Source organism: Undibacterium sp. 5I2, assembly GCF_035019605.1.
In the GTDB taxonomy this organism is placed as follows: domain Bacteria; phylum Pseudomonadota; class Gammaproteobacteria; order Burkholderiales; family Burkholderiaceae_D; genus Undibacterium.
The window spans coordinates 1-57671 of sequence record NZ_JASJVS010000020.1 but is presented as its reverse complement, the minus strand read 5'-3'; the positions used below and the strand labels follow the sequence as shown (position 1 = coordinate 57671).

General features: G+C 52.9%; 42 protein-coding genes (1 of these 42 running past the window's edge). 10 read left to right on the top strand and 32 right to left on the bottom strand.

Going from position 1 to position 57671, the window contains the following annotated elements; translation table 11 throughout:
• Positions 1–32: the 5' end (the start) of an RlmE family RNA methyltransferase gene (locus tag QN359_RS09290; RefSeq protein ID WP_322248187.1), read on the bottom strand. The gene continues 613 nt to the left of window position 1, outside the view; only the first 32 of its 645 coding nucleotides appear in the window; the start codon lies at positions 30–32; the stop codon falls past the left edge of the window.
• A gap of 97 nt (positions 33–129) precedes the next feature.
• Here QN359_RS09290 and yhbY point away from each other — a divergent pair, with 97 nt between their 5' ends.
• Positions 130–606: a ribosome assembly RNA-binding protein YhbY gene (gene yhbY, locus QN359_RS09285; protein WP_322248186.1), complete on the top strand. Its 477-nt coding sequence runs from the start codon at positions 130–132 to the stop codon at positions 604–606.
• Between the two features lie 49 nt (positions 607–655).
• On the opposite strand, the gene greA is transcribed toward yhbY, so the two are convergent.
• The 4 genes from greA to QN359_RS09265 form a co-directional block, all read right to left on the bottom strand.
• Complete coding sequence (gene greA / locus QN359_RS09280) at positions 656–1132, bottom strand: transcription elongation factor GreA (RefSeq protein ID WP_322248185.1); 477 nt, start codon at positions 1130–1132, stop codon at positions 656–658.
• 237 nt (positions 1133–1369) lie between these two features.
• Positions 1370–4588, bottom strand: coding sequence for a carbamoyl-phosphate synthase large subunit (carB, locus tag QN359_RS09275; RefSeq protein ID WP_322248184.1), 3219 nt, complete (start codon positions 4586–4588; stop codon positions 1370–1372).
• A gap of 5 nt (positions 4589–4593) precedes the next feature.
• Positions 4594–5841: a glutamine-hydrolyzing carbamoyl-phosphate synthase small subunit gene (gene carA, locus QN359_RS09270; protein WP_322248183.1), complete on the bottom strand. Its 1248-nt coding sequence runs from the start codon at positions 5839–5841 to the stop codon at positions 4594–4596.
• A 155-nt stretch (positions 5842–5996) separates the two neighbouring features.
• Positions 5997–6404, bottom strand: a complete 408-nt coding sequence (locus QN359_RS09265; RefSeq protein WP_322248182.1) for a heme-binding protein — start codon at positions 6402–6404, stop codon at positions 5997–5999.
• A gap of 177 nt (positions 6405–6581) precedes the next feature.
• On the opposite strand from QN359_RS09265, the gene QN359_RS09260 reads away from it, so the two are divergent.
• Positions 6582–7124: a C40 family peptidase gene (locus QN359_RS09260; RefSeq protein ID WP_322248181.1), complete on the top strand. Its 543-nt coding sequence runs from the start codon at positions 6582–6584 to the stop codon at positions 7122–7124.
• Between the two features lie 439 nt (positions 7125–7563).
• On the opposite strand, the gene QN359_RS09255 is transcribed toward QN359_RS09260, so the two are convergent.
• Positions 7564–8400, bottom strand: coding sequence for a patatin-like phospholipase family protein (locus QN359_RS09255; protein WP_322251112.1), 837 nt, complete (start codon positions 8398–8400; stop codon positions 7564–7566).
• A gap of 375 nt (positions 8401–8775) precedes the next feature.
• Between QN359_RS09255 and QN359_RS09250 the strand changes: the two genes are divergently transcribed.
• Entirely contained in the window at positions 8776–10866 is a 2091-nt protein-coding gene (locus QN359_RS09250; protein ID WP_322248180.1) for a bifunctional 2',3'-cyclic-nucleotide 2'-phosphodiesterase/3'-nucleotidase, read from the top strand.
• 70 nt (positions 10867–10936) lie between these two features.
• Entirely contained in the window at positions 10937–11665 is a 729-nt protein-coding gene (locus QN359_RS09245) for a tetratricopeptide repeat protein (RefSeq protein WP_322248179.1), read from the top strand.
• A 436-nt stretch (positions 11666–12101) separates the two neighbouring features.
• Here QN359_RS09245 and QN359_RS09240 read toward each other — a convergent pair whose 3' ends face one another.
• The 9 genes from QN359_RS09240 to katG all read right to left on the bottom strand — a co-directional run bounded on the left by QN359_RS09240 (position 12102) and on the right by katG (position 26764).
• The gene (locus tag QN359_RS09240) at positions 12102–13247 is read right to left on the bottom strand and encodes an ATP-binding protein (protein WP_322248178.1); all 1146 of its coding nucleotides are present in this window, start codon (positions 13245–13247) and stop codon (positions 12102–12104) included.
• A gap of 118 nt (positions 13248–13365) precedes the next feature.
• Positions 13366–13869: a DUF4124 domain-containing protein gene (locus QN359_RS09235; protein WP_322248177.1), complete on the bottom strand. Its 504-nt coding sequence runs from the start codon at positions 13867–13869 to the stop codon at positions 13366–13368.
• A gap of 186 nt (positions 13870–14055) precedes the next feature.
• Complete coding sequence (locus tag QN359_RS09230) at positions 14056–15153, bottom strand: hypothetical protein (RefSeq protein WP_322248176.1); 1098 nt, start codon at positions 15151–15153, stop codon at positions 14056–14058.
• A gap of 245 nt (positions 15154–15398) precedes the next feature.
• Positions 15399–18146 carry a molybdopterin-dependent oxidoreductase gene (locus QN359_RS09225; protein ID WP_322248175.1) on the bottom strand — a complete coding sequence of 916 codons (2748 nt, stop codon included), beginning with the start codon at positions 18144–18146 and terminating at the stop codon, positions 15399–15401.
• 13 nt (positions 18147–18159) lie between these two features.
• A complete protein-coding gene (locus QN359_RS09220) occupies positions 18160–19389 on the bottom strand; it encodes an NAD(P)/FAD-dependent oxidoreductase (RefSeq protein WP_322248174.1) in 1230 nt (409 codons plus the stop codon).
• Positions 19386–19733: a nitrite reductase small subunit NirD gene (gene nirD, locus QN359_RS09215; protein WP_322248173.1), complete on the bottom strand. Its 348-nt coding sequence runs from the start codon at positions 19731–19733 to the stop codon at positions 19386–19388. Before nirD ends, QN359_RS09220 begins: the two co-directional genes overlap by 4 nt.
• 31 nt (positions 19734–19764) lie before the next feature.
• Positions 19765–22338 carry a nitrite reductase large subunit NirB gene (gene nirB, locus QN359_RS09210; RefSeq protein WP_322248172.1) on the bottom strand — a complete coding sequence of 858 codons (2574 nt, stop codon included), beginning with the start codon at positions 22336–22338 and terminating at the stop codon, positions 19765–19767.
• 10 nt (positions 22339–22348) lie between these two features.
• Positions 22349–23665 (bottom strand): MFS transporter, encoded by a 1317-nt coding sequence (locus QN359_RS09205; protein WP_322248171.1) that lies wholly within the window; start codon positions 23663–23665, stop codon positions 22349–22351.
• An 867-nt stretch (positions 23666–24532) separates the two neighbouring features.
• Entirely contained in the window at positions 24533–26764 is a 2232-nt protein-coding gene (gene katG, locus QN359_RS09200) for a catalase/peroxidase HPI (protein ID WP_322248170.1), read from the bottom strand.
• Between the two features lie 465 nt (positions 26765–27229).
• On the opposite strand from katG, the gene QN359_RS09195 reads away from it, so the two are divergent.
• The 4 genes from QN359_RS09195 (at position 27230) to QN359_RS09180 (ending at position 37334) form a co-directional block, all read left to right on the top strand.
• Positions 27230–27475, top strand: a complete 246-nt coding sequence (locus tag QN359_RS09195) for a hypothetical protein (protein ID WP_322248169.1) — start codon at positions 27230–27232, stop codon at positions 27473–27475.
• Complete coding sequence (locus tag QN359_RS09190; protein WP_322248168.1) at positions 27462–27779, top strand: hypothetical protein; 318 nt, start codon at positions 27462–27464, stop codon at positions 27777–27779. The genes QN359_RS09195 and QN359_RS09190 overlap by 14 nt, the downstream gene beginning before the upstream one ends.
• A 129-nt stretch (positions 27780–27908) precedes the next feature.
• Entirely contained in the window at positions 27909–36623 is an 8715-nt protein-coding gene (locus QN359_RS09185) for a GH36-type glycosyl hydrolase domain-containing protein (protein WP_322248167.1), read from the top strand.
• A gap of 147 nt (positions 36624–36770) precedes the next feature.
• Positions 36771–37334, top strand: coding sequence for a lipid-binding SYLF domain-containing protein (locus tag QN359_RS09180; RefSeq protein ID WP_322248166.1), 564 nt, complete (start codon positions 36771–36773; stop codon positions 37332–37334).
• A gap of 118 nt (positions 37335–37452) precedes the next feature.
• Here QN359_RS09180 and QN359_RS09175 read toward each other — a convergent pair whose 3' ends face one another.
• The 13 genes from QN359_RS09175 to QN359_RS09115 all read right to left on the bottom strand — a co-directional run bounded on the left by QN359_RS09175 (position 37453) and on the right by QN359_RS09115 (position 50783).
• Positions 37453–38013, bottom strand: coding sequence for a sterol desaturase family protein (locus QN359_RS09175; RefSeq protein ID WP_322248165.1), 561 nt, complete (start codon positions 38011–38013; stop codon positions 37453–37455).
• A 62-nt stretch (positions 38014–38075) separates the two neighbouring features.
• Complete coding sequence (locus tag QN359_RS09170) at positions 38076–38621, bottom strand: hypothetical protein (RefSeq protein ID WP_322248164.1); 546 nt, start codon at positions 38619–38621, stop codon at positions 38076–38078.
• 228 nt (positions 38622–38849) lie between these two features.
• Positions 38850–41591, bottom strand: a complete 2742-nt coding sequence (acnA, locus tag QN359_RS09165) for an aconitate hydratase AcnA (protein ID WP_322248163.1) — start codon at positions 41589–41591, stop codon at positions 38850–38852.
• A gap of 147 nt (positions 41592–41738) precedes the next feature.
• The gene (gene serA / locus QN359_RS09160) at positions 41739–42968 is read right to left on the bottom strand and encodes a phosphoglycerate dehydrogenase (RefSeq protein ID WP_322248162.1); all 1230 of its coding nucleotides are present in this window, start codon (positions 42966–42968) and stop codon (positions 41739–41741) included.
• 11 nt (positions 42969–42979) lie between these two features.
• Positions 42980–43330: an iron-sulfur cluster insertion protein ErpA gene (gene erpA, locus QN359_RS09155; protein WP_322248161.1), complete on the bottom strand. Its 351-nt coding sequence runs from the start codon at positions 43328–43330 to the stop codon at positions 42980–42982.
• Positions 43331–43355: 25 nt separating this feature from the next.
• Positions 43356–44348 carry a lipoyl synthase gene (gene lipA / locus QN359_RS09150; RefSeq protein ID WP_322248160.1) on the bottom strand — a complete coding sequence of 331 codons (993 nt, stop codon included), beginning with the start codon at positions 44346–44348 and terminating at the stop codon, positions 43356–43358.
• Positions 44349–44422: 74 nt separating this feature from the next.
• A complete protein-coding gene (locus QN359_RS09145) occupies positions 44423–44983 on the bottom strand; it encodes a NifU family protein (protein ID WP_322248159.1) in 561 nt (186 codons plus the stop codon).
• Between the two features lie 21 nt (positions 44984–45004).
• Positions 45005–45520, bottom strand: a complete 516-nt coding sequence (sufU, locus tag QN359_RS09140) for a Fe-S cluster assembly sulfur transfer protein SufU (RefSeq protein WP_322248158.1) — start codon at positions 45518–45520, stop codon at positions 45005–45007.
• A complete protein-coding gene (locus tag QN359_RS09135) occupies positions 45517–46758 on the bottom strand; it encodes a cysteine desulfurase (protein WP_322248157.1) in 1242 nt (413 codons plus the stop codon). Before QN359_RS09135 ends, sufU begins: the two co-directional genes overlap by 4 nt.
• An 8-nt stretch (positions 46759–46766) precedes the next feature.
• Positions 46767–48116 (bottom strand): Fe-S cluster assembly protein SufD, encoded by a 1350-nt coding sequence (gene sufD, locus QN359_RS09130; RefSeq protein ID WP_322248156.1) that lies wholly within the window; start codon positions 48114–48116, stop codon positions 46767–46769.
• Positions 48113–48919 (bottom strand): Fe-S cluster assembly ATPase SufC, encoded by an 807-nt coding sequence (gene sufC / locus QN359_RS09125; RefSeq protein ID WP_322248155.1) that lies wholly within the window; start codon positions 48917–48919, stop codon positions 48113–48115. The genes sufD and sufC overlap by 4 nt, the downstream gene beginning before the upstream one ends.
• Positions 48916–50352: a Fe-S cluster assembly protein SufB gene (gene sufB, locus QN359_RS09120; RefSeq protein ID WP_322248154.1), complete on the bottom strand. Its 1437-nt coding sequence runs from the start codon at positions 50350–50352 to the stop codon at positions 48916–48918. The genes sufC and sufB overlap by 4 nt, the downstream gene beginning before the upstream one ends.
• A gap of 86 nt (positions 50353–50438) precedes the next feature.
• A complete protein-coding gene (locus tag QN359_RS09115; RefSeq protein WP_322248153.1) occupies positions 50439–50783 on the bottom strand; it encodes an iron-sulfur cluster assembly accessory protein in 345 nt (114 codons plus the stop codon).
• A gap of 249 nt (positions 50784–51032) precedes the next feature.
• Between QN359_RS09115 and QN359_RS09110 the strand changes: the two genes are divergently transcribed.
• Entirely contained in the window at positions 51033–51266 is a 234-nt protein-coding gene (locus QN359_RS09110) for a hypothetical protein (protein WP_322248152.1), read from the top strand.
• Between the two features lie 67 nt (positions 51267–51333).
• Here the strand turns inward: QN359_RS09110 and QN359_RS09105 are convergent, their stop codons facing one another.
• Positions 51334–53304 (bottom strand): M13-type metalloendopeptidase, encoded by a 1971-nt coding sequence (locus QN359_RS09105; RefSeq protein ID WP_322248151.1) that lies wholly within the window; start codon positions 53302–53304, stop codon positions 51334–51336.
• 536 nt (positions 53305–53840) lie between these two features.
• Between QN359_RS09105 and QN359_RS09100 the strand changes: the two genes are divergently transcribed.
• A complete protein-coding gene (locus QN359_RS09100) occupies positions 53841–55055 on the top strand; it encodes a C1 family peptidase (protein WP_322248150.1) in 1215 nt (404 codons plus the stop codon).
• A 300-nt stretch (positions 55056–55355) separates the two neighbouring features.
• Here the strand turns inward: QN359_RS09100 and QN359_RS09095 are convergent, their stop codons facing one another.
• From QN359_RS09095 to QN359_RS09085, 3 genes are all read right to left on the bottom strand, one after another.
• Positions 55356–55835: a GNAT family N-acetyltransferase gene (locus QN359_RS09095; protein ID WP_322248149.1), complete on the bottom strand. Its 480-nt coding sequence runs from the start codon at positions 55833–55835 to the stop codon at positions 55356–55358.
• Positions 55819–56130: a DUF1778 domain-containing protein gene (locus QN359_RS09090; RefSeq protein ID WP_322248148.1), complete on the bottom strand. Its 312-nt coding sequence runs from the start codon at positions 56128–56130 to the stop codon at positions 55819–55821. The genes QN359_RS09095 and QN359_RS09090 overlap by 17 nt, the downstream gene beginning before the upstream one ends.
• Before the next feature lie 743 nt (positions 56131–56873).
• Positions 56874–57575, bottom strand: a complete 702-nt coding sequence (locus QN359_RS09085; protein WP_322248147.1) for a DUF4143 domain-containing protein — start codon at positions 57573–57575, stop codon at positions 56874–56876.
• Positions 57576–57671: the final 96 nt, after the last annotated feature.

Below are 57671 nucleotides of genomic sequence, written 5' to 3'. Positions count from 1 at the left end.
ACCCAATTTTGATTGAATTTATTCTTTGCCATTCGCGTAAAATACTGCCTTTAAAGGAAATCTTTAATCTGCCTGGCTGCGCCAGGTGATTTATTATCGTGCACCCAATCGGACGCACAAGGAAAACATATGTTAAAACTTACCCCCGTCGAACGCAGCGAACTGCGCTCGCAAGCCCACGCCCTCAAACCGGTCGTCCTGATCGGCGAAGCCGGCGCGACGCCCGCTGTCGTCAAAGAAATTGATTCGGCGCTCAATTCGCACGGCTTGATCAAGGTTCGCGTATTTGGCGACGACCGTGAAGCCCGCATTGCCATGTATGAAAGCATTTGTGCCGATCTGCGCGCCGCACCGGTACAGCATATAGGAAAACTGCTGGTTTTGTATCGCCCAAAGGTTGAAGGCAAGCAAGAAACTAAATTGGTCAAAAAAGGCCGTGGCATGCGCGAAGTCACGATCGTCAAGCCTAGCCCTAGCGGCACCAAAAAACCGACGGTCTCGAAAGTGATGGTCAAAGGCAACGAACGTGTGACTCAGGGTGGCAATATCAAACGTGCCAAACCGCGTCAATCCAGTCCTAAAAAATCAGCGTTGGCAAATAGCTGAGTTCCCCTTCGGGAGCGGGCGATGGCATAACATGCCATCGCCGCCGCACTCAGATATAAGCAACGTCGAGCACTTCGTATTCACGTACGCCCGCCGGTGCCTGCACACCAACGACATCGCCGGCATATTTGCCGATCAAGGCGCGGGCGATCGGTGAAGTGATCGATACTTTACTGAGTTTCAGATCGGCCTCATCTTCGCCGACGATCTGATACGTCACCTTTTGCGCCGTTTCCAAATCTTCCAAATGCACGGTAGAACCGAACACGACGCGACCTTCAGCATCGAGTGTAGTCGGATCAATCACTTGCGCCGAACCGAGCTTACCTTCGAGATCGGCAATCCGTCCTTCGATGAAGGCTTGGCGTTCTTTGGCTGCATCGTATTCGGCATTTTCCGACAAATCGCCCTGGGCGCGCGCTTCGGCGATCGCATTGATCACATCCGGGCGCTCTTTGGTTTTCAGAATATGCAATTCTTGCTTCAATAATTCTGCGCCGTATTTGGTAACAGGTACTGTACTCATGATATTTACACTTATAGAAATGGGTTTACTCAAGATGGCATAGGTATAGGCTGAGCACGGATGCTGCCTTTATACCAAAACAATGATTACGCCTGTCCGGAAAGTAAAAATACAGAGGCCACAAACGCTGCGACCTCTGTATTGAGTTGTTTACTGGTCATCGGCATGCTGCGAAACAAACATGTTTCGCAGATCGCCCGCGCCGCCCGCAGGCAGTACGAAGCTCGCCGAAAGAACTCAGTTTAAGGTTTTATGCAAACCTTGTAAATCATAAACATGCAATTCATTCAAATGACGCATGCCTTCCACTGCAGCTTCCGCCCCGGCGATGGTGGTGAACGTCGTCGCCCGTGCATGAAGTGCCGAAGTGCGAATCGCGCGCGAGTCGACGATGGCATTGCGCTTCTCTTCGACGGTATTGATGACCAAAGAAATTTCATTGTTCTTGATCATATCAACCACATGCGGCCGTCCTTCAACAACTTTATTGACGATAGTCACAGGAATCCCGGCTGCCCCGATAGCAGCAGCCGTGCCACGCGTGGCGACCACGGAAAATCCAAGTTCGACCAAGTCACGCGCCACCTTGACGGCACGCGGCTTGTCACTGTTTTTGATGCTCAGGAAAACCTTGCCCGAAGTCGGCAATTTAACGCCGGCACCGAGTTGTGATTTAACAAAAGCTTCGCCAAAAGTTTTACCGACGCCCATGACTTCACCGGTCGATTTCATTTCCGGTCCGAGTATGGTGTCGACGCCAGGGAATTTCACGAATGGGAATACCGCTTCCTTGACGCTGAAATACGGCGGCACCACTTCGGCACCGATGCCTTGTGAATCCAAGGATTGGCCAACCATACAACGTGCGGCGATTTTTGCCAGTTGCAAGCCGGTCGCTTTAGAGACGAAAGGTACGGTACGCGAAGCGCGTGGATTGACTTCGAGAACGAAGACCACATCTTTACCATCTTGCTGCTGTATGGCAAATTGCACATTCATCAAGCCGACCACATTCAAGCCTTTGGCCATCAGGGCGGTTTGGCGCTTCAATTCTTCTATCGTTTCGACGGAAAGCGAATACGGTGGCAAAGAACAGGCGGAATCACCGGAATGCACGCCGGCTTGTTCGATGTGCTCCATCACGCCACCAATAAAGGTGCGCTTACCATCGGACAGGCAATCGACGTCGACTTCAATGGCATCATTGAGGAAGCGATCGAGCAGGACCGGCGAATCGTTCGACACCTTGACCGCTTCGCGCATATAGCGTTCGAGGTCACGTTGTTCATGCACGATTTCCATGGCGCGACCACCCAAGACATACGAGGGACGGACCACCAACGGATAACCGATTTCTGCCGCCAAGGCGAGCGCATCGGCTTCGTTGCGGGCAGTACGGTTAGGCGGCTGACGCAAGCCTAACTCTTGCAGCATTTTTTGGAAGCGTTCGCGATCTTCGGCCGCATCGATCATGTCCGGCGAGGTACCGACGATAGGTACACCATTCGCTTCGAGGTCGAGCGCCAGTTTCAATGGCGTTTGACCGCCGTATTGCACGATCACGCCGACCGGTTTTTCGATTTCGACGATTTCGAGTACATCTTCGAGCGTCAGCGGCTCAAAATACAGGCGATCAGAAGTATCGTAGTCGGTCGAAACGGTTTCCGGATTACAGTTGACCATGATGGTTTCGTAGCCATCGGCGCGCATCGCAAAAGCGGCATGCACACAGCAGTAATCGAACTCTATCCCTTGACCAATACGGTTAGGACCGCCGCCGAGCACCATGATTTTTTTCTTATCGGTAGGATGCGATTCACATTCTTCCTCGTAAGTCGAATACATGTATGCGGTGTTAGTAGCAAATTCGCCGGCGCAGGTATCGACTCGTTTGTATACCGGGCGCACCTTGAGTGCCTTACGTTTTTCGCGAATCGCGGTATCCGTGGTACGCAGTAGCTTTGCCAAACGACGATCGGAAAAGCCTTTTTGCTTGAGCTTTAACATCAAGTCTTTGTCGACGCTCTCGAGCGTTTGCTCATCGAGCCACAATTCGATGTCGACGATATCTTTAATCTGCGCCAGGAACCATGGATCGATGTGCGTCAGTTGATGCACTTCTTCCATCGTGAAACCTTGGGCGAACGCGTCACCGACATACCAGATACGATCCGGACCCGGCTCGCCGAGTTCTTTTTCCAAAGTTTCGCGGTCTTGGGTTTTTTCATTCATCCCATCGACGCCAACTTCCAAGCCGCGCAAAGCTTTTTGAAACGATTCTTGGAAAGTACGGCCGATCGCCATCACTTCACCAACCGATTTCATTTGCGTGGTCAGACGGTTATCCGCCTGTGGAAATTTTTCAAACGTGAAGCGCGGTATCTTGGTCACGACGTAATCGATAGACGGCTCAAACGAAGCCGGTGTGGCACCGCCCGTGATGTCATTGCGCAGTTCATCGAGCGTGAAGCCGACGGCCAGTTTGGCGGCGATTTTCGCGATCGGGAAGCCGGTCGCTTTCGATGCCAAAGCCGAGGAACGCGATACGCGCGGATTCATTTCGATTACGATCATACGGCCATCGGCCGGATTGATCGAGAATTGCACATTCGAACCACCGGTATCGACACCGATTTCACGCAGCACTGCCAGCGAGGCATTGCGCATGATTTGGTATTCTTTATCGGTCAGTGTTTGTGCTGGAGCTACCGTGATCGAGTCACCGGTATGCACGCCCATAGGATCAAGATTTTCGATCGAGCAAACGATGATGCAATTGTCGGCTTTATCGCGCACGACTTCCATCTCGTATTCTTTCCAGCCGATCAGCGATTCTTCAATCAGTAATTCACTGGTTGGCGAGGCTTCAAGGCCACGCTTGCAAATCGTTTCGAATTCTTCCGGATTGTAGGCGATACCGCCGCCGGTGCCACCCATAGTAAACGATGGACGGATAATGACAGGAAAGCCTACGTCTTTTTGCACGACCCACGCTTCATCCAAATTATGCGCCACACCCGAACGCGCCGAACCGAGGCCGATCTTAGTCATGGCTTGCTTGAATTTGGAACGGTCTTCGGCTTTATCAATCGCTTCCGGCGAGGCACCGATGAGTTCGCAATTGTATTTAGTCAGCACGCCATGACGATGCAAATCGAGGGCGCAATTGAGCGCAGTCTGGCCGCCCATGGTTGGCAAAATCGCGTCCGGCTTTTCCTTGGCAATGATGCTCTCAACCACTTGCCAGGTGATAGGCTCGATATAGGTCACGTCGGCCATTTCCGGATCCGTCATGATGGTGGCCGGATTGCTGTTGACCAGAATCACGCGATAACCTTCTTCGCGCAAAGCTTTGCAAGCCTGCGCGCCGGAATAATCGAACTCGCAAGCCTGACCGATGATAATAGGACCAGCACCGATGATTAAAATACTTTTTATGTCGTTACGTTTTGGCATAGTGATTATTCTCCTGCGTGTGCTTTTGCATCTGCCATCATCGTCGTGAAGCGATCGAACAGATAAGCGATGTCATTCGGCCCCGGCGAGGCTTCCGGATGTCCTTGGAAGCAGAAAGCCGGCTTATCGGTGCGGGCAAAGCCCTGCAAGGAACCGTCAAACAAAGAGATATGCGTGACGCGGCAATTCGCCGGCAACGATGCTGCATCCACTGCAAAACCATGGTTTTGCGAGGTGATCAGCACTTGTTTGGTATCGAGATCTTGCACCGGATGATTGGCACCGTGGTGACCGAATTTCATCTTCAGCGTGGTCGCACCCGAAGCCAGCGCCATGATCTGATGACCAAGACAAATACCGAAGGTGGGGATACCCTGTTCGATCAAAGCTTTGGCGGCCGCGATGGCGTAATCGCACGGTTCCGGATCACCGGGACCATTCGATAAAAACACGCCATCCGGCTTCAATGCCAGCACCTCAGCAGCACTGGTTTGCGCCGGCACGACCGTGACTCGGCAACCGCGCTGCGCCAACATGCGCAGGATATTGCGTTTAACACCGAAATCGAAGGCGACCACATGAAGACGCGGTGCACTTTGCTGACCATAACCAAGACCCAAGGTCCATTCAGTTTCAGTCCATTGATAGCTTTGTTTCGCTGAGACGATCTTGGCCAAATCCATGCCCGACAAACCAGGGAAGGTTTTGGCCAAGGCTTTGGCGCGTTCGGCGTCTTGACCAACCAAAATCGCCCCGCCCTGCGCACCTTTTTCACGCAGAATACGCGTGAGCTTGCGGGTGTCGATACCGGCGATGGCAACGATGTTTTCGGCTTTGAGGTAGCTGGCCAGCGATTGCTCGGAACGGAAATTCGACAGCAGCATCGGCAAATCTTTGATGATCAAGCCGGCGGCATGAATTTTGTCCGATTCGACGTCTTCGGCATTGATGCCGGTATTGCCGATATGCGGATAAGTCAGCGTGACGATTTGCGAACTGTAGCTCGGGTCAGTCAGAATTTCCTGATAACCGGTCATGGAAGTATTAAAAACGACTTCACCGACAGTATGACCGGCGGCGCCGATGGAAATACCAGTGAAGATGGTTCCGTCAGCAAGAGCGAGTATCGCGGTATCTTGGGCAGAACGAAGAAGGGACTGCGGAATGGGCAGCAAGGGCAACTCCTGTATTGTTACCGCCGCTGCGACGCCCCAAACTGCCATTTTCACCACTTGCACACAAGAACTGAGCAAGGCGAAAAAGAGGATGGAGTGATGTGAATTTGGGTAGGCGCTACGGCGAGATTTCGAATTAGTTAAACCCTCGAATCATACCGTAAAACCGTCTTTGGGGCAATCCCTGCAATGGGATTACAGCCCAAAGATGGTCACTTACTGCATATTAAGTATTACAAGCCCAAGGCGGCAATCCCAGCCTTGGCAATTTGCGCATCTTCGGCCGATTTCACACCCGATACACCAACTGCACCGACGCACTGACCATCAACCATGATAGGCACGCCACCTTCAAGCATGCCGGCAATGTAAGGCGCGCTCAAAAACGAAAAACGGCCGTTATTGATGATGTCTTCGTAAACTTTCGATTCACGCTTACCTAAGGCTGCCGTAGTGGCCTTAGCCGGTGCAATCTGCGCGGAAATCGGGGCCACACCATCGAGGCGCTGCAGCCACAATAAATGCCCGCCATCATCGACGATCGCGATGACTACCGCCCACTGATTAGCTAGCGCTTCGGCTTCTGCAGCCGCCGCGATTTTCTTGATATCTTCCAAGCCCAGTACCGGTTTTGTTAACATGCTTTGATTCTCCTGTAAAAGTGCACAAATTGTACGCGAAGCAAAAAACTTAGGTATACAAACTGTTTTGCATAAAACGCATAGTTAATATAACGATAAGGCATAAGCCGACCGAAGGTTTACATTCTTGTAAACATCGCTTACAGTTGACTAATTACTTTCACAAACGCAGAACCGATGCCGATAAATTTTTCGAAAATTCGCCGAAACAGCCGTTTATTGCTCGCTGCCGCTCTATTACAAACAGTGTTGTGCAGTTCGGTGCAGGCCGCCGACAATCCCTTTCCCGAATCTTCGACGGCTTACACCAAACTGCAAGAAATCCGCCAGCGCGCTTCTGATCTCACGCTCAAGGCCATGGATTTCATGGGTATACGTTACAAACGCGGTGGCAATACACCGGAAAATGGTCTCGATTGCAGTGGCTTCGTCAGATTGGTATTCAAAGATGCGGTCGGAGAAAATCTGCCACGTACAGCGGCAGAAATCAGCCGAGTCGGTGAAAACATCGATCAAAAAGATTTACGCCCGGGTGACTTGGTGTTTTACAACACGCTCAAGCGTGGCTTTTCCCATGTCGGCATTTACCTCGGCGATAACAAATTCATCCACTCACCCTCAGCTGGCGGCCAAGTACGGATAGAAAGCATGGATTTGGCGTATTGGAAGAAGCGCTTCAATGGTGCCCGCCGTATCAACGATGATGAGCTCAAGCAGTAAGTCTCGCTAACTGGAGAAACCGCTGCGTGAAAATGTTCTATCCAGATCCGGATGCACGGCTAGTGCAAAAATCTGATGGATGCTTTTTTACATCTGAAACACCGCATGCTTTTGAGGCTGTCGCAAAAGGGTAGTGAGTCGGTATCATTACCCCAACTGGTGGCCACGTCATTCCTGCGCGCTTTTGGCAGGAACCCAGCGGCGTTCGTGGTTAACTGAAAATGCCAGAAATTGTGGCATTTTCAGTATAAAAAACGACGCTGGGTTCCCGCCAAAAGCATGCGGGAATGACGAGGTATGCGGTGTTTCATGTGTAAAAAACGTCCATCAGGCTTTTGCGACAGCCTCTTTTGGCCGGGGTTTCAAACCCTAGTCAGATCAATGTCCATCCACTGAAAGTTATTCTTTGCTTGCCATAAGGCATTTCGGCATTTTTCAATCAGCGCTCTTGCAACGCTTTGATTTTTTGTTTCAATTCCGGCATCGCCGCCATCGCTGCGCGTTCGCCTGCCAGTATGGCTAAATTCCTGCCACCGAAATCGCTACCCTTCATGCCTGGTAAATCGGGACGTATCACCACATCGGCCAGTTTCAACTCGTATTGCGTGATGCTCTGCCCCATGATGGTTACCGTTTGCAGCAAAATATCGATGCTACTGCTGCCATTCTGTATCTCCGGTGCTTGCGAAATATTTACCGCGATCACCAAATCGGCCCCCATCTCACGCGCAAAACGCACCGGCACCGGTGCCACCAAACCACCGTCGACGTATTGGCGACCATTGATCTTCACCGGCTGAAACACCGCCGGCACGGCCGAGGAAGCGCGCACGGCCGCACCGGTATTACCATACTGAAACAGCACCGCTTGTCCGCTCGATAAATCGGTCGCCACCGCACCGAACGGTTTCTTGAGTTTTTCTATACTGAGCCCGCCGACCATGCGATTGACATAGGCTTGCAGCGCATCGCCCTTGAGCATGCCACTGGACTTGGCAAACAGTGGCAAAGACCAGTCGGAAATGGTCGCTTCATCCATGTCCAAGGCCATTTTTTGCAAGGCAAAGCCGCTATTGCCGGCAGCATACATGGCCCCGACCACACTGCCGGCACTGGTGCCAACGATGATGTCAGGAAAAATCCCTTGCGACTCCAAAGCCTTGATCACTCCGATATGGGCAAACCCACGCGCGGCCCCACCGCCGAGTGCCAAGCCGATCTTGACATGGCGCGCAGTTTTTTGCACTGGCAAGAACGCCGGTTCAGTCGGTGGCATAGGCGTGCTGCCGCACGCGCCCAAGAACAGCACCGTGCAAAAGAGGGCAGCAAACATGGTCGAGCGTTTAATACGAGCAAGAAGACACATAGGTTTTCATCAAAAAGGGAAGCGCCGAAATGACAGCAGAGCGGCGATTATATTGGCTATCCCGCCAAAAATTTTTTAATTCAAGAAAAACCAGCTTGACAGCTCATTTTTTCATGCAATTTTTGTATTTCATTTTGTCATTAACAGGACATATTTTGCGCCGATAATCGGCCGGTTCGGTTTTCTGTTGCATACCGACGACTTGCTGATTTTTATTTTATTTAAAAAAGCAAACGATTGCGTCCGCATTTTCAGTGTTTTCACCCCTCTATTTTTGAGAAATTCATGAAAAAAACCTTGCTGCTTCCGCCACTGAGTCTGATTGCTCTGGCCACCCTCGCCGCCTGTTCGAGCAATCCGACCACCGCCCCTGTGAGCGCTATCCCCGAGGGCACCATCGTCAAGCTGGCATTATTGGAAACCACCGACTTGCATCAGAATGTGCTCAGTTATGATTACTACGGCCTCAAGGCTGATACCAGCCTCGGACTCGAACGCACCTCCACCCTGATTGCAGCAGCCCGCGCCGAAAACCCCAACACGGTTTTGCTCGATGATGGCGATGTTATTCAAGGTACTTTGCTCGGTGATTATCAAACCGGTGCGGTGCCAGTCACATGCAGCGGCACGTTGGCGATTCATAAAGTCATGAATGCCTTGAAATACGATGGCGGCGGCATCGGCAATCATGAATTCAATTATGGTTTGAATTTTCTCGGGCAAGTCACCAATACCGACTTTGGCCTCAGCGGCGTGACGGCACCGAGCAAATGCGGCGCGCCGAGCTTTCCACTGGTCTTGGCCAATGTGGTCAACGCCACCAATCAGGCACCGATCTTCAAGCCCTACGCACTGATTCCGAAACAATTCACCGCCACCGCCCCAGATGGCAGCAGTGTGCCGGTCACGCTCAGCATCGGCATCATGGGCTTCGTACCGCCGCAAATCATGGATTGGGATCAGAAAAATCTGGCCGGCAAAGTAATGGTCAACGGGGTCGTCGAAACCGCCACCAAATACCTGCCTGAGATGCGCAGCAAAGGCGCCGATCTGGCCGTGGCCTTATCACATGGCGGCCTCGACGCCAGCACCTACAGCCCGAAAATGGAAAACGGCAGTCTTTACTTGGCCGCCACCGGTTTCGACGCCTTGATGCTCGGTCATGCGCATCTGATCTTCCCGAAAGGAAAAGAAATCGGTGCCGCCGCAGTCGATGCCTCGATCGCCGCCCTGCCAGCTGCCCAAGTCGACAGCATCAATGGTTTTGTCAACGGCGTGCCGGCTGTGATGGCACAAAGTTGGGGCCGCCGCCTCGGCATCATCCAGATGGTGTTGAAATTCCAAAGCGGTAAATGGGTAGTACAAAAAGACCAGACCAAGGTCGAAGCACGCGGCTTCAAATACACCGACGGCGTTACCACGGTCGCCGCCGATCCGGCTATTGCGCCGCTCGTCGATACCGAACATAAGGCCACGCTGGCGTATGCGGCACAAGCATTGGGCACGACCACTAATTTCGAGATGTCGGCGTATTTTGCCTTGGTCGGCGATGTCAGTGCGATCGAAATCGTCAATCAGGCGCAAATCGATTACGTCAGCAACTTCATCGCCAAATCGACCGACCCTGTCATTAAGAGCTATCAATCGATACCGGTGATTTCGTGCAGCGCGCCATTCAAAGCCGGTCGCAATGGCCCGACTGATTTCACCGATGTCGCACCTGGCGCAACGGCGGCGACACCGGTCGGTTTGCAAGTACGAAATCCCGGCGATTTGTATTTGTATGGAAATAATAATTTGCAAGCGGTGAAGATCAAGGGCAGTGACTTGAAAAACTGGTTGCGTGCCGCGGCTGCACAGTTCGCCCAAATCAATCCGGCCAGTACGGCTGAGCAAGATTTGGTGCCGTCTTACAGCACGATCTTCAACTACGATGTTTTTTACGCCAGCGGTAATGCGCTGAAATATCAGATCGATGTCACGCAAGCGCCGGCTAATCGCATCGTCAACCTGACATATCTTGGCGTCGCCGTCGGTGACAATGATGATTTCATCGTTGCGACCAACGATTACCGCGCCAGTGGCGGTGGCAATGTCCCAGGCATCGATGGTAGTAAAACCATCATCAAGTCACCGGATGCCAACCAAGCCGTGGTCAGCGCTTATGTGAGCAAGCTCGGTACGGTGACGGCCGCCGTCAATGGCAACGCGCAAAGCTGGAGCTTCGTCAAAGTCGCCACCCAAGGGCCGGTGATACTGCGTTCGGCACCAGGCAAGTTGGCACAGGCTCAGCAAGCCGGACTCGCACGTGTGACGGCTGAGGGCAGTAAAGATGCTTCCGGTTTTTCCAAGTACGCGATTGATTTAAGCAAGTAAACCACGAGTCAGTACGCGCGCGTCGGTATGGTGACGCGCGCGTCTTACTCAGCCAACGAGCGAATTTTCCATGCCGACCTGCCCCTCCATCCTCCGTCAACTGAGCATCGCACTGGCACTCTGCCTCGCTGCGTCGGCCTGCACGCCGCAGTTACAGTCAGCACCAAGTACAGCGGAAATCGAATCACTAGGCATGCTGGCTTTGCATGCACAACAAGCCCAAGCGCGCGCAACACTGCGCCATTGGGCCGACCAAGGTTTGCCGGTGGCCCAGCGCGAACTGGGCTTGGCTTTGTTTGAAAAAGATCCTCGCAGCGCGTGCAATTGGCTCACACAAGCGGCCGGCAATGGCGACCAAGCAGCGCAGTTTGCCTTGGCCGAAGTGTTTTACAAGGCCAGACTGGGCGTGACAAAAAATCTCACGCTGGCGCAGCGCTGGTATGCCGCTGCCGCGGCACAAGGCAATGATAAAGCCAACTTCATGTTAGCCCGCATGGCGAAATATGGCGAAGGCGGCCCACTCGATTTGCCACTGTCGGTGCACTATTTACAACTGGCCAGTGATCAAGGTAATGCCCAAGCCATGTTTTTGCTGGCGAATGCCTATGCCGCCGGTGCCGGCGTAGCCACTGACCCGCTGCGTGCACATGCCTGGCTCGAGCGTTCAGCGGCCGGCGATTATGCGGTAGCAATACACGCCTTGGCGCTGGAATTGGAGGGCACCGACCAACAACAAGCCAAGCACCTGATCAAAGAGGCGCGCGATGAGCGACTGATGCATTGGAATCAGTATCAGTGAAGCGCACTGCGGCTAGGCCAGTTGTTGCAAATCACGCGGAGGCAGCATTTTGCGCTCATCGCCCAGGCTCAGGTGGGCCAGCTTGCGTAAGCTGATGCAGACTATCAAGCTGGGCCGAGAAAATGCCACCGACCAAGCCAGATGGACGTTATATATATAACACCGATAAAACACCGCACGCCGTGTCAGTCCCGCGTGCTTTTGGCGCGAACCAGTGTCGTTTCCAACACCAAAAACGACATAATTTCTGGCATTTCGGTAGACAAGGAGGGACGTCACCACCAGTCGGGGTAGTGTAACGACTGAAAACCTTTTTGCGACAGCCTCTTGAGGCTGGGGAGGATGTCAAGAAGCGTAAAAAGTTGGGCAACGAGCCAGCGCGCATACGCGTACCAATTCATGTAGGTAAGCTTGAACGGTCAGAGTAAACTGCTGCTTACTTTTCTGCGGCTGCCCATGCCGCAGCTTGCTCAACAAGCCAAATCACATGTTGCGTATCCTCGATCGCATAGACACCTCGAGAGCTATTCCAAACCAGCGATTTGGCACGCAAGGCCTCCAATGCATACTGAATCGAAGTACCCTCGATCTTAGTCTGGTCGTCAGTGAATTTTTTGCAAGCCTGGACATACATTTCAACCGTGCGCGGCCGAAACGGCGCAAAGTCCGCTCCGGTCATGGCCATCACCGTCAGAACAGCGGCTTGAAGTGGCGGCAGGGAGTTAATTTGTCGTATAAATCCCTGCTTCGTCTCTGCCATGATCTGATCGACCACCTCTTGAAACACGGCATCGACATTCTCCGCCGTGGCATCGAATCTAAACGCCAGATCATCCAAGGCTTTTCTCAAAGTTTCCGGTTTGTGTCCAGCAGCGACGAAAGCACGCTTCACGACATCCACCGACGGCTTGACGCTCTCGCCATACAGGCCAAGCTCCCAAGCCAGATAATCATCCCCAAGCGGTTGCAGATCCATCAATACCGCATTCAAAAATGCCTGCTCCTTACCCTGAACCAGCAAACTCAACTTATCCCTGTTCGATCCGGTTGCAATCAAGCGAAATCCAAAATGTGCCGATCCATTCAACTGATCGCGCGCAGCCTTCAAAGCGAACAGCGTGTCCGCGCCAGCCTCGGTAGTCATAGCGTGCTGGGCCTCATCAATCACCAGCACGATCATGTGTTCGGTGGCATCCGAGAGCTCGGCCAAAGCCTTCGCGATCGTCTTTCCCGAACCGATCCCGACTTTGCCGATGTCCATCTCAAGACCCGCAAGCTTGACCTTATCCAGCCCGCCCTTGCGCGCCCACTTCAAAATAGCGCCTTCTCGCTGCAACAAGTGCTCGCGAATCGCTTCCGAAATCAAATCACCAGGATCGCGACTGCGATCACTCCACAGGTCGACATAGATGACCTCGGCACCAGCATCCCGCAGGTAGGGCACAATGTCCTCGTTGATCAGGGTACTTTTTCCGGTGCGACGCGGTGCGGAAATGAACACGCCCGATAAACCCTTGGGCGACAGCGTGCATCTGGCAATGTTCTCGGCGAGGGTCTTGCGATGGAAGATGGCAACGCTCATGATGTGTCATACCTTGTATCGGAACAGTAATTATAGTGAATTATAGTCCTTTACAGTCCAATACAGTTCTACACTGTTTTTTGGAATTTTCCACCACGTCTACTGCCCTCGCCCAGGCTTATTTCGATGCCGGCACAGCTTGGCCTTGGATAGCATTATTATCGATATGAATCGTGGTCGTGCTGATGTCAGGTTCGCGCAAGCCACAGGCCGCATACATGGCACTGGCCAAGGCTTTGAGTTTAAACAGATTCGGGTTACTCGAGGCGGCCGACACGTCATAATTACGCTGGGCATGCTCACAAGCCATGGCATCGACTTGCAGCGGATGCGGTTCGTTTTGCGGCGACTCACTTGCCGCTGCGGCAGGCGGCAATGGCTCGACTTGCAGCGGCGCTGCGATCTCACGCCCGGCTCGGCCACCGTTGGCTTGCACTTTAAAACGACGGCCTTGGCTATCGCCGGGGCAAGTCTGATCGGAAAATACCACTTCACCAGCCGCATTTTGGCAGCGAAACACTTGTGCCTGCGCCGACATCAGTGTGAGGCTAAGGACAGCTCCCAGCAACAGCGATCCCTTGTCAGCGGTGATCTTTTGATTCAACAAACGTTTACGCGACATATGCCACTCCCCTCAGGTAATACCCGCCGCAGCGAATCGGTACGCCGATCAAGCAAGACGATGACCGGCGAGCACGCGCGGAATCGAACAGTCGCCAAGTGGCGGCAAGTTTCGTCCAGTTATAACACAAGGGCAGCGCGAACGACAAAATCGGCCACGGCAGCCTCCCGCGCCGGGATAAAAAGCTCACGACCGACCTGGTCTGGTCAACGCCTCCGGTACATTCTTGCCCTTGGTGACCGCGCCGGCCACGCTGCCCAATCGATCATTCCGGTACCATTGCCGCTGGCGACGATAGGCAGTAACATCGCCCTCCCCAGCCGGATTGACAAACCCTGCCTTTTTTGCCAAGTCGCGGGCTAATTGCCGTTTGTAAGCCGTCACATCCGGCGCACCGGTGGGCGTGAGAAAACCGCTCTTCTGGGCGGTCCGTTGCAGCTGATCAGAGCGATAGCCGGCCAGATCAGCCCCCCCATCGGTCGATGTGAAGCCAGTCCTGAGCGCGGCTCTTGCGGTGAAATGTCGGCGGTAGCCGATCGAATCGGCAGTCCCATCAAGTTTGACGAAACCGGCCGCGACTGCCGACTCCGCAGTACGATTGCGCTTATAAGCATAGACATTGGCACTGCCGTCGTGCTTGACGAAACCGGCCGCGATAGCCGCCCGCGCCAACATATAGCGGTTATACGCGCGGATATCCGCTGAGCCATTCGCAGCGATCAAGCCGAGCTTGGCAGCACAACGTTCGCTGATGTGCCGATGGTAAGCGACCAGATCAGGCGCACCGTCTGCCGTGAGGAAGCCACCGATCCGTGCAGCGTGCTCACGGTAGCATAGATTGCGTTGGCGCTTCCCCACACCGGAAGACGTTCCGCTCATGCTGCCGGATGCGGGGCTTGGTGGCGCGCGATGGGAATTATCAAGAGGCGCGCGCATATCGGTGCCATTGGGACAGACAAAGCCGGCAGTAAGCGCCGGCCGGTCTACCTCGCGGAGGCGCGCATACCGCGCGCTGCCTTCCGGGCGGCTTTCCACCATGCGAACAGAGGCTTGCGCCAGTCGCTGAGAGTTCGTTATGACCGAAACGGCCTGCGCGCCGAGCGCGATGCGATTCGGCCCTGCCACAACACCGGTGAGGGTATCGCCGCTCCCGACCAAGTTGCTCGCTTGCCGCAAAGAACTGCTTGTAAGTGGTTGCGGAGCGGCTAAACCGTTACTGGCCGGCGTGAGCTGGTTCTGCGTAGAAAAATAAGAAGTATGAGTAATGACTGAGATGTTTGGCATGATGTAAAAAAGAGTGCGGGCTAAAAAAGGAGTGAATAAATTTCCATTTATGCCCCAAAACGCAATGCCAGCAAGCTGACTGGCGTATCAGAGCAAGCGGATAAGCGCCATTTTGTACAGTTCCCGCGAAGCGGAGCACACCGTTAATCGGACACGAACCGACCGTTGGTCGGCCCAAAAGACGCACGGAGAAAAATCCCAGCGGCTTCACCCTTGCCAATATCAAACCGGGAATGCCACCAGCGCTACGCCGATTGCTCCACCGCCGCTTCCAATGCTACCAACGCCAGCAATTTTTTTATTTCCGGCACACACGAACCACAATTACCACCGGCTTTCAGGCAATTGGTGACTTGTGCCACGGTTTCCATACCATGCTCACGAATCGCATGGCAGATGGTATTGCGCCCTACGCCATAGCAAGAACAAATGGTCGGGCCGGCATCAATGCCGGGGGCGATGGTTTGACCGAGCAACAGCCCGACCCGATCGATCTCGTCGAGCCGCTGTTTGGCAAACAGGCCGGCCAGCCAAGCCCGCGCCGGCAAATCGGCACGCGGCGAGAGAAAAATGCAACTGTCGATGCGCTCATCGACCAAGTGGACGGCACGATAAACACCAGCGCTGTCATCGGCATAGTCAAGCCAATCGGCATCCACGTCGGTAGCAAGCATCAATTGTCGCGCCCAAGCGGACGGATCAGAAATCAATTTCCTGCCGGCCAGTTCATAGCGCAGCATCTCGCGTCCCTGTATCCGCGTCCAATGGGTCACCTCATCGAGTGCCAATTCCCGCCGCGTCAGGATGAAGCCATACCACGACACCGGAAACTCTTCTACCCGCACCGGTGTGTGTTTGAATTCCGGCTCGCCCGACACCGGATCGACCACCGGATTGACTACGGCACCGATGCGACCATCTGAGGTGGTTTGATTACTCCAATGGATGGGCACAAAAATACTGCCGCGCGCAATGCCGCCGCCATGCTGCACCTTGGCCACCATGGCACCCCAAGGGGAAGAAACGCGCGCCAGACTGCCTTCGCGCACCCCGCACAACAAGGCATCTTGCGGATGCATGTCGATGAACGATTCAGCTGTATGATCCGCCAGTTTTGCGGCTTTGCCAGTGCGTGTCATGGTATGCCATTGATCGCGCACCCGGCCGGTATTGAGAATCAGCGGATACTCGGGATTCGGCGCATGCACGGGCGGGCGCGGCGGCGTGGCAATAAAACGTGCTTTGCCATCGGCATGGGTAAACTTGCCGTCGGAAAACAAGCGTGCCGTGCCACGCGGCTGACCATCGGCAGCCCGTGTTACTGGCCACTGCACTGGTGCGAGTGCATCGTATTGCGCCTTGCTCATGCCAGTCAAACCGCTGAGATTGAATACGCGCGGTACTTCTGCACTGCCGCTGCCATTGCGAAAAGCACTGAGTCGCGCATGTTCATCAAAGATTTCATGCACGTCTTGGTAGTCAAAACCTGAGTAAGCCATTTTTTGGGCGACATCGCACAGTATGCGCCAGTCGGGGCGCGCCGCACCGGGCGCACTGAGAAATGCGCGTTGCCGTGAGATACAGCGCTCGGAATTGGTGACGGTGCCGTCTTTCTCACCCCAGCCCAAGGCTGGCAACAAGACATCGGCCCAGGCATTGGTGTCGGTGTGACTGACAATATCGGAGACCACCACGAGTTCGCATTTAGCCAGCGCCCGTTGTACTTGATCGGCATCGGGCAAGCTGACCACCGGATTAGTGGCGATAATCCAAACTGCCTTGATGCGCCCCTGTTCGATGGCCTGAAACAATTCCACCGCTTTCAAACCGGGCCGCTCGGCGATGCGTGGTGCATTCCAAAAGCTTTGTACCGTCTCACGATGTTGCTCATTATTGAGCTCCATGTGCGCGGCCAGCAAATTCGCCAGCCCGCCGACTTCTCGTCCACCCATGGCATTCGGTTGGCCAGTCAGAGAAAACGGCCCCATGCCGGGCTGGCCGATGCGCGCGCTCAGCAAGTGGCAATTGATGATGCTGTTGACCTTGTCGGTGCCGGAGGAGGATTGATTGACGCCTTGAGAAAACGCCGTGATGACTTTTTTTGTGCCGGCAAACAAGGCATAAAAGGCCTCTATCTGGGCTGGATCGAGCTTGCACTGTTGCGCCACTTCGAGCACGTCGCCGCTGCTCTGTGCCGCTACCTGCAAAGCGTCATGCCCTCCTTGCGTGTGCGCGGCGACAAAAGCCTGATCGGCATAGCCGTTGCGCGACAAATAATCGAGCAAGCCATTGAACAGCCAGACATCGCTGCCCGGTTTGAGCGGCAAATGCAGATCCGCCAAATCGCTGGTAGCAGTGCGACGCGGGTCAATCACCACCAGCTTCATGGCTGGCCGACTTTCTTTAATCTTAGCAATGCGTTGAAATAAAATCGGATGACACCATGCCGTATTCGAGCCAACCAAAACCACCAGATCGGCCAGTTCCAGATCATCATAACAAACTGGCACCAGATCGGCTCCAAAAGCACGCTTATGCCCGGCCACTGCCGACGACATGCACAAACGCGAATTGGTATCGATATTGGCCGTACCAATAAAGCCTTTCATGAGTTTGTTAGCGATGTAATAGTCTTCGGTCAGCAACTGCCCTGAGACATACAAGGCGACCGCGTCGGCCCCATGCTGCGCGATGATATCGGCAAAGCCGCTGGCCACGCGGCTCAGCGCTTGTTCCCAGGAGCTGGTTTGCATCAAGCCGCTGGCAGCATCGCGCATTTGTGGTTGCAGCAATCGACCATCGAGGCTCAAGCTTTCATCGAGCGCCGATCCTTTGACGCACAGGCGGCCGGCATTCGCCGGATGATCCGGGTCACCGGCGATGGCAATACCACCATCGGCACCGACGCTGGCGCGCACGCCGCAGCCAACGCCACAGTAAGGACAAGTGGTGCACACGGTGCCAGTAACAAGGCCAGTTTGGTCGAGATTCATACTTGATTCCTGATCAGGAGACGGGCGCACACAGCGCTTGCCCAAATAATAATTGATTGCGTAAAGCCGAGATGTCGGTGCGGCGTTGAATTAAATCAAAGTACCAAGGACCGTCTTTGACATCGCCGACCAGCACGGCACCTACAATCAAATTCGCTTGCAACACCAAACGCTTGTAGATACCACGGCGCGGATCGCGCATCACCAATTCTTCACTGCCATCGGCACCGATGAAGTCGCCCGCCGAATACAAATCTACCCCGGTCACTTTGAGTTTAGTCGCCGTGGCTTGCTGCACATAGCGGCGATGTCCGGCACCAGCCAGATGGGCCCCGCACACACGCGCTTGCTCCCAGATCGGCGCCACCAAACCGAAGGTTGCGCTGCGGTGTTGGACGCACTCGCCGACGGCATAAATGCGCGGATCATAGGTTTGCAGCGTGTCATCGACCACAATCGCGCGTTCGCAATGCAAGCCGGCTTGTTTCGCCAAAGCTATATTCGGACGCACACCGACTGCCATGACCACCAAATCGGCGGCAATTTCAGTACCATCGGCGAAGCGTACTGCGCTCACCCTTTGCGTGCCGATAATTTCGCTGGTCGTGGCGGCCAATAAAAAATTCATGCCTTTGCGTTCCAAGGCTTGCTTGAGCAATAAGGCGGCCGACTTGTCTAATTGCCGTTCCATCAAGCTGTCGCAGACATGCACGACCGTCACGATCATCCCTTGCCGCAGCAAGCCGTTGGCTGCTTCCAAGCCTAACAAGCCGCCGCCTATCACCACCGCATGGCGATGTGTACGGGCAGCTTGCAACATGGTTTCGACATCTTCGAGATCGCGAAATGCAATCACGCCTGGTAAATCATGGCCGGGGACGGGAATGATGAAGGGGCTGGAACCGGTGGCCAACAACAAGCGATCATAGGCGACCTCGGTGCCGGCACGCGAGCGCACGATGCGGCGCTGACGATCGATGTCCACCACCGGGTCACCGGCATGCAAAGTGATTTCATGTTGCGCATACCATTCGCGCGTATGCAACATGATGTCGGCCACTTGTTTATCACCAGCCAACAAGGGCGACAACAAGATACGGTTATAGTTACCATGCGGCTCGGCACCGAAGACCGTGATGTCGTACAAGTCGGGGGCCAGCTTGTGCAATTCTTCCACCGTACGCATGCCGGCCATACCATTGCCGATCACGACTAAGGACGGTTTGGCGGCCGGCGTACTCATATGCCGACCCAGATTTGACCATCAGTAATACGGGCCGGATAGGCTGAGACCGAATGTTCCGGTGCTTCCAAACACTCTCCGGTTTGCAAATCGAAGTGATGCTTGTAAATCGGCGAGGCCACGACGATGCGCTCGGCCAAATTACCGACCAAGCCGCGCGCCAATACGGCAGCACCGGCATTGGGGTCGTAATTATGAATCGCAAACACGCGCGATTGACCATCGTCGACATGAAACACCGCGACTTGCTCGCCCTCAAGCAGCGCACACACGCCGGTATTGGGTAGGATTTGATCAAGCCGACAAACGGCCAACCAATGATTACTGCGACTATCGTTATGCATCATGATTCCTTCTCTGGATAGGACTGATTCATCATTCGACCAATTCGGCAATCGGGATCACGCCACGTTCTTGCAAGCTAGCCGGGCGAATTTGCCCACGTTCTTGCATAAACACTACGTTCTGATCGGCCTGATCGCTGTTGACAAAATGACGGAAACGCTGGCGCGTGGCAGGATCATTGACGGCTTTTTTCCATTCACACTCATAGGTATCGACCACTTGCTGCATCTGCGCTTCCAACTCGTCGGCCAGCAGCAGTTTGTCTTCTACCACCACCTGTTTGAGGTAGTCGAGACCACCTTCGAGATTGTCGCGCCAGACGCTGGTGCGTTGCAAACGGTCAGCGGTGCGTACGTAAAACATCAAGAAGCGGTCGATGTAACGAACCAGCGTCGTCTTATCGAGATCGGCGGCGAGCAATTCCGCATGGCGTGGCTTCATGCCGCCATTGCCGCAGACGTAAAGATTCCAACCTTTTTCGGTGGCGATAATACCGACATCCTTGCTTTGCGCCTCGGCGCATTCGCGCGTGCAACCCGACACCCCGAATTTGATCTTATGCGGCGAACGCAAGCCTTTGTAACGATTTTCCAGTGCAATCGCCAAGCCCATGCTGTCATCGACGCCATATCGACACCAAGTCGAGCCGACGCAAGACTTCACCGTGCGCAGCGATTTGCCGTAAGCATGACCAGACTCGAAACCGGCAGCGATCAACTCTTCCCAAATCAGTGGCAATTGCTCCAGGCGAGCACCGAACAAATCGACCCGCTGGCCGCCGGTGATCTTGGTGTACAGCGCGTATTTTTTGGCGACCTGCCCGACCGCGATCAAGCCATCGGCCGTCACTTCACCACCAGCCATACGTGGCACAACCGAGTAAGTGCCATCTTTTTGAATATTGCCCAAGAAATAGTCATTACTGTCTTGCAAGCTGGCATGCTCTTTCTTCAGCACGAATTCATTCCAGCACGAGGCCAAAATATTGGCGGCCAAAGGCTTGCAAATATCGCAGCCCAAGCCCTTACCATGCTGTGCCAATAAAGTAGAAAAGTCTTTGATCTGACCAACCCGGACAAAATGGTAGAGTTCTTGGCGCGAGCAAGCGAAATGCTCACAGATATGGTTATTCACCGCCAGGCCTTGCTTCTTCATTTCCGCCTTCATGATCTGCGTCACTAAGGGCACACAACCACCGCAAGCGGTACCGGCCTTGGTGCAGCTTTTCAAACTGGCGATATTGGTCGCGCCATTGCCGACGGCGGCACACAGCGCCCCTTTATTGACGTTATTGCAGGAGCAAATTTGCGCCGTATCGGGCAAAGCCTCGACCCCGAAGGCGGGCTTGGCGCTGCCATCGGCCTGCGGCAATATCAAAAATTCCGGTGCGGCCGGCAACTCGATGCGATTCAACATCATCTGCAACAAATTGCCATATTCCGTGGCATCGCCGACCATGACCGCACCGAGCAAATACTTGCCACATTCCGAGACCACGATCTTTTTATAAACTTGCTTACGCTCATCGGTAAATTGGTAGGCCCGGCTACCGAGCACGCTGCCATGCGGGTCGCCAAGACTGGCCACATCGACCCCCATCAACTTGAGCTTGGTGCTCATGTCGGCCCCGTTAAACTCCGGCAACGCGGCGACCTCAGCAACGGCCTCAACGGCGGTACTGTCACTGACTATCTGAGCTGCGGCCACGCGCGCCATTTCATACCCGGGCGCGACCAAACCGTAAATTTTTCCATCCCACAAAGCACACTCACCGATGGCGTAGACCGCTGGATCGGAAGTACGGCAACGATTATCGATGACAATGCCACCGCGTGGACCCACTGCCAAGCCGTTGTCGCGCGCCAACTCATCGCGTGGACGAATGCCGGCCGAGAACACGATCATATCGGTTTCGAGGTGACTGCCATCTTCGAAACGCATGCGGTGCGTCGCGCTGTTACCATCGACGATTTCCAAGGTGTTTTTCTGCGTGTGCGCCGTCACCCCGAGGGCTTCGATTTTTTGCCGTAAAACTCGGCCGCCGCTCTCATCCATCTGCACCGCCATCAAGCGTGGAGCGAACTCGACCACATGTGTTTCCAGCCCCATGTCGCGCAATGCTTTGGCGCACTCAAGACCGAGCAAACCACCGCCGATGACCACCCCGGTGCGCGAACGCGAGCCACATTCCTGCATCGCTTCTAAATCTTCAATGGTGCGATAAACGAAGCAATCGCGCCGTTGATTACCAGCCAAAGTAGGAACGAAAGGATAGGAACCGGTCGCCATCACCAACTTATCATACGACAAGGTTTGACTTACGCCATGCACAGTAAAACTGACTGTCTTAGCCACCGTATCGATCGATTGCGCCTTGGCATTGAGTTTGAGCGCGATGCCGCTGCGCTCAAAAAAATCGGGCGCGACCAACGATAAGTCCTCGGCCGTTTTACCGGAGAAAAATTCCGACAAATGCACCCTATCGTAAGCACCACGTGGTTCTTCACATAAGACCGTGACGTCCAAATTGCTCGCGCCGTATTCGCTCAAACTTTCTAAAAACTTGTGGCCAACCATGCCATGACCGATGACGATGATTTTCATACATTTCTCCTTAAGCAGTACGGTTCGTGGCCGCCAGCACTTGCTCAGCGCTATCAGCACTGACCGCAAAGCGTACTGCGATGGCGCATACGGCGGAGATCGTCACTAAAATGCCAAGCATGCTCAGGGTCTGTTGCACATCGCCCAAACCTTTCATCAAAAACCCTGCCAACACGGCACCGACATTGCCACCGGCACCGATGATCCCGGCCACCCCACCAAGGGCCTGACGATCGATGAAGGGCACCAAAGCGTAAGTCGCACCACAAGCCATATGGGTAAATAAACCGAAACTGAGCATAGCAATAATGGCCAGCGTCACACTGTCAGCATGGGCAAACCACAGCAAACCCAAGCCTTCGCCGAGCATCATGACAAACAGCAAAACCGCGCGGGCATTGAGCCCACTGCGTGCCGCGACACGATCCGATAAGTAACCACCGAGAGCACGCGCAAATAAGGCCAATAAACCGAAACTGGCGGCGGCTAAACCGGCAGTTTTCAAGGACAAACCGAAGTGCTCAACGTAGTAAATGGCGGCGATATTGTGAATGAAAATTTCCACGCCAAAACAAGCACCGTAAGTCACAAACAATAACCAGACCCGATGATTGCTGCTGGCAGCGCGAAAACTGGCCCAGCCGCCTTTTTTACCTGCTTCGACCACGATACCTTGCGCCCGCAACTCAGCATAATTACCTTCAGGGCAATCTTGCGTGTAACGCCAGTAGACCAGCGCCATCACCAGCATCACCACGCCTGGCACCACCAAAGCGATGCGCCAGCCCAGGCTTTCGCTGACGCCAAGCATCAACAAGGCCGTCAACAACAAGGGCATCAAGGCTTGCGCCGCACCACCGCCAGTGTTACCCCAACCGGCCGCAGCCGCATTGGCAGTACCGACCACATTCGGAGCAAACATCACCGAAGTGTGATATTGCGTGATAACAAAACTGGCACCGACAGCACCGATGCACAAACGAAAGAACAAAAAGCTTTCATAACTTTGCGACATCGCCACGCCCAATACCGGAATGGCACCGAGCAACAGCAAACCGGTATAGGTTTTACGTGGTCCGAAGCGGTCGCACATCGGGCCGACGATCAAGCGAACCAAAATTGTCACGGCAACGGCGGCGATATTGATATTGGCAATCTGGGCTAGCGTCAAATGGAATTCTGCCTTGATCACCGGCATTAACGGTGCGCAGGCAAACCAAGCGAAGAAACAGGCGAAAAACGCCATCCAGGTCAGGTGAAAGGCACGCATTTGTGGTGTTGAAAAATTCCACAAATCGATGCGGCTTGCTTTATTGGTCGTGATCATTGCTTACCCCATAAAAAAACAAAAAGGCGCCCACCCAAGCAGACACCGTGTCTGATTGTGTGGACGCCGTTGTCCGAGCAAACCCATCGTTAGATCTGCGTAAAATTTTTTACTGAATCGTCATTGATTCGGTACTTTTACCTAAGCACAGAGCGTGCCAGACTAAAAAGCAGCTGCTCCCGCCTTGCTGCAGCGTTTACTGCGCTGCCATTTGCCATGCGGATGCGGCAGGTGCGACATAACAGTGCGTGGCAGGCGGTTTTTTGGTGCACCGCACTACAAACCACATATGATCCACGTCTGAAAAAAATTCATTGAAAATCTGACTGGGGTTTGAAACCCCGGCCTTCAGAGGCTGTCGCAAAAGCCTGATGGACGCTTTTCTTACACCTGAAACACCGTATACCTCGTCATTCCCGCGTGCTTTTGGCGGGAACCTAGTGTCGTTTTTTACACTGAAAATTCCACAACTTCTGGCATTTTCAGTTAACCACGAACGCCGCTGGATTCCTGCCAAAAGCGCGCAGGAACGACGTTACGGGCGGCTGGGGTAATGATGCAGACTGAAAACCCTTTTGCGACAGCCTCTTCAGGCCGGTGAGCGACGCAGGAGCGACCCGATGGGAGGGAATGCAAACCCCTTCCAGAGTCGTTCCATCATCGCTTACGACGATCCGTTAAGTTGTTCGACATTTATCAGCAATTTCCAGGCGTGCGTGCGCAGTTAAAAAAATCGTTTGGCAATAGCGAGCGACTCTATACGCTGGCTTGGCTGCCCAATTAAATCAGCGAGACGGCGCAAAAAAAATGCCGCTCAGGGCAAACTGAGCGGCAGGATTGACGAGTTATATCACGTCGTAACAGTGTTTAAAAACGACCGAAACTATCCTCATTCATCACCTTGGTCCAGGCACTGACAAAATCACGCACGAATTTTTCTTTCGCATCGTCGGCCGCATACACTTCCACAACAGCACGTAACTCAGGATTGGAAGCAAAAATCAAATCGACCGAGCTTGCAGTCCATTTGACTTTTTTGCTGTTGAGATCATACCCTTCATACACATCGGCCATCCCGGCCGCGGGCACCCATTTCGTTGACATATCGAGCAGGTTGACGAAAAAATCGTTCGTCAACATCCCCGCGCGCGTAGTCAGCACACCGGTTTTCGCACCGTTGGTATTGGCATCGAGGGCACGTAAGCCACCGACCAACACCGTCATTTCCGGCACCGATAAGTTCAGCGTGCTGGCCTTGTCGATCAACATGGCCACCGGCGACTTGGTATTTTCCTGACTGTAATAGTTGCGAAAACCATCGGCAGTCGGTTTTAAAGCCGCAAAGGAAGTGAGATCGGTTTGACTCTGATCGGCATCGACGCGGCCCTGACGAAACGGCACTTGCACCTGCGTACCAGCCGCCTTGGCAGATTGCTCAATAGCCACTGTCCCGCCGAGCACGATCATATCGGCCAAAGAAATTTTCTTGCCGCTCTTGCTTTGGTCTTTATCAAATTGGTTTTTAATGCTTTCCAATTGCGTGATCACTGCGGCCAAGGCGGTGGGGTCATTGACTTGCCATTCGCGCTGAGGCAACAGTCGTACGCGCGCCCCATCGGCACCACCGCGCCGATCAGTTGCACGGAAGCTAGCGGCCGATGCCCAAGCCGCTTTGATCAAGTCTTTGGTCGGAATACCTGCCTGTAAGATACGGGCTTTCAAATTCTGGATATCGTTGGCATCGGCCAATTGGTAGTCGCGCTCAGGCAGTGGATCTTGCCAAATCAAATCGCCAGCCGGCACATCCGCGCCCAAATAGCGCACCTTCGGCCCCATATCCCGGTGAGTTAACTTAAACCATGCCTTGGCAAACGCCAACTCATAGGCTTTCGGGTTGTCCATGAAGTTTTTTGAAATAGCGTGATACGCAGGATCGAGTTTCAACGCCAGATCGGTGGTAAACATCATCGGCGCATGCTTGATGCCAGGATCATGTGCATCGGGAACCGTATTCGCACCCAGCCCGTTTTTCGGCTTCCACTGTATCGCGCCAGCCGGACTGGTGGTCTTCTCCCAATCGAAAGCATAAAGCAAAGCAAAATATTCATGCGTCCATTTGGTCGGATTCGTGGTCCATGCCCCTTCCAAACCGCTCGATACCGTGTCTACCCCTTTGCCGGTGCCACAGACATTGTTCCAACCCAAGCCCTGCTCTTGCAGCGTGGCCTCGCTCGGTGGTGCTTTCACGCAGGTTTCTGGCTTGTGTTTACCGTGTGCTTTCCCAAAAGTATGACCACCGGCGATCAGCGCGACCGTCTCTTCATCATTCATGCCCATGCGGGCGAAAGTTTCGCGGATCTCTTTGGCTGCCAGCAATGGGTCGGGATTGCCATTCGGGCCTTCCGGATTGACGTAAATCAAACCCATCTGCGTTGCCGCATAAGGTTTTTTCAAAGTGCCGCTCTGGTCATGCCGTTCATCGGCCAGCGCTTTCTTTTCCGGTCCCCAATCCATCTTCACCGGCTCCCAATCATCTTCTCTACCGCCACCGAAGCCATAGGTTTTGAATCCCATTTGTTCCAGAGAGACATTGCCGGCCAACACCATCAAATCGCCCCAAGACAGCGCACGGCCGTATTTCTTTTTGACTGGCCACAGCAAACGTCGCGCCTTATCCAAGTTCACATTATCGGCCCAGCTGTTCAGCGGATCAAAGCGCTGTTGCCCGCCAGATGCTCCGCCTCGGCCATCGAACAGGCGATACACGCCGGCACTATGCCATGCCATCCGGATGAAGAATGGCCCGTAAGTTCCATAGTCAGCTGGCCACCATGGCTGGGACGTCGTCAGTACCTTGGCGATATCCTGTTTCACGCTCTGCAGATTGAGCTGCTTGAACTCTTTCGCATACGAAAATTCAGCGCCATAGGGATTGGACTCCACGGCCTGTTGTCGCAAGATGCTCAGATCCAAGGCGGCCACAGGCGCTGCAGAATTGCTGCCAGCTCCAGCTTGTTCCATGGCCGAAACACTCAAACTACAGAGGGCGATGGCAATCAAAACCGCCAGCTTTCTTTTTCCAAATAAAAATATTCTCATACCAGGTATTTTCCTTTAGTGCCTCAATATTATGCAATCACCAAAGCGAAGCGCAGTAATGTTGAGCCGACATACAATGCCGGCTCAGCATATCGATGCCGCGCATTTGATGATTGTGGTCAATTGCGATGTGAAACGACTACACTTCGCCACCCAAAAAATGGCAAAAAGGGCGAGTCGCAGTGCCGCGCCCTCGGCCGATTCGACATCGTTGCACTGCCGTTGTTCCCTCATGGCATGATTGAAATCCGGCTACTTCGCAAAGCAAGCGCGCGGAATGATGAGTGCATGCAATTAACTTGAATTGATGCAATAAAAATGACGTCGACATGGGCGGCGACACGTTTGATGGCACCGCCATATAAAAAATACTACTGCCTATGTGTGGAAGCGCACAGTGTCGATCATCAAAATAGAAAATACTTGGTGCATTCGTGACCCGAACTCTCTATTAGAAAGTACATCATGCATTATCCTATCAGCAACGGTCCTTCAACTACCAAGCGTACTGTCATGTTTCTTTGTCAAAAACAAGAGGCGACCACGATGACGCCATCGACGACGATAGCAGTCAATCAAGCGCTCGCTGCCGTGCCTGACAGCGCAATCTCAGTTGATTTGGCTACCCCGCGCGCCACTACGAGCTTAAGCGACCCCATGCCACAGAATTTACTCAACAGATCAAGGAGATCCGGTCATGAAACAACGTGAAGAATATATTTTAAAAATGCAAAAACAGCTCACTGCACTCAACACCATGCTGAGCCAGTTTGAACACCAAGCCGAAGAAAAAACCACGGCAGCACACGCAAAATATCTGAAAGAAAAACACCACCTTGAGGAGCAATCAAAGAACATTCAGAAAAATTTGGCCGAGATGCGGGATGCAACGGAAGAGAGCTGGAAAAAAATGCTTTCCAGCACGGAGAAGCTACATCTTGCATTAGTCAATTCATTGCAATACTTCAAAGCTCAGCTCAAAGCGCAACGCCCACCAGACGATCAATCGCACTGATTTCTCTACGTGCGATAACGCACCGACACGCTAAGTCCCGCTGGCTACACTGAAGGCTTACCTGAGTGCCGGTTTGCCACAACAAGGATCAAGCTTTGCACTCTTCCTGAAAAAGAAAGAGGCACTTCCTTGATCAAAGTAAAAAAATATTTGTCCTATGGTTTTCGCAAGCTCGGCAACAAGTGCCAGAGCCTGCGCGTCGATTGGCGTTCGCAGCGGCCGAGCACTCTAGAGGAAACGCCGCTGCGAGCAGAATTATTCAGCGCCTCACAAATGGAGCAGCATGGCCGCATTCTGGCCAACAGCCATCAACTCAGCGCCGACAGCGGTGCCGATCACTTATTGTCACGCTTATCCGACAATGAAACCATCATCGTCAATACCTGCAAGCTGCTGACCGAAACGATACAATCAGGGAATCAGGTCACACCGGCGGCGGCATGGTTGCTCGATAATTTCTATCTGATTGAAGATCAGATACGCACGGCCAAACGCCACCTGCCACAACACTACAGCAGGGAATTACCGCGCCTGCTGCGCGACGGCAGCATAGCCCGCCCCAGAGTCTACGATATTGCACTCGAAACGGTGGCACATGGAGATGGTCGGGTCGATCCGGAAAATCTGCGTCGTTTTACCTGTGCTTACCAATCGATTACGACGCTCACCTTAGGTGAGTTGTGGGCGATTCCAATTATGTTGCGGCTCGCCCTGATTGAAAATTTACGCCGCGTGGCAACTCGACTCACCACCGCGCACAAACATCGCGAGCTTGCCATCAGCTGGGCCGATGCGATGATTTTGAGCGCCGAAGAAGATCCGAGCAACCTGATCTTATTAGTGGCAGACATGTCGCGTTCCAACCCTCCATTGGACAGCTCATTCGTCGCCGAACTGGTACGCCGCCTGCAGGGGCAGGCGCCGACCTTGACTTTACCCTTGAACTGGCTCTCGCAAAGATTGGCAGAACAAGTCCAGACGATAGACAACTTCATTCAACAAGAATCGAAAAATCAGGCTGCCGATCAATTATCGATCAGCAATAGCATAGGGAGTCTGCGCTTCTTGTCGACCATGGACTGGCGCGAATTCGTCGAAAGTATGAGTGCGGTCGAAAGTATCCTGCGGCAAGACCCGGCGCAAGTATATAAGCATATGGATTTCGCCACGCGCGACAGATATCGCCACGTGATCGAAAAAATTGCCAAGAACAGCCGCTTTGCCGAAACCGATGTGGCCAACAACGCGATTCAACTTGCCTTCAATGCCGTAGCGCAAAATGGTGAGCAGCACCGTCAGGCGCATCTCGGCTACTTTCTGATCGACGCTGGAGTAGCGCAACTGGAACAAACGCTTGAAGCCCGCGTATCGATGAGGAAAAAAATCTGTCGTTACATCAAGCAGCAAGCATTTCCCTTGTACATAGGCACCATCGCTCTACTCACTCTGAGTGCCGCGACCTTGATACTGCGTAGTGCACTCGATGGGCCATCCCACCTCATGCTACTGATTGTGCTGGCCAGTTGTACCTTGTTGATGTGCAGTCAGTTCGCCTTGGAATTAGTCAATTGGCTGGTCACACTGATGGCTAGCCCGCAAGCTTTGCCGCGCATGGATTTTTCTCAGGGCATACCGGCAGAATCCAGCAGCTTGGTTGTGGTCGCCACCATTTTGACGAGCAAGGATAATATCGATCAACTGAGCGATGCCATGGAAGTACGTTTCTTGGCAAATCGCGACGAGCATCTGCGCTTTTGTCTGCTGAGCGACTTCGCTGATGCCGATCAAGAAGTGCTGAGTACAGATGAAGACTTGCAACAACACGCCAAACGCAACATCGACAACTTGAACCGGAAATACCCGCGCGCTGACGGTAGCTTTTTTATACTACTGCATCGTGCCCGCCTCTGGAATCCGAGCGAAAACAGGTGGATGTCGTTTGAACGAAAACGCGGAAAATTAAACGCCCTGAACAATTTTCTACGCGATGTCGCGCCTTGCGCATTTTCTTTTATCGCCGGCGATACCAGTGGGCTTGGGCTAACAAAATATGTCATTACGCTCGATACCGATACCGAATTGCCGCGCGAAGCGGCATCGATCTTCATCGCGACGATGACGCATATCTTGAACCGGCCGCAATTCGACGCACAACGCCTGCTGGTCACCGAAGGCTACGGGATATTGCAGCCGCGCATAGCCGTCGGCGTACCCTCGTCTGCCGCATCGCACTATGAATTATTGTACGGTGGGGAGGTCGGCATGGATCCCTACACACGCAGCGTCTCCGACGTGTATCAAGATATCTTTGCCGAAGGTTCTTTTATCGGCAAAGGCATTTACGACATCGACGCCTTCGAAGGCGCATTACATGCCAGAATGCCGGAAAACCGGATCTTAAGCCATGATCTGCTGGAAGGTTGTTATGCGCGCGCGGGTTTGCTCAGCGATGCCACGCTCAGCGAGCCCTACCCAAGCAGCTACCTGAGCGATATGCGCCGACGTCAACGCTGGGTGCGTGGCGACTGGCAACTCGCCTCTTGGTTACTCCCCCAAGTTCCCGGCACGACCGACGCCACAACAGGAAAAACCAGCCGTTGCACCAACCCCCTGTCAGCACTATCACGCTGGAAACTATTCGATAACCTGCGCCGCAGCCTGGTGCCGCTTGCCTATCTCGTGTTCTTGGCGAGCAGTTGGCTGAGCCTTGCTCTGGCACCACAGGCGTGGCGTTGGACTGCGGCGGCAGTGGCCTTACTCTTGCTGCCACCGCTGCTGGCACTGGCCCTGCAGTTACTCAGCAAACCGAAAGATTTACAACTCAAGCAGCATATCCGCTCTGTATTCGGCAGCGCGAAGCTGCAACTGAGCCATGTTTTTCTGCACCTATGCTTTTTGCCCTATGAAGCATGGGTGTATGGCGATGCCATCATCCGTACGCACTGGCGCCTCGCGCTATCGCATCGTCGCCTGCTCGAATGGAATCCTTCGAGCATAGAAAACGCAAGGACCCGCCACAGCTTTATCTTTACCTTGCGGCGCATGTGGATCGCCCCGTTGTTCGCCGCCATGCTGTTGATATATATGGCGCAATTTTCGGCAAGCAGCATGACGCCCTCGTTCGCGCTCTTACTCTGCTGGTTCGCTTCGCCATGGATTGCCTACCTGATCAGCTTACCGAGAGTGCGTCAAGTCAAAGAGCTGTCATTAGACCAAACGCTGTTTTTGAACCGACTTTCGCGCAAAACTTGGTTATTTTTTGAAACCCATGTTGGCCCGGAAGATCACTGGCTGCCACCCGATAATGTGCAACAGCATCCGGTCTCGGTCATCGCCCATCGCACCTCGCCAACCAATATCGGTTTATCGCTGTCAGCGAACTTAATCGCCTACGATTTCGCCTACATCACTACCGGACAATTGCTTAGCCGCACAGGCGACACCTTCTCCAGCCTGGAAAAAATGGAGCGTTATCAGGGGCATTATTTTAATTGGTACGATACACGCACGCTCGCCCCGCTCCAACCCAGATATATATCGACGGTCGACAGCGGAAATTTTAGTGCGCATTTAATGACGTTGAAATCCGGCTTATTGGAGCTGATCGATCGCCCCATCCTGCCGGCGCGTTTATTTGAAGGCTTGCGCATCACTTACCTGACCTGGAAAGAACTTGAACCGGAACCGGCACCGGCCAGTTTGCGCCATATCGGTGACGAGATCAATCAGCTTTACCGCCTGCCACCTGGCAGCGTCAGCAGCAGTTATCAGGGCATCAGCTACCTCAGCTATGTGATTGGACAATTTCAGGCAGAGCACGAAAGTAGCGCCGACTCGCCCAGTAAGATCTGGATTGATGCCCTGTCAGGGCAGTGCCGTGCGCACTTAGCCGAGATCGAACAGATGATGCCGTGGATACGCGCATCGGCAGATCAGGCGTGGTTGGAACAGTTTCCACAGTTGGCCGCAATCCCTACGCTGCGCCAACTCGCCGAGCTCAAGCAGGAAGAGTTTCCCGATGGCGAGGTGGGAGTACTGTTGCGAGCGAGCATAGATCATGCCACGCAAAGAATCACTGATATCAACAGCTTGGCCAAACAAGCGATTGACTTCAGCTTGGCTCAATACAACTTTCTCTACGACCAGACCACCCATCTCTTATCAATCGGCTACAACCTCGACGAACGTCGTTGCGATGCTGGCAGCTATGACCTGTTGGCGTCAGAAGCAAGGCTTGCCGCATTTGTCGGCATCGCGCAAGGGCAACTCCCGCAGGAAAGCTGGTTTGCGTTGGGACGTCAACTGACCATCGCCGGCGGCGAACCGATCTTGCTGTCCTGGAGCGGTTCGATGTTTGAATACCTGATGCCCTTGCTGATCATGCCCAGTTTTCCCCACACCTTGTTGGAGCAAACCTATCATTCAACGGTACAAAGACAAATTCAATACGGTCAACAACGCGGCGTGCCTTGGGGCATATCCGAATCAGGCTATAACGCCTTCGACACCAATCTGAACTATCAGTACCGCGCCTTCGGCGTACCGGGGCTCGGCTACAAGCGCGGTTTGGGAGACGACCTGGTAATTGCACCGTATGCCTCGATGATGGCCTTGATGGTTACGCCCGAAGCAGCATGCGATAACTTGCAAAGACTGTCCGAACTGGGCTTTGAAGGGCAATTCGGTTTCTTTGAAGCCATTGACTATACGCCGGTTCGTTTGCCACGCGGGCAAACGCACGTACTGATCCGTTCCTTCATGGTCCATCATCAAGGTATGGGATTGCTGGCGCTCGCCTACCTACTATTAGACAAACCACTGCAAAAACGTTTTGAGGCCGATGCCTTATTCAAAGCCGCCACCCCTCTGTTATATGAACGTGTGCCACAAATCAGCGCCAACTACGCCAACACAAGCGAGCTGGCCGATATACGCAGCAGTACGAAGGAGCAGGAGACACCGCTGCGTATTCTGTCGCTGTCGAACTCGAAAACACCGGAAGTTCAGTTGCTCTCGAATGGCCGTTACCACCTGATGGTAAGCAGTTCCGGCGGTAGCTATAGCCGTTGGAATGAGCTCGCCTTGACGCGTTGGAATGAGGATGGCACGCGCGACAACTGGGGCAGTTTTTGCTACGTCCGAGACTGTGAAACGGGCAGTTTCTGGTCAACGGCCTTACAACCTTCACTGGTCACGACGCCTGACTATACAGCGGTATTTTCTGAGGGCCGGGCCGAATTCCGCCGGCGCGACAAACAACTCGATTTACACACGGAAATCGTGGTGTCACCGGAAGACGATATCGAATTGCGCCGTACTCACATCGTCAACCGCTCGGGCCGACCACGCACGATAGAATTAACCAGTTACGCCGAAGTTGCACTGGCACCGCCTTCCGCCGACAGCATGCACCCGGCCTTCAGTAAATTGTTTGTACAAACGGAAATTCTGCCCGATCACAGCGCCATTTTATGCGTACGCCGGGCGCGCTCGGTGGATGAAAAAGTGCCGACCATGTTCCATTTGATGGCGCTGCACGGCGCCGACGCCGATGAGGTGTCATATGAAACCGACCGCATGCAATTTATTGGCCGCGGCAATACCTGCGTCTCCCCCGAGGCGATGCATCATCCCGGTGCCTTGTCGAACAGCGCGGGCTCGGTGCTCGACCCTATCGTCGCCATCCGCTATCGGATTTCCTTGGCACCAGAGCAGAGCGTCACCCTCGATCTGGTCACCGGGATCGCGGACACACGCGAACAATGCCTGACCCTGATTGAAAAATATCGCGATCAGCATCTGGCTGACCGCGTGATTGAACTTTCTTCGACACATAGCCAGGTTGTCTTGCGGCAATTAAATATCAGCGAAAAAGATGCGCAATTGTATGCACGCCTGGCCAATTCGCTGATTTACGTCAATCCGTTGATGCGTGCAACCCAGGATATTTTAATGCAAAATTATCGTGGTCAATCTGCACTGTGGAGCTACGCCATCTCCGGTGACTTACCTATCGTCCTGCTACAAATCAGCGATCAAGAGCATATTGAGCTGGCCCGCCAGTTAATACAAGCGCATGCCTATTGGCAATCGCGCGGCGTGGCCGTCGACTTGGTGATTTGGAATGAAGACCACGCCAGCTACCGACAAATCTTGCAAGACCAAATTGTCGGTTTAATCTCCTCCGTGATCGGTTCACATGCGCTGGAAAAACCGGGTGGCATCTATGTGCGCGCCGCCGAGCAAATTTCTCATGAAGACAGAATTCTGTTTCAATCGGTTGCCCGCATCATCCTCAACGATCAGCGCGGTAGTCTGGTTGATCAATTGAACCGGCGCGACCTCGGCGACCTCCGTCTGAAAGAGTTCATTCCGCTCAAAAAACGACACAGCTATTATTCCAAAGCGGGCGCATTACCGAGCTTGGCCGCTGCATCACGTCAATTTGATAATGGTACCGGCGGTTTTTCTACCGATGGCAGAGAATACCTGATTACCACGAATGCCAAACAGCGCACCCCGGCACCATGGGTAAATGTGCTGGCCAACCCTGTCTTCGGCAGCGTCGTCTCGGAAAGCGGTCAAGCCTATACCTGGTCGGAAAATGCGCATGAATTCCGGCTCTCGCCGTGGCATAACGATCCGGTCAGCGACAGCAGCGGCGAAGCCTTTTACATCCGCGATGAAGAAACCGGGCAATATTGGTCACCGACTGCCCTACCCTGCAGCGGCAAAGGCGACTACCACACCCGCCATGGTTTCGGTTACAGCATATTCAGTCATACCGAAGACGGCATCGCTTCTGAACTCAGCGTATTCGTCGATCAAACCGCCCCGATCAAATATGCGGTACTGCACATTGCCAATCGCTCCGACCAGCACAGAAGCTTGTCCGTCACCGGCTATGTCGAGTGGGTGCTCGGTGATTTGCGTAGCAAATCAGCCATGCACATCGTCACTGAAATCGCCGTGGATGGCAATGGCATTTGCGCCCGCAATCCCTACAATACCGACTTTACCGGCCGCACCGCCTTCTTTTGCGTTGATCAAACGTCCTGTACCGTCACTGCCGATCGTAACGAATTTATCGGCCGCAACGGTACATTGCAAGAGCCTGCAGCCATGAACAGAAGCCACCTGTCGGGCAAATTGGGGGCCGGCCTCGACCCCTGTGCCGCGCTACAAGTTGGCTTCAAACTGAAACCCGAACAAGAACGTACCTTGGTTTTTATCCTCGGCGTGGCCGAGCAGAAATCAAGCAGCGCGAAAGAGTTGATTTTGCGCCATAGAAACGCCACAGCCGCACAAACTGCGTGGCGCGACACCGAACACTATTGGCGCACGACGCTGGGCACCGTTCAGGTCAACACGCCTGACTCTGGATTGAATATTTTAGCCAACGGTTGGTTACTGTACCAAACCATTGCTTGCCGCTTGTGGGCACGCAGCGGCTATTATCAATCGGGCGGCGCATTTGGCTTTCGCGATCAGTTACAAGATACGATGGCATTAGCGCACACCGGACATGAGATGGCCAAACAACAGATCTTGCGCTGCGCGGCACACCAATTTATTGAAGGCGACGTTCAACATTGGTGGCATCCACCGACCGAAAGAGGCGTGCGTACCCATTGCTCGGATGATTATTTATGGTTACCACTGGCGGTCGCACGTTATGTCAGCAATACCGGTGACATCGACATCCTGCAAACCATCATTCCGTATATCGAAGGGCGCGAGGTCAACCCGGCCGAAGATTCCTACTACGATCTGCCGCATCGTTCGGCTCGATCTGGCACCCTGTACGAGCATTGTATGCAAGCGATCGAACACGGCCTGCGCTTCGGCCAACACGGCCTGCCCCTGATGGGCTCGTGCGACTGGAACGATGGCATGGACCAAGTCGGCCACCTTGGCCAAGGCGAAAGCGTTTGGCTGGCTTTCTTTTTATACGAGGTGTTAATCAAATTCTCAGAACTGGCGCTAGCTAGCGACGATATCAGCTACGCCACGCATTGCCGCGAACAAGCGCAACTGATTGGGCAACATATCGATACCGCAGCGTGGGATGGTGCCTGGTATCGCCGCGCCTACTTCGACGATGGCAGCCCCTTGGGATCGGCGCTCAACAGCGAATGCCAGATCGATTCGATCTCGCAAAGCTGGGCCATCCTGTCCGGTGCCGGCGATCGTCAGCATGCGCTTAAGGGTATGGAATCGCTGCATCAACGACTGGTCAAACCATCGACTGGCATCATTCAGTTGCTCGACCCGCCGTTTGATCAAGCAGAAAATAATCCCGGCTACATTCGCGGCTACGTTCCCGGCGTCAGAGAAAACGGCGGGCAATACACCCATGCGGCAATCTGGGCAGCCATGGCTTTTGCCAAGATGGGGAACGCCCGTCATGCCTGGGAAGCGTTCGACATCATCAATCCTATTAATCACAGCAATACCAGTGAAAAAATCTCGCGCTACAAAGTAGAACCCTATGTCATTGCTGCCGACGTGTATGCCGTCGCCCCGCACGTCGGCCGCGGCGGCTGGACTTGGTACACCGGTTCTGCCGGCTGGATGTACCGACTGATCACGGAGTCTTTGCTGGGCCTGCAGCGTCATGGCCAGCAACTCAGCATTACCCCCTGCCTGCCGGCCGAGTGGGACTCGTATCAGTTACAATATCGCTATTTGGAGACAGACTATCTGATTGACATCCACACCCTGAACTCGCCTGACAGCAAACCGAGCTTGTATATCGACGGTGTGTTGTCGGAGAATTTATTCATCGAGTTACAGAATGACCGACAACGACATCAGGTACAGCTCAATATCAACAGGCCCTAGGGAAGCGCGCCAAGCAGTAAAAAGGCCGCTGTGTTCGCCAGCGCACAGAACAGATTTGTGCGATACCTCAAGATAGCTTGTGCGCCGACAAACCGCTTCGGCATACCGCAAAATTCACCCATCATCAACTATTCAAGGAGTACTGCAATGAACAACAATCTGCGCCGCATCTATAAGTCGGCAAGCCTGATATTTTTCAGCATTTTTCTCGCCGGCGTCATGCAGCAGGCCAGTGCAGCAACGGGTGTCGATCTCGATCGCGAAGCGAAAGAATCGCTGCAGCTTCTATATAAAAGCAACCCCACTGCCGAGACCTTGTCTAAGAAGGCCCGTGCCATTTTAGTTTTCCCTAAAATCATCAAGGCCGGACTGGTTCTTGGTGGCAGCTATGGTGAAGGCGTGCTGATCAAATCCGGGCATGCCAACGAATACTTCAATGCGACCTCCGCCTCTTGGGGATGGCAGGCCGGGGCACAATCATACGGCTACGTGGTATTTTTGATGAGTGAAAAAGTCGAACAGAGCTTACGCGCTACCCACGGCTGGGAAGTGGGCGTCGGGCCGAGCATGGTATTAATGAATGAAGGTGTGGCAAAGAATCTGTCTACCTCCAGCTTACAAGACGATTCCTATGCATACATTTTCGATCAATCGGGTTTGATGGCCAGCATCAGCATCGAGGGAACCAAGATCACGCCTATCAAACGCTGATCTAGCACGGAGTTGGCGGCGCTAGGTTAGCGCCATCAAATAGCCAGCAAGCGCTACGGCACTTGCTGGCTATTTTGCGTTCTGTGGCGCAAGCACAACTTAATGCCACTCGCGTCGTCTACTTTCTAACGCGGGCCGGCGGCACGCTACCGAGCAGATGATCCCATAGCGCACTACTGACGCCATAACAGCGTTCGGAGTAGGCACCGTGGTGCAGTGCATGCCAACGTTTTCTAGTTCGTAGCCAACGGCTGCTGCCATGCCAATGATGGGTCGCATGGTGGGTCACGATATATACAAAATAAGCAATCACACCACCCAGCGTCAGTGCAAGCGCTTGGAAAAACGGCAAAAACATGAGTGCCGGACAAAACACCAACAAGTAAATCAATAAGGCACTGACGACGGTCGGTGTTCCTATACGCGCTTGTGGTCGGGCATGGTGTTGCTTGTGCCAATCGCTGAAGGGCGCGACACCATGCAAAATATAACGATGAATGCCATATTCAATCGCACTCGCTGCGAGCAAACCAAGCACCAGCAAGAGCAATGCAGTTAGCCTTGCTGTCGCCGGACAAGCCAGCCATAAAAGAAGCAGCAGTGCCGGGATACTGGCAGCGTAAAAAACAAAGTCGGCAATCAGCGCCCGTCTGCTGTGTTCAAAGTTCAAGATAGACATAGTTGCCTCAAATAAAAATGATGCCCAGACCGATTACTCGGTCAAAGGCATCTGGCCAAACATTACATTTTATTAAATTTTTCTTTCGCAGCAGAGATGCACATATCTTTAGCGGCATCAACGAGCGCATCGCATTTTTCTATCGCAGCTTGATAACGGGCATCCGCCTTGCCGCTCTTGGCTTGGGGCTGCCCCGCGCTCACTTTGGTATTGGCGCTGGCGTTGCCAATCGCTATAATTTTGTCGGCATTGGCCTTTTCAATACACGTATCTTGATCACTCCCGGCTGGGCTGGCACAAAGCAGTTTCGCCACTTCATAGTCGGCCAGGGCAATTTCCTTGGCAGCGCTGGTGCGGGTAGCGGGCGTATTTGTCAACTCAGCCTTGGCATTGGCTTTGCTCTGTATCGCCGACGCTTTCGCCTCAGCAATACAGACATCTTTGGAATTATCAGTCATTGCACTACACTTAGCGCTGGCCGTTTTATAATCGTTTTCGGCAGATTCGTTGGCCGCTTTGTAAGTCGCCGACGCTGCGCTGCTCGCTGCCAATACGGCGGCAGACCATGTCATCGAACACATCAATACCATAGCAAATAATTTTTTCATTTTTCTTCCCGTGAGAGTGAGGTCAGGCTGGATAAACACGCCCAGCAGATCACCGGATCATTCCGATAAACCATATTGCACTATGCAAAACAAACATTTCTGTTCGCCAACGAACATTGAAAGCAGCGAAAAAGTGTTTGTAGGCGTATCAGCAAAAAACGCAGAGGCCGCGACATGTACGCCATGTCGCGAGCAAGCAAACGCGCAGTCAATCCATCCCCGGCTCAATTATGCGGCCGTTCTGGATGCCAACTGGCGCAGCACATAATGCAGAATACCGCCGTGGCGGAAATACTCGACTTCCTTGGGTGTGATCAATAACACCTGCGCCTGGAAGGACAGCACGCGACCGCTACTGCCGCTGGCACGGACCTCAACGAGCTGGCTACTACCATCGCGCAGACCGGTGATATCGAATAACTCATCGCCGCTCAAACCGAGTGAGACGGCGCTCTGGCCGGCCATAAATTGCAGCGGCAACACGCCCATGCCGACCAAGTTGGAACGATGGATGCGCTCGAAGCTCTCGGCGATCACGGCCTTCACTCCCAGCAGCAAGGTGCCTTTGGCAGCCCAATCGCGCGATGAGCCAGTGCCATATTCCTTCCCGGCCACCACCACCAGTGGCACCCCCTCAGCCTGATATTTCATTGCCGCATCGTAAATGGCGAGTTTTTCTTGCGACGGATAATGAATCGTATTACCGCCCTCCTCACCGTTCATCATCAGGTTTTTGATGCGGATATTGGCGAAAGTACCGCGCACCATCACGTCGTCGTTGCCACGACGCGAACCGTAGGAGTTGAAATCCGCCGGTAATACCCCACGCGATTGCAGAAAGCGACCTGAGGGCGAGTCGGCCTTGATGTTGCCGGCCGGAGAAATATGGTCGGTGGTAATCGAATCGCCAAACAGGCCGAGCAGACGCGCGCCATGGATATCGTCGATGCGACCGATGTCCATCTGCATGCCCTCGAAGTAAGGCGGTTTCTTAATGTAACTTGAGGCCTCATCCCAAGTGAATGCCTCCCCATCTGGCGAGCTGATCTGGTTCCAGCGCTGGTCGCCGGCGAACACATTGGCATAGTTACGAGTAAACATGTCCGGGCTGAGGCTGCGCGCGATCAAATCACCAATTTCCTTGTTCGATGGCCAAATGTCATGCAGATACACCGGTTTACCGTCGCTGCCCTTGCCTAGCGACTCGCGCGTCAAGTCGATATTCACCGTACCGGCCAGTGCGTAGGCGACCACAAGAGGTGGCGAGGCAAGATAATTCATTTTCACTTCCGGATGCACGCGCCCTTCAAAGTTGCGGTTACCGGACAATACGGCCGCGACCACCAAATCTTGGCTGGCGATATGCCGCGACACGTCGTCCGGCAAAGGCCCGGAATTACCAATACAGGTGGTACAGCCATAACCGACGATGAAAAAGCCAAGTTCCTCCAAGTCAGCAAGGAGACCGGCTTTTTTCAAATAATCGGTCACCACCAGCGACCCTGGTGCCATGGATGTCTTCACCCACGCTGCCACCCGCAAACCCTTGGCCCTGGCATTGCGCGCGACCAGCCCAGCGGCGATCATCACCGCAGGATTGGAAGTATTGGTACACGAGGTGATCGCGGCAATCACCACCGCGCCATCCTGCAGACTGGCATCCTGGCTTGTTATCAAAGCCTGCTCCGACGCGGGGACGACGGCCTGACGCTCGACGGCGGTGTCACCACCCTCATCTTCAAAGCGTTGCACAGATTCTTGATCCAGCTTGCGGTGGGCGATGAAATCGAGCAAGTTCGTCTGGTAATTATGCTGCATGTCCGACAACAGCACCTTATCCTGCGGTCGTTTCGGTCCTGCCAGCGAAGGCAAGACCGTGCTCATATCCAAATGCAACGTATCGCTATAAATGGCTTCCACACCAGTCGGCCAAAGGCCTTGCGCCTTAGCATAAGCTTCGACTAAGGCGATCTGTTCCTCGCTGCGCCCAGACAAACGCAGATACCTTAAAGATTCCTCATCGATAGGGAAAATACCGCAGGTAGCGCCGTATTCGGGAGCCATATTGGCAATAGTCGCGCGGTCCGCCAGTGGCAAGTGCTTGAGCCCATCGCCGTAAAACTCGACGAATTTATTGACCACCCCAAAGCTGCGCAACATTTGCGTCACGCTCAGCACCAAGTCCGTCGCGGTTGCACCTTCAGGCAATTGACCGCTGAGCTTGAAACCGACTACCTGAGGGATCAACATAGAACTCGGCTGACCGAGCATGGCAGCTTCGGCTTCGATGCCCCCGACTCCCCAACCCAGCACCCCCAAACCATTGATCATGGTCGTGTGTGAATCGGTTCCGAACAGCGTGTCGGGGAACGCATACTTCACACCATCAATCGTCCGTTCCATCACGACGCGCGCAAGATGTTCGAGGTTCACCTGATGCACAATGCCTGTATTCGGTGGCACCACCTTAAAATTAGTGAAGGCCTTCTGGCCCCAACGTAAAAAACTGTAGCGCTCACCATTGCGGGCAAATTCAATTTGCGCGTTGATTTCGCGCGAGTTCGACTGACCAAAGGAATCGACCTGTACGGAGTGATCAATCACGAGCTCGGAAGGAATCAAGGGGTTGATATTGCTGGCTGAACCACCGAGCTTGACCACCGCATCGCGCATCGCCGCGAAATCGACAATGCAAGGCACGCCAGTGAAATCTTGCAGCACCACGCGCGCCGGCATAAAGGCGATTTCCGTACTTGGCTGCTCGCTTGCCTGCCATTGAGCAACAGCCGTAATCGAGGCCTTGCTAACCGACACGCCATCTTCGCAGCGTAGCAGGTTTTCCAATAAAATCTTCAGCGAAAACGGCAATCGTGCCAAGTCGAAGTGCTGGCCGAGTTTTGCTAAACTGAAGATGATGTAATCGTTGCCGTTGACACTGAGCGTGTCGCGGGTGGAGTAAGAATCGCTCATAGGTTCTCCTGGAAAATGTGAGGAATAACTGAGGAATATAGAAGAAATGACAGGCTGGTAACATAATGCGCCTGCCTTTTAATATACGCCCATGTCGCTATTTGTGCTTTGATGTAATTCTCCGCGACGCGACGACGAAGCAATTATTTAATACACTACGCGGGCCGAAATCGTCCCCTCAATTTCCAACAACTTGTGCAAACCCAGCGCCGAACAGTCGACATCGACATCCATCACCAAATAGCCGAGCGCATCCTTAGTCATCAAACTTTGTGCCGAGATATTGATCCCGTTTTCAGCAACAATGCGGTTAATCGCCGACAACACACCGGGAATATTTTTATGTATATGCAACAAGCGATGCTTACCAAAGAAGCGTGGCAGCGCCACTTCTGGGAAATTCACGGCTGACAAAGTGGCACCGGTGTCGGAGTAGCGAATAAATTTCTCGGCCACTTCCACACCGATATTGGCTTGCGCTTCCAAGGTAGAACCACCGATGTGCGGGGTTAACAGCACATTATCGAAGCGCCGCAGCGGCGAGACGAATTCGTCAGCATTACTTTTCGGCTCTTGCGGAAAAACATCGATCGAGGCCGCACCGATCTGCTTGCTGTCGAGTGCAGCAGCCAGCGCCTCAATATCGACGCAACTACCGCGCGCGGCATTGATAAAAATACTGCCGGGCTTCATCTTTGCAAATTGCGCGTCACCCATCATATTTTCAGTCGCCGCCGTTTCCGGCACATGCAGCGTGACCACATCGGCTTGCGCCAACAGCGCAGCCAAGCTGGCGAGTTGATGGGCATTACCCATAGGCAGTTTGGTGATGACATCATAGTAAATCACCTGCATGCCCAAGGATTCGGCGAGCACCGACAATTGACTGCCGATATTACCATAGCCAACAATCCCCAAAGTCTTGCCACGCGCTTCAAATGCACCTAGCGCAGACTTGGACCAAGCACCACGATGTAGCTGGGCATTTTTTTCTGGAATGCCACGTAACAACAGTATCGTTTCAGCCAATACCAGCTCTGCCACCGAGCGCGTATTCGAATACGGCGCATTGAAAACCGGAATACCTTTCACCATCGCTGCATCGAGGTCGACCTGATTGGTTCCGATACAAAAACAGCCTATCGCAATCAACTTATCGGCCGCTTGCAACACCCGTTCAGTCATCTCTGTCCCCGAACGTATGCCGATAAAGTGGGCCGTACGGATTTGCTCGATCAAGGCCGCTTCATCGAGTGCCGTGCGTAAGTAGTCAATATTGGTGTAGCCATTGCGCTGTAACACATCAATGGCATTGTGATGTATACCTTCCAGCATCAGAAAGCGGATTTTTGATTTATCTAAAGAAAACTGGCTCATTCCCATTCCTATCAAACCGAAAACGATGATCCACAACCGCAGGTCGAAGTCGCAGCAGGATTTTTGATGACGAACTGTGCGCCTTCGAGGTCATCCTTATAATCGATTTCTGCACCAACCAAGTACTGATAACTCATAGAATCGACCAGCAATTGCACGCCATTTTTCAGCATGCTGGTATCGTCTTCATTGGCCACCTCATCGAAGGTAAAACCATACTGAAAACCCGAGCAGCCACCGCCTTGCACAAACACGCGTAACTTCAAGTCTGGGTTACCCTCTTCTTCAATCATTTGGGCGACTTTCATCGCGGCATTTTCTGTGAAAATGATCGCTGCCGGCATTTCAACAATTGCATTCATATACAACTCCAAGTAAATAATATGATTAAATTACGCCGGCACGAGCGGCTTGCTCATCAGCGTGGTAGGAACTACGTACCATAGGGCCGCACGCAGCATTCACAAAACCCATCTGGTAAGCCGCTTGCTCAAATACTTTGAACACATCGGGGTGGACATAGCGGCATACCGGCAAATGCCCACCCGATGGTTGAAGATACTGGCCGATGGTCAACATGGTGACCTGGTGTGCACGCAAGTCATGCATGACTTGCAGAACCTCGGCATCGGTCTCACCCAGGCCTAGCATGATCCCCGATTTAGTCGGTATGCTTGGGTGGGCTTGCTTAAACCGAAACAACAGATTGAGTGAGTTCTGAAAATCGGCACCGGGCCGCGCTTCCTTGTACAGACGCGGTACGGTCTCAATATTGTGATTGAGCACGTCTGGCGGCGCAGCGCTGAGAATTCCCAACGCCAGATTGAGCCGACCACCGAAGTCAGGCGTCAAAATTTCTATCCGCGTGGCCGCGGCTTGCATCCGTATCTGGCGAATACATTCAACAAAGTGACTGGCACCGCCATCGGCTAAATCATCGCGATCAACCGAGGTAATGACGACGTAATTGAGCTTCATTAAAGCAATCGTTTTGGCCAGCCGCTCAGGTTCATTGGCATCAAGTGCATCGGGGCGACCGGTACTGACATGACAAAACCGACAGCGCCGCGTGCATTTATCCCCCATGATCATGAAGGTCGCCGTGCCTTTACTCCAACATTCGCCGATATTCGGGCAGGATGCTTCCGAACACACTGTCACCAAAGCATTCGACCGCACGATTTCCTTGATGTCGTTATAACGGCCGCTCGATAAAGCCGCCTTGGCGCGTATCCAGGAGGGCTTTGGCAATCGGTCTTCAGAACCTATATACTCGCGCTTGGTCTTCTGCGCGTCTCTTTGCTGGTCGGGCCGATGACTCTGACTTGGATAGGGCAATTCAGAGACAACATTTCTAAATGTAATGGTTTCCGTACTCATGTTATATGTGTCCTCGCTCGCTGACTTCTTTGTTTGTTTGCTTGTGGTTCACTATTGACCCAATGCTCAAGCCTTTACACCGCCAACACCACAATCTCCGGCGCGATGACCCGCAGCAGATTTTCTATGCCTTTGAGGGTACCCGAGATCGAACTCGGACAAGTGCCACAAGCCCCCTGGTAATGGATGCTCAAATAATTGCCCGCCAAACCAATCACATGCAGATCACCGCCATCGCCTTGTAGCGAGGGGCGGATTTGCTCATCGAGTAAGGCATTGATCTGCTCCAAACGCCGCTGATCTTCGGCACTGAGATCTTGCATCGCTTGGTTTGCTGCCGCCAGCGTGGCGACCGATTGCGCTGCCGCCGCCGGTGCCGCACGCAAGGGCAATGCAATCAAACGAACTAACTCTGGCCAGTCAGCATCGCCGTCTTGGGTGACGGTAAGCCAGCGGTCGACGTAAAACACATTCTTCACGTGTTCGATCTCAAACAAGGCACGCGCAAGCGCATCGTCCTGCGCTTGCGCGGCATTCTCATAAGAGTGTGGAATGCCCCAGCTCAGCGGCTCGTAGAGCGTAAACTTCACCGCATTCGGATTCGGGGTATCGTCAATTTCAGCAATTTTCGGCATGCTCATTCCTTAAATATAATTTCATGACCGCGCCTCGGTGGTGGCAGTGGCTAAGCCATCCTCTCCAGAATCATCCTCACTACACGCTTTGGCATTGAGCGCGGCATGCAATGTGTGCCACGGCAGAATCGCGCATTTGACACGCACCGGCAGATCGCGGATGCCGGAAAATACCCGCAGCCGACCCAGATGAGGGGCATCGGCCAAGGCAAGCTTGCCGGTCGCCATGGCGAGAAACTCAGCAATGACGATTTCGGCCTCGCTACGCGTCTTGCCTTTAACAGCCAGCGTCATCATCGATGCCGACGACTGACAAATCGCGCAGGCAGCCCCCTCAAACGCGATGCCTTCGATACACCCGCCCGCCAGCTCACAGCCCGGCTCTTTGCCCATATCGAGTTCAACATCGATATGATCGCCGCACAAAGGATTGTGGCCCACGGCATGGTGGCTGCGACAGGCCAGCCTACCGTAATTGCGGGGCTTCTTATTGTGCTCAAGAATCAGCTCTTGATACAGCGCTCTGGGATCAGTCATGAGACAAACACTTTCTGCACGGCGTGAATGCCGGCGATCAAGGCATCAACTTCTGCCATGCTGTTGTAAAACGCAAATGAAGCGCGCGCCGTCGCCGGTACTTTAAAACGCTGCATCAGCGGCTGCGCGCAATGATGGCCGGTACGTACTGCCACGCCTTCCACATTGAGCAAGCTGCCAATATCGTGCGGATGCACCCCGTCGAGCACGAACGAGAGCACGGCGGCCTTATGCGCAGCGGTGCCGATCAGTTGCACACCGGGAATCTCACGCATCTGCGCGGTAGCGTAATCCAGCAGCGCCAATTCATGCGCGGCAATCGCCGCCATCCCGATTGCCGACAGATAATCAACCGCAGCAGCAAGCCCGATCGCCGCGGCGATCGGTGGTGTGCCGGCCTCGAATTTATACGGAATCGTGTTGTAGGTAGTTTTCTCGAAGGTGACCGACAAAATCATGTCGCCGCCACCCTTAAATGGCTGCATCTGTTCCAGCAACGCGGCTTTGCCGAATAAAATGCCAATTCCAGTCGGACCACACAGCTTGTGCCCAGAAAATGCATAAAAATCGCAATCGAGATCCTGTACGTCGACCGCCAGATGCGGCACGGCTTGGGCACCATCTACCAGCACCGGCACCCCGCGCGCATGGGCAAAAGCGATCATCTGTTTGACCGGATTAATCGTGCCCAGCGCATTCGAGACATGGGTGACGCCGACAAACTTGGTGCGCGCATTGAACAGCTGCTCGTATGCATCAATCAGCAACTCACCGGCATCGTTGAGCGGCACCACGCGTAGCGTCGCACCCTTCTCTTGCGCCAACATTTGCCACGGCACGATGTTTGAATGATGCTCAAGCATGGTCAGAATAATTTCATCGCCGGGCCCGATGAACTTGCGGCCATAAGCATGCATCACCAAATTGATGGCATCGGTGGTGCCACTGGTGAAGATCACCTCACGTTCTTCGCGCGCGTGAATGAAATGCTGCAAAGTCCGGCGCGCCGCTTCAAATTCGGCGGTCGCCAGCTCCGACAGGGTATGCACGGCACGATGAATATTGGCATGCTGCGTGCTCTGATACCGCACCAGACGATCGATCACTTGATACGGCATCTGGCTCGAAGCCGCATTATCGAGATACACCAGCGGCTTGCCATTGAGCTTAAGCTTAAGAATAGGAAAGTCGGCACGAATCCGCTCAAGCGGAAAGCCGACTGCTGGGCTTGCTGTCATCTGAGTCTTCATGACAGGCTCGTCGTTTGTTCAAGCACGGTCTGCTCAAGTTGGCGTCTAAGCGAAGCCACCGGAATACGATCGATCAGCTCGGCAGCGAAGGCATACGTCAGCAAATTACGTGCAGCGGCGCGAGACAAGCCGCGGCTCTGTAGATAAAACAGCCCATCATCATCGAGCTGACCAACGGTCGCACCATGCGTGCATTTCACATCGGAAGCAAAAATTTCCAGTTGTGGCTTGGTGTCGATATGTGCCTTATTGGTCAATAGCAGATTACGGTTTGACTGTTGCGCATCGCTGTGCTGTGCACCTGGGCGCACCATGACCTTGCCATTAAAAACAGCATGCGCACTGCCACCGACGATACATTTATGGAGCTGGCGGCTAGTGCCATGTGGCATGGCATGATCGATACAGGTATGGGTATCGGCCACTTGTCGCCCCGAGATCAGAGTCAAGCCGTCGAGCGTGCAGGTGGCAGCCTCTTGTTGTTGCAGCACACTGAGCTGATAACGTGAAATGCGTGCGCCAAGTGCCAGATTCACCGACTGATAATGACTGGCGCGCCCCAGCGCAACCGCACAGTGAGCAAGATGAAATGCATGGCTGCCTTCGCGCTGTATCCGCACGTGCTGCACCTGAGCCTGATCAGCCAGCGCAATTTCACTCACCGCGTTGGTAAAATGCGCTTCCTCCTGCCACCGTGGGCGGTACAACACGACATACTCCTCGATCACCGTTACCGCACTGTCCGCTTCGGCAACAAGTAAACACCGCGGTGTGCTGACCACCTCTTTCTGGGTTGCGATAAACAGTAAATGTACTGGCGCCGCTACCACGACGCCACGCGGCACCAGCACCACGGCAGCATCCTGTAAGAATGCAGTATTGTGCGCCGCAAACACATCGCTGTTCAATACCGCATGCTGGCCGAGATGCGTCTCTATCGTACTGGCGTGTGTGGCAAGTGCCGCCGATAGATTGGAAACCACGATCCCATGCTCTGCGCCAAGGCCACTTATTGGCGTTGACAAATGTGCGGCGAACCGACCATCCACAAATACCAAGCGCTGCGCGGCTTCCTCAATAAAAAAGTGTGCAATTTCTGACAACTCTAACTGCGTCGCACTCTGCGCCGGTGAAAATTCGGTCTTGCTCAGAAGAGAAATATCGGTAAAGCGCCATTCCTCATCACGTGTAGTTGGCAGGTTCAAGCCTTGGGCGTGCGCGAGCGCCTCGCTGCGCAGCATAGTAAGCCACGGCCACCGGCTGTCAAAGGGTGGCGGCTGTGCCGCCAACAGCTGTGCCAGGTAAGTGCTGACAAGGTCAGGAATTGGTATGTTGGCGGTGTTCATATGCAAACACTCCCGCTCGCCTGTGCGGCTGCCGCATAGTCGGCACTGACCCAATCGTAACCGCGTGCCTCCAACTCCAGCGCCAAGGCTTTATCACCGGTCTTGATGATGCGCCCGCCCTCCATCACGTGCACAAAGTCGGGCACGATGTAGTTCAGCAAACGCTGATAGTGCGTCACCATGACGATGGCATTGCCCTGATTCGAGAGCTGCTTGACTCCCTGTGCGACAATTCTGAGTGCATCGATATCGAGGCCAGAATCGGTTTCATCGAGCACCGCCACCAGCGGCTCGAGCAAAGCCATCTGCAATATTTCATTGCGTTTTTTTTCACCGCCGGAGAAACCTGCGTTGACGCTACGGTCAAGGAAATCTGCATGCATCTCCAGCAGCTGCATTTTTTCCCGCACAAAATCGTCAAACTCCAGCGGGTCAAGCTCTTCCTTGCCGCGCTGTTTTTGCACCGTATTGTAAGTCAGGCGCAGGAACTGGCTGTTGCCCACCCCGGGTACTTCAATCGGATATTGAAAGGCCAGAAAAAAGCCGGCCCGCGCCCGTTCTTCCGGTTTCAGCGCTAACAAGTCCTGCCCCTCAAAGAGCACGCTACCGTTTGTCACTACATAGGCAGGGTGACCGGCCAGCACTTTCGCAAAGGTGCTCTTGCCGGAACCGTTTTGCCCCATGAGGGCGTGGATTTCACCACTCTTCACAGTAAAATCGAGATCCTTCAAGATAGCGATGCCATTCACGCTCGCGCATAATCCGCGTACTTCCAATAAGGTTTTGCTGTCTGGGTAAATCATCCGACACTTCCTTCCAGTTTAAAACTGAGGAGATTGCTCGCTTCAACCGCAAACTCCAGCGGTAATTGTTGAAATACGTCTTTGCAAAAACCATTGATAATCATCGATACCGCAGCCTCCGCATCCACGCCACGTTGGGCAAAATAAAACATTTGATCCTCACCGATCTTCGAGGTCGATGCCTCATGCTCAACTTGTGCCGTGTTATTGAGCACCTGGATATACGGAAAAGTATTGGCACCGCAGGCTTCACCGATCAACATCGAATCGCACTGAGAATAATTGCGCGCACCGGCGGCACCGGCAGTCATCTTGACCAGACCGCGGTAGCTATTATTCGATTTACCGGCAGAAATACCCTTACTGACGATGGTACTGCGCGTATTTTTTCCGATGTGTATCATCTTGGTACCGGTATCGGCTTGCTGATAACTATTCGTCACCGCCACCGAATAGAATTCACCGACCGCGTTATCACCGAGTAAAATCACCGATGGATACTTCCAGGTAATCGCGGCACCGGTTTCAACCTGAGTCCATGAAATACGCGAATTAACACCTTTGGCCAGACCGCGCTTGGTAACAAAATTATAAATCCCACCGACGCCGTTTTCATCCCCCGCATACCAGTTCTGCACGGTGGAATACTTGATTTCCGCATGATCGAGGGCCACCAGTTCGACCACCGCCGCATGCAACTGCTTACTACTGAAGGCAGGCGCAGTACACCCTTCCAGATAGCACACTGAAGCAGCTTCCTCGGCGATGATCAGAGTGCGCTCGAATTGTCCGGATTCTTCGGTATTGATACGGAAATAGGTCGACAAATCCATCGGGCACTTGACGCCCTTGGGAATGAAACAAAACGAGCCATCAGTAAATACCGCCGAGTTCAGCGCAGCGTAATAGTTATCGCGAATAGGGACCACGCTGCCTAAATATTTCCGCACGAGGTCCGGATGTTCGCGAACCGCTTCAGACATCGAACAAAAAATCACCCCGACTTCAGCCAGCTTGTCTTTATACGTGGTGGCGACCGACACGCTATCAAAAATGACATCCACCGCAACGCCCGCCAGTGCCATCCGTTCGTGCAAGGGCACGCCAAGCTTTTCGAAGGTACGCAGCAATTCAGGATCGACCTCGTCGATACTGCTTAGCTGCGGCTTTTTCTTGGGCGCAGCGTAATAGCTGATAGCTTGAAAATCGATAGGTGGATGCTTACAGTTTTGCCACTCCGGTGGCGTCATTGTCAGCCATGCCTGGTAAGAACTCAGACGAAATGCGAGCAACCAAGCCGGCTCGTTTTTCTTACTGGAAATCATGCGAATGATGTCTTCGTTTAAACCCTTAGGTGCGACATCGGACTCGATGTCGCTGACGAAGCCATGTCGATAGGCTTGATTGAGCAAATTTTGCAGTGCCGTACTCATTACACTTACCTCAATATTATCCCAGCGAAATAGATAAAATCAGACCTCTTGAACAAACCTGACGGTGTGCGTGGCAGAGTGGCGGCTTATGGCACGCTGCGGTCTTTTTTCAGATTAAAGCTCTCCCCGCAACCGCACTCACTCGCGGCGTTCGGGTTATTGAATTTAAAAGTTTCATTGAATCCGTCCTTGACGAAATCCAGCTGTGCGCCATCCAAAAATGGCAAGCTGGCCGTATCGACCACCAGCCTCGCATTATGCGAATCGAACACCTGATCATCAGCCCCCACGGCTTCGGCGTAAGCGAAGGTGTAGGCAAAACCGGAACAGCCTACTTTTTTAACTCCTACGCGCAAACCTATGCCCTTACCGTTCTTGATCAACTGCGCCAAAATCTTTTTTGCTGCATTTTCCGTCAGTGTCATTACCATCAGAAATCACCTTTTCATGTCGGTCATAATTGTTGACTAATTTAGTCAACAATTCACCTTACAATACCCGACTAAATTAGTCAACCATGTTGCCGAAGCGGTTATTCCCTCAAAAATACTGTTTCTGCAAAGAATAGGTTCCAGCCCTTCCTTTCAATCAGGACATATTGTCTCAATCTGTGGAAATTGCTTTGAAGTACAGATCCTCAGGCTAAAATGGTGACAATTACTTGCTTAAAAATAGGAAAAATGATGGATTGGGTCCCGATAGTCTTAGTGTTGTTCAAGCTTATCGTGCTCGGCACGGGCATGTTCTTCGCCATCAAGTGGCATTACGATCAACAGGAAAAGACGACGGACAAGCACGCCGTGCTGCGTGCGAGCGGCAAGGTAGCCGCAGTCTTCGTACTCACGCTGCTGGGCTTGGGGCTATTTACCTACTTCCTTGCCAACAAGCTCGGTTTAGACCTGAGCTTGCCGTGATGGAAAATTAAGGAAGCGCTTCCCTGGCTTTCCACTCAGATCTGATAAATAAATGCTCTGGAAAAACTCACCACAAGCTAATACGGTCCTTATCCGCCCGTACCATCGGGTCACCTGCTGTACAGCCATAATTGGCAGCAAATGCTTGCGAGTTGGACAATACACCATTTATCCGGTATCTATTTACCGCATGAGCGGGCACGTAGGATGCGTAATCTCGTAGCTCATCGAAGGTAGCGGCATCTCTATGAGAAGCGGCATATCCCTTGAAGAATTGGTCCGCCGCCGCCGCACCTGGCCACTTTTTCTGAACCAACTGTGTTGCGACTTCCAAGCCAATCAGATCAGCCATATCTTCATTCGTCACACGTAAAATCGGGATCTGTACGCCGAGTACATTCTGCGCATACGCGCTATAGTGGTGGTATTGGCGATCTTCCATGGACTTGAAATAGCTGATATCGCTGTTTGCCAACCCCATCGCCATTGGAAGCGGAAAATACGATGGTGCTGCCTGCGTACCGCTGGCATCAAAACCATGTGCCATCTCATGGGCGAGGATGGAGGCACCAAGAAAACCGTAGGTAAATGCGATGTTGTTTTCAAAATCTACCATAGGCGATGTCAGTATCATACTGACGTCGCCCACCATCGCATTGCGGCCGGGTACATATCTGGGATTTGGTTCACTCCAACCATATCCTCCCTTTGCACCGAGTCTTGGCAGTGCCCCAGCACTCTGAACCTGTTCGGCAAAGTTCAACTGATTCACACGCTTGATATTAGCCAAGGCGTCGTTCGCGTCGACAGTGAGCTTGCTGTAATCGATCCACCTCGTGGGTTGAACTACCACCATTGCCATGGTAACGAGCCGGTGAAGTGCCGCATCCCTGCCAACCTGGCTCAACCAGGCACGTGTCTCGATTCGTGCACGCATCTCGTGCTTCAACTCCTGCATCATGGTGTTGACAGCAGCCAGTTTATTTGGACCTATCAGCTTTTCCACAAAGAAGCGGTTCAAGGTATCCGGCATCAGCGCTGCTAAAAAACGGACCCGATTGTCGATTGGCGTCTTGATACTCGAGCCGTTTTGCTCAGCTAAAAACTGTGGCTGCCACCCAGTTTTCCAGCGTTTTTCCTCAGCTGAAAACTGCCCTGGAAGATAGGCACTGAAACTTTTCAAGAGCCGCCACTTAAAGAAACTCTTCCACTGCGGCAGGGTGAACTCAGCCATCATTTGCGACAAGGTAGCTGCCGTAGCCGCATCCACTTCCACCTTAGCTGCCACGCCAAGCTGCTGCTTGAAAGCCAAAATATCGAACATCATCGAAGTCGGCGTTGAGTTTTCCGGTCGGTTGATCCGCTGCTCCATACGCTCGACCGCTGCCGCATCGATAGCAGCTTGATCGGCAGAAACACCAGCCGCGCCCAGCATACGTGCAATATGCTCACGCCGCGCTTCCACTGTATTGCCTTGGAAACCCAAATAATTTGGCGCTAACTTCAGCTCCACTGGCTCAACATCTTCCTCTTGATTAGTTTGAGTACTTAACTTCAGGGGCAATACAGTGCCGAGCAGCAGTAGCTTCGCCATTACAACCGGTACTTCCTGGACTTGTGCCATGCTATCCACCAGTTGCCACTCTTCATTTAAGGCCACCATCGTAGCGGGTGCAGGCTGTGACTGACTGACAAACAGGCGTACAAGTTTACCTAAATCGCTATTCTCGTCAGCGAGCGGCGAGCTTGCCGCCGCCTCTAAGGCCGTCAGTAAAGATTGATAATTCTGTTCCGGTAAATCCGAAAATGCATCGGGTATATCGTCGCCACTCGTGCGCTGCACAGACCGGTACCAATCGCCATTGACCAATTGCTCGAAATCTGTACACGCCTGCTCATTGCGCTGCACGACGGCCGGTTTATCCAGTCCACCGCATCCAGACAATAAAAAAGCGCTTGCCATCGCCATGATGGCAGCGCCACTCAGTAGGTTCGGGTTTCTGATGAAAGTCCTGAGCACCAATTTCTCTGTCGACATGTCACACTCCAAAACATCGACTGACCCATCAGATCACAAGAAGTTCGAAATTGACATTCATCAAAAATCTGACTAGGGTTTGAAACCCCGGCCTTCAGAGGCTGTCGCAAAAGCCTGATGGACGTTTTTTAAACCTGAAACACCGCATACCTCGTCATTCCCGCATGCTTTTGGCGGGAACCCAGCGTCGTTTTTTACACTGAAAATGCCACAATTTCTGGCATTTTCAGTTAACCACGAACGCCGCTGGGTTCCTGCCAAAAGCGCGCAGGAATGACGTGGCCACCAGTTAGGGTAATGATACCGACTCAATACCCTTTTGCGACAGCCTCTTTTGGCCGGTGAGCGACGAAGGAGCGACGCGATGGGAGGGGATGCAAACCCCTTCCAGAGTCTTTTCCATCGTCGCTTGCGACGATCCATTAAGTTGTTTGGCGGCGCTGTTGTCAGCCTTAGTCGCGATGCTGATAGTGTTTACACCCTTGACATAATCACTGATATTATATTGACATCATAAGCTTACTCAAGGGGATAAGATGCCAAGCCAAGTTAACCACGAAAAAGAACCAGCACACGCCAGCAAGAGCGAGGTGCATGGTGGCCATCCGGGAAGCGGCACCTCGGTGCTCGCGGAAGTGGCAGCGCCGCCTGTGATTCAGGCAAACGGGGTGACGCGCAAGCTGGCCAAAACCGCGCAACGGCCCAAGCCGCTCGCCCGCCCCGAGCTGAAGATTGCCGCAGCGGGAAAAGCCCTTCCGGTACCCCCACCAGCGGTGAGCTTACGCGCAAAATGTCCCCCGGTGCTGGACCAAGATCCGATCGAATCGTGCGCGGCCTTTGCCTTTACCAGCGCGCTACGATTTCTTCACCTGCGTGATGGCTTAGACGAGCCTTTGTCGCCACTGTTCTGCTATTACACCACGCGCGTTCTCACCGAGGGCGAACAAACCAACGACGATTCAGGATGCAAGGCCGATGCGGTTGTCGAAACACTTGAACAATATGGCACCTGCGTCGAGAGCGCTTGGCCTTACGATACCAGCAAGTTCGCCATCACCCCACCCACAACGGCCTTTGATGACGCCGCAACACGCAAGCTGACCAAGGCATACCGGGTGACGACGCTGCGGGCAATGAAGGTATCGATTGCCGATGGCTATCCGGTACCCGTCGCTTTCCCCGTAGCGCAATCGGTTGGCTGCGGTGACGACGCCGTTCTTTCCCACACATGGCGCACCGGCATTTTTCCAATCCCAAGCTGCGCCCCTGATGACGCGACTGCGGGTGCCTCTGGCACATCGGCAGGTTCCAGTGGTGCCTCCGCGGGTTCTGCCGGAACGGTGGCGGGTTCCGCTGGAGGCGCGGCCGGTGCATCAGGTACTTCAGCAGGCTCCAGTGGTGCCTCTGCCAGTTCCGCAGGCGGTTCGGCGAGTTCAGCAGGCGTGCGAGGCGGTTATGCCGGCGGCCCCGTAAACGATAGCTTTCGCTACGCTCCGCAGACGCCTATCCCCGATCCTGCAGTCGGTTACCACTTCGTGCTGGCGATTGGCTACGACGACACGACCGGTTTAGTAGAAATCGAAAACTCTTGGGGCGACACCTTTGGCGACCAAGGCTACGGCTACCTGCCCTACGCCCTCTTCGGACCAACACAAGATACGCTGATTGCTGACAAAAGCGTGCTTGCCGAAGACCCGTGGACGCTACGTCACCAAGCTGATGAAATGCATCACGCTGCGGCTGCGAAATAAGGATTTCGAGCAGCCCTCTGCGTCAGGATAGTTGGTAAGTTGCCGATTTCGGAATTTTCCAACTGTCCTGAGAAAGAGGGAAAACGTCTTTTTCTGCGATAACGAATACGGGCTCCATAAGGGGTGCCTCCAATTAAAATCAATCAATTGATCTTATTTTTATGTGGCGTCATATATTTTATGATTGCGCTACACTCGCATCAACATGGAGTTGCACTTCGTAGTTGAATCCAACTATCTTGACAGATACCGGACCGTCAATAATCGTTGACGGTCATTTTCTTTAAAAAATAGACGATGCTAGTCAGCATCATCGGGAATATTTTTGAATGGGATCAAAAGTATCAGTGGATTCGAAGGTAACGGAGTAAAACCGTAATTTTTATAAAATTCGGCAACACCGTCTTTAGCGTCAACGAATAGTGCAAATCCACCTATTTCGTGTGACACTTTTTTTGCCCGCGACATGGCGCTCAGCAAAAGATCCTCACCTACACCTCGCCTCTGATAATTTTTATCGACAGCGAGTCTAGCCAGCGTAATTCCGGGCAAACTTGCAGGAAGGCGCTTCGCTATCTCTGGTGGCAATTGTTCCTTTGGTGTCAGCTTACGCATTGCAAGCGTATAAAATCCTGCCACTCTAGCTCGATCTTCATCGTCAGCTATTACAAACGTTTTGGAAACACTTTTACTATCATGTTGTCCGGCGACATTTTTAAAAAAACTATTTAACGCCTCATTTCCACAGTCAAAAGTTTCACGATCATGAACTGTGCTCAAGCGTATTGGTTCGCTTCGCATTTTTCACCTTAGAGTTTCTTCCCTCAAACGCTTTGACCAGTGTTGGATTTGGTTCACCAGGAGCGTCCAGCATGGTTAAAAATAAGGCAACGTCTTCCAGCGAATAACGTATTGTTTGTTCATGTTCAATAACACTATTAGCTTTTTCGAGTGCAGCTTGAACCAGGAATTGGTTCAAAGTTGCACCCATCAAATCGGCTGCCACTTGTAATCGTGTTGCTATGGGTTGAGAAACACGGGCTGTAATCCGGTCTCTGTTTTCCGTAGGGTTCATCATTTCCACCTTTTGGGGTGCTAAAAGCACCGATGCTTCAAATATGTATAGGTATGTATAAGTTTTAATCTCAATTTTCAAATTAGTAGTTGTTTTTGTATATGGAATTTTTCATATTAATTTCCTTTATTTGTATTTAATTTTCATTTACATAATAAGTAACTCAAATTTGTTTGAGCAAATGAATTATAGCGCACGGAGACAAAATGTCACCACCAGTGTGCCAATTTGCCACCACAATCAAAAATAACTGCACAAATTCCCATTTCGAATGTTCAAACTGTTGTCCGAATATGTGGATCCACTATAATGTATCCAATTAAATCGGTAGTTTTGACATCCAATTAATTTATCATTTTGCCAACACGGGTCTCTATTAACTGAAGTCCATTTTCGACTTTTTGTTGTTTACGTACTCTAAAGATTTGTCCTATTAAAGTACTAATAAAGAAAAAAGTAGGAACAAATATGTTTATAAATCTCCGAAATGTCCAGTCTGCCTTTGGTTCAGAGCTGATGTTGTAGGTAGCCCAACACAGTGCAACAACAAATGGTATCCATAATTCTTTAATTAGCCGCAATAGCGTTGGATTTATTCGTATCTTTTGGGAGGCCAATTTCATTGGTATTTTACAAATTTTTTTTACTCATATTAATTCCGCGAATATTTCGTCTATTGCCGTAAGCTCAGCTATATCCATTTTCTTCAATCTCCTAACCGTTTCTCCAAAGCTTTAATTACCTTAAACTGTGCGTGCCGATCGTTTCCCAAAAACATGCCGAAGATTTCGGTAGAACAGGAAATTTTTTCCCAACGTATACGTGTATAAGCTGCAAGGTACAAATTCAAACCTAATGTTTTTATATTCTATGAAATCAGAAATGGTGTGCGATGTAACTCTGAAACCTTCTTTAAGCGCCGTATTTTTTTCAGCTAGCTCGACGCAGTTGTCTAGTTCATCTGTGTGGGTATATGGGCGGTCTGACCATTTCACTTCTACCGCCCATCGTGGCGATTGGGTTGTTTCATCTAAATAGACGATGTCGACTTCGCCGTTTTTCCACTGTGCATAATATAAAGTAGTTCTATCGCTATGTTGCCATTGGCTAAAGATGGCGGTTTCTGCAAGTGGCCCCATATCTGGACTATCTGCATCGATAGGACCAAACAGAGCGGCGCGCATGGAGGGGTTGGTTAGGTAGACTTTAAAACTCATGGCGCGTTTAAAACGTTTGGCATTTTGATCGATGCGTTCAATTCTTTTGATCAAAAATGCGGCTTCCAGATATTCCAGATAGCGGCCTATTGTATTTTTTGCGACGTTAGAATTCTTAGATAAAGTATCTAAAGAAATCTCGCGGCCGGTGTTGTAGGCCAGCGTAGTAAATAGGCGGTTAAGTTCCTGGATATCACTGATGCCGTACAAGCTAGGCAGGTCACGCAATAGTACTTTGTCGATGATGTCTATAGTGGATCCACATATCCGGACAACAGTTTAAACTAGTGTCTGTCGAAAAGAGACGAGGCAGACCATGAGTGA

What these genes read in the sequence shown, in the direction of transcription:
- sufD (WP_322248156.1), bottom strand. Translation starts at nt 48,116, where the DNA reads ATGAACACCGCCAACATACCAATTCCTGACCTTGTCAGCACTTACCTG.
- sufC (WP_322248155.1), bottom strand. Translation starts at nt 48,919, where the DNA reads ATGATTTACCCAGACAGCAAAACCTTATTGGAAGTACGCGGATTATGC.
- QN359_RS09180 (WP_322248166.1), top strand. Translation starts at nt 36,771, where the DNA reads ATGAACAACAATCTGCGCCGCATCTATAAGTCGGCAAGCCTGATATTT.
- nirD (WP_322248173.1), bottom strand. Translation starts at nt 19,733, where the DNA reads ATGCATAACGATAGTCGCAGTAATCATTGGTTGGCCGTTTGTCGGCTT.
- QN359_RS09220 (WP_322248174.1), bottom strand. Translation starts at nt 19,389, where the DNA reads ATGAGTACGCCGGCCGCCAAACCGTCCTTAGTCGTGATCGGCAATGGT.
- QN359_RS09175 (WP_322248165.1), bottom strand. Translation starts at nt 38,013, where the DNA reads ATGTCTATCTTGAACTTTGAACACAGCAGACGGGCGCTGATTGCCGAC.
- QN359_RS09105 (WP_322248151.1), bottom strand. Translation starts at nt 53,304, where the DNA reads ATGTCGACAGAGAAATTGGTGCTCAGGACTTTCATCAGAAACCCGAAC.
- QN359_RS09225 (WP_322248175.1), bottom strand. Translation starts at nt 18,146, where the DNA reads ATGAATCTCGACCAAACTGGCCTTGTTACTGGCACCGTGTGCACCACT.
- katG (WP_322248170.1), bottom strand. Translation starts at nt 26,764, where the DNA reads ATGAGAATATTTTTATTTGGAAAAAGAAAGCTGGCGGTTTTGATTGCC.
- QN359_RS09240 (WP_322248178.1), bottom strand. Translation starts at nt 13,247, where the DNA reads ATGAGCGTTGCCATCTTCCATCGCAAGACCCTCGCCGAGAACATTGCC.
- nirB (WP_322248172.1), bottom strand. Translation starts at nt 22,338, where the DNA reads ATGAAAATCATCGTCATCGGTCATGGCATGGTTGGCCACAAGTTTTTA.
- QN359_RS09195 (WP_322248169.1), top strand. Translation starts at nt 27,230, where the DNA reads ATGCATTATCCTATCAGCAACGGTCCTTCAACTACCAAGCGTACTGTC.
- sufU (WP_322248158.1), bottom strand. Translation starts at nt 45,520, where the DNA reads ATGACTGATCCCAGAGCGCTGTATCAAGAGCTGATTCTTGAGCACAAT.
- sufB (WP_322248154.1), bottom strand. Translation starts at nt 50,352, where the DNA reads ATGAGTACGGCACTGCAAAATTTGCTCAATCAAGCCTATCGACATGGC.
- QN359_RS09230 (WP_322248176.1), bottom strand. Translation starts at nt 15,153, where the DNA reads ATGCCAAACATCTCAGTCATTACTCATACTTCTTATTTTTCTACGCAG.
- QN359_RS09190 (WP_322248168.1), top strand. Translation starts at nt 27,462, where the DNA reads ATGAAACAACGTGAAGAATATATTTTAAAAATGCAAAAACAGCTCACT.
- QN359_RS09245 (WP_322248179.1), top strand. Translation starts at nt 10,937, where the DNA reads ATGCCGACCTGCCCCTCCATCCTCCGTCAACTGAGCATCGCACTGGCA.
- yhbY (WP_322248186.1), top strand. Translation starts at nt 130, where the DNA reads ATGTTAAAACTTACCCCCGTCGAACGCAGCGAACTGCGCTCGCAAGCC.
- QN359_RS09170 (WP_322248164.1), bottom strand. Translation starts at nt 38,621, where the DNA reads ATGAAAAAATTATTTGCTATGGTATTGATGTGTTCGATGACATGGTCT.
- QN359_RS09110 (WP_322248152.1), top strand. Translation starts at nt 51,033, where the DNA reads ATGATGGATTGGGTCCCGATAGTCTTAGTGTTGTTCAAGCTTATCGTG.
- greA (WP_322248185.1), bottom strand. Translation starts at nt 1,132, where the DNA reads ATGAGTACAGTACCTGTTACCAAATACGGCGCAGAATTATTGAAGCAA.
- QN359_RS09145 (WP_322248159.1), bottom strand. Translation starts at nt 44,983, where the DNA reads ATGCCGAAAATTGCTGAAATTGACGATACCCCGAATCCGAATGCGGTG.
- QN359_RS09265 (WP_322248182.1), bottom strand. Translation starts at nt 6,404, where the DNA reads ATGTTAACAAAACCGGTACTGGGCTTGGAAGATATCAAGAAAATCGCG.
- erpA (WP_322248161.1), bottom strand. Translation starts at nt 43,330, where the DNA reads ATGAATGCAATTGTTGAAATGCCGGCAGCGATCATTTTCACAGAAAAT.
- QN359_RS09235 (WP_322248177.1), bottom strand. Translation starts at nt 13,869, where the DNA reads ATGTCGCGTAAACGTTTGTTGAATCAAAAGATCACCGCTGACAAGGGA.
- QN359_RS09100 (WP_322248150.1), top strand. Translation starts at nt 53,841, where the DNA reads ATGCCAAGCCAAGTTAACCACGAAAAAGAACCAGCACACGCCAGCAAG.
- QN359_RS09255 (WP_322251112.1), bottom strand. Translation starts at nt 8,400, where the DNA reads ATGCCACCGACTGAACCGGCGTTCTTGCCAGTGCAAAAAACTGCGCGC.
- QN359_RS09135 (WP_322248157.1), bottom strand. Translation starts at nt 46,758, where the DNA reads ATGACAGCAAGCCCAGCAGTCGGCTTTCCGCTTGAGCGGATTCGTGCC.
- QN359_RS09090 (WP_322248148.1), bottom strand. Translation starts at nt 56,130, where the DNA reads ATGAACCCTACGGAAAACAGAGACCGGATTACAGCCCGTGTTTCTCAA.
- carB (WP_322248184.1), bottom strand. Translation starts at nt 4,588, where the DNA reads ATGCCAAAACGTAACGACATAAAAAGTATTTTAATCATCGGTGCTGGT.
- QN359_RS09260 (WP_322248181.1), top strand. Translation starts at nt 6,582, where the DNA reads ATGCCGATAAATTTTTCGAAAATTCGCCGAAACAGCCGTTTATTGCTC.
- QN359_RS09115 (WP_322248153.1), bottom strand. Translation starts at nt 50,783, where the DNA reads ATGGTAATGACACTGACGGAAAATGCAGCAAAAAAGATTTTGGCGCAG.
- acnA (WP_322248163.1), bottom strand. Translation starts at nt 41,591, where the DNA reads ATGAGCGATTCTTACTCCACCCGCGACACGCTCAGTGTCAACGGCAAC.
- QN359_RS09250 (WP_322248180.1), top strand. Translation starts at nt 8,776, where the DNA reads ATGAAAAAAACCTTGCTGCTTCCGCCACTGAGTCTGATTGCTCTGGCC.
- QN359_RS09205 (WP_322248171.1), bottom strand. Translation starts at nt 23,665, where the DNA reads ATGATCACGACCAATAAAGCAAGCCGCATCGATTTGTGGAATTTTTCA.
- lipA (WP_322248160.1), bottom strand. Translation starts at nt 44,348, where the DNA reads ATGAGTACGGAAACCATTACATTTAGAAATGTTGTCTCTGAATTGCCC.
- serA (WP_322248162.1), bottom strand. Translation starts at nt 42,968, where the DNA reads ATGAGCCAGTTTTCTTTAGATAAATCAAAAATCCGCTTTCTGATGCTG.